Here is a 56636-nt window from a genome sequence, read left to right as displayed (position 1 = left end):
TTCAGCGCGAGGCTCAGGCCGTTCAGCTTGAACGTGCCGGCCGAGGTGGCCCGCGCGGTCTGCTGGACGCCGCTCAGGTCGGCGACCTTGGCGGACTGGGCGAAGCCGGTCGCACCGGTCGGCAGACCGGCGCCGCCGCCCGCCTTGGTGACGCCCGCGTGCGGGGCCCAGCCCTGGGTGGCCGTGCCGGAGAGGGTGGAGGCGTCCTGACCGATGTTGATGTCGGTGAAGGTCGCGTCCGCCTTCAGCTGCTCCAGGTCGATCAGCAGGTTCGAGGCCTCGACCGGCTTGGCGGCGTCGGTGCCGGCGTGCAGCTGGAGGGTGATCTTGCCCAGGCCGAACGCGGACAGGTCGGTCACCACCGACTGGCACAGGTTGTTGATGGTGGCCTTGTCGAAGGCCGAGACCGCCACCGGGTGCGGCTTGCCGTTCGCCTCGATGTCCACCGAGCCGAACTGGGCGAAGTTGGTGCCGTGCAGCTGGTCGGTGCTGACCTTGAACTGCTGGCCGGAAATGCTGAACGAGGCGGCGAGCGCGCTGTTGGCGATCGAGACGCCGACCATCGCGGTGGCCGCGACGCTCGGCACCATCACCAGGGCGAAGCGCTTCCAGCGGGTCTTGCCGTAGGTCTTGGACATGCGAGTCCTCCTTCTAGGACGTACATCTCCGGCTCCCCGGCGGCGCGTCCCGCGCCGGTGGGGGCCTGGGATGGGAGAGAGCTACGTCCTCGGTAGCGGAGAGCGCCTTGGGCGTCGTCGGACGCGGGAGCGGCCTGCGTGCTGCGGCACTCCCGTCCCGGAACCGGCCGTCCTTGCGGGACGACGGGTCGGACCGACGACATCGGCGATCACCCCCGAGCGACAACCAGCGACCGCGCAGGGCCGCGCGGCCGGTCGAGGACAGGAACCGCCGTGGGACCGCGGATACCCCCCTGCCCTCCCTACCGCCGACCGGGGCCGGCGGATCACCCGGTGGGGATCCCGCGCTCCGCGTGGCCGACCGGCTGTCGGAGGGTGTGGAGTCTGGGACCGGGCGTGGCCGATCGTGCTTGAATCCCGGGCGAAGCACAAGGGGTGCCTTACTGACGGGTAATGCAACACCAGGTGGCGTTGATCATGGAATTGACGCGATTTGCACCCTGCGTGACGCCTTGGAGGATTCGTGGCGACGAAATCTGCCGGAAACCGCGGCGAAACACCCGTGGGTGATCACGTAACGTGACCACCCACGGGTGAAATCAAGATTTGGTAAACCTCTGTCCGGTTGACCGGATTGTCGCCAAATCACCAGGCGACACCGCAGGTCATCGGACGTGCCAGGCACTCGGTGCCAGGACCGGCCCGAACCCTGCGGAACGCGGGCTCAGAACAGCACGCGGGCCAGCGCCGCACGGGCCGCGACGACCCGCGGGTCCTCCGGGCCGATCACCTCGAACAGCTCCAGCAGGCGCAGCCGGGCGGTGTCCCGGTCCTCGCCGAAGGTCCGGCCCACGGTGTCCACCAGGCGCCCGAAGGCGTCCTCGACGTGACCGCCCACCAGATCCAGGTCGGCCGCCTGCAACTGGGTCCCGACGTCCTTCGGATCGGCCGCGGCCGCGGCCCGCACGGCCTGGAGGTCCAGGCCCTCGACCCGCTGGAGCAGCTCGGCCTGGGCCAGGCCCAGCTTGGCCTCGGTGTTGCCCGGCTGGTCGGCCAGCACGTTCTGGTAGGCCCGGATGGCACCGCCCAGGTCGCCGGCGTCCAGCGCGTCGTGCGCGGCGGCCAGCGCCGGGTCCTCCGGCCGCTGCGGGCCGGCGGCGTCCGCGGGCTCGCCCGGGGCCACCGCACCGCCGGAGATGCCGAAGCGCTGCTCGGCGACCAGGATCAGCTGGTCCAGCACCTTGCGGACGTTCGCGGCGCTCTCCGCGCCCTGGAACAGCGGCACCAGCTGGCCGGCCACCACGGCCATCACGGCCGGGATGCCCTGGATGCCGAACTGCTGGGCGATCAGCTGGTTGGCGTCCACGTCGATCTTGGCGAGCACGAAGCGGCCGGCGTACTCCTCGGCCAGGCCCTCCAGGATCGGGCTGAGCTGCTTGCAGGGCCCGCACCACTCGGCCCAGAAGTCGATGACGACCGGCACCTCGGTGGAGCGCTGGACGACCTCGGTCTCGAAGGTGTCCTCGGTGACGTCGATGACGAGCTGGTAGGCGGGCTGGGGGGCGACTCCGTCCGCTTCGGCGGCGGCCGCCTGGCGGGCCCGCTCGGCCCGGGCCTGCTCGGCCTTCTGGGCGGCCTCACCGGCCGCCTTCACTGCGGCGAGGTCGACCGCACCGCGCAGGGCGGCGCTGTTGAGACGCGAATTCCGTGGCTGCATGGCACCATCCTCCCCCGTCCGCGCTGCTGACGGGCACCAACCTCCGGAAAGTCGCCCCGCGCGGGCCGCGCGGCGCGGGTTTCCGGGCGGCGCGCCCCTCCCCCGGTAGCCTGAACCGTTCGGCGCGGATCCCCACCCGCGCCCGCGCCGTCCCCGTCCCACGGGTCCGGCGCCTGGTTGTCACTGCTTTCGCTACAGGTCGTAGCGTAACTGGAGCCGGTGGTCCGGCCGCAAGCCCCACCGGCGGTTCGGGGACGTGAGCTGCCCCACTTTCCCGGGCCGCCCGGCTGCCCGAATCGGCCAACAGTCGCTACCGTTACCAGCCCCACCCAAGTTACTTACCAGTAAATCGCAAGGAGACCCGGTGCCGGCCGCCCAGCCCTCCGCGAGCCCGGACAGCGCCGTCCCGGGCAGCACAGTCCGCGGCGGCACCGTCCGGGCCGGCACGGCCCAGGAGGGGACCACCCCGTCCCGGGCCAAGGGCCGCCCGCGCAGCGCCGCCGCGGACCTCGCGATCCTCGACGCCACCCGCGAGGCCCTGGCCGAACTCGGCTGGGGCGGGCTGACCATGGGCCACGTCGCCAGCCGGGCCGGGGTCGCCAAAACCACGCTCTACCGCCGCTGGCCGTCCAAGAACGAGCTCGTGGTGGACGCCGTCGCCAGCCTCTTCGACGAACTGGTGATGCCCGACCTCGGCAGCCTGCGCGCCGACATCGAGGCCGTGGTGGGCCAGTTCGCAGGCCTGCTGGCCCGCCCGGAGACCCAGGCCGCACTGCTCGCCCTGTTCGCCGAGGGCACCCGCGACCCGCAGCTGCGCCGCCGGATCCGGGAGGCGATCGTGGACCCGCAGAAGCGGTTGGTCCGGCAGGGCCGGGCCGCCGCCCAGGCGCGCGGCGAGCTCGAAGCCGACACCGACGCCGGATCGGCCCGCGAGGAGGTCGACATCATCTTCGACACCATCGCGGGCACGGTCGAGCACCGCGTCCTGGTCAGCGGCGAGCCGATCACCCCCGAGTGGATCCACCGCTTCACCGACCTGCTGCTCGGACCGCTCACCACGGGCTGAGGGCTTCCGGGCACGGCGGAGCCGCCCCGCACGAACTTCCGTACGGGGCGGCCCGGTTCGCGGGATCAGCCGGTCAGAACGCCGCGTTCTCCCGGTACGTCCCCCACTCCTGCCGCAGCGCGTTGCAGATCTCGCCCAGGGTCGCCTCGGCCCGCACCGCGTCCAGCATCGGCGGGATCATCGACTCGCCCGAGCGCGCCGCCGCCAGCATGGCGTCCAGCCCGGCCCGAACGGCCGCGTCGTTCCGGGCGGCCTTGCGCTCGCCCAGCGCCCGTACCTGCTCGCGCTCGACCTCGTGGCTGACCCGGAGGATCTCCAGGTCCGGGGTGACGCTGCGGGGGTGGCAGTTGACGCCCACCACGCGCTTCTCGCCCTTCTCCACCGCCTGCTGGTACTGGAAGGCCGCCTCGGCGATCTCGCCGGTGAACCAGCCCTCCTCGATCCCGCGCAGGATGCCGGAGGTGATCGGGCCGATCTCGTGGTCCTCGCGGCCCTTGTCCAGGATCCGCTGGAAGATCGCCTCGGCCTGCTGCTCGATCCGGTCGGTCAGCGCCTCGACGTACCAGGAGCCGCCCAGCGGGTCGGCCACGTTGGTGACGCCGGTCTCCTCCATCAGCACCTGCTGGGTGCGCAGCGCGATCTCGGCGGCCTGCTCGGAGGGCAGCGCCAGGGTCTCGTCCAGCGCGTTGGTGTGCAGCGAGTTGGTGCCGCCGAGCACCGCGGAGAGCGCCTCGACGGCCGTGCGCACCACGTTGTTGTACGGCTGCTGGGCGGTGAGCGAGACGCCGGCGGTCTGGGTGTGGAAGCGCAGCCACTGCGCCTTGTCCGTCCTGGCGCCGAAGCGGTCGCGCATCCAGCGGGCCCAGATCCGGCGGGCGGCGCGGAACTTGGCGATCTCCTCGAAGAAGTCCAGGTGGGCGTCGAAGAAGAAGGACAGACCGGGCGCGAAGACGTCCACGTCCAGGCCGCGGGACAGACCCAGCTCGACGTAGGCGAAGCCGTCCGCGAGGGTGTAGGCCAGCTCCTGCGCGGCCGTCGCCCCGGCCTCCCGGATGTGGTAGCCGGAGACGGACAGCGGCTTGTACGCCGGGATGCCCCGGGCGCAGTGCTCCATCAGGTCGCCGATCAGGCGCAGGTGCGGCTCGGGGGCGAAGAGCCACTCCTTCTGGGCGATGTACTCCTTGAAGATGTCCGTCTGGAGGGTGCCGTTCAGCACCGCCGGGTCCACGCCCTGACGCTCGGCGGCCACGATGTACATGCAGAAGATCGGGACGGCCGGCCCGCTGATCGTCATCGAGGTGGTGACGTCCCCGAGCGGGATGCCGTCGAACAGCACCTCCATGTCGGCGGCCGAGTCGATGGCGACGCCGCAGTGGCCGACCTCACCGAGCGACTTGGGGTCGTCCGAGTCGTAGCCCATCAGGGTGGGCATGTCGAAGGCGACCGAGAGGCCGCCGCCGCCCGCGTCCAGGATCATCCGGTAGCGCTCGTTGGTCTGCTGGGCGTTGCCGAAGCCGGCGAACTGGCGGATGGTCCAGGTGCGGCCCCGGTAACCGGTGGGGTGCAGGCCGCGGGTGAACGGGTACTCGCCCGGCCAGCCGATCCGCTCGAAGCCCTCGACGGGCTGCCCGGGGGCGGGGCCGTAGACCGGCGCGACCTCGTCGCCGGAGAGGGTGGTGAAGTCCGCGTCCCGCTTGCGGGCCTTGTCGTACCGCTGCTGCCAGCGCTGCCGTCCGCGCTCGATCTCCTCGGCGTCCATGGGCCGAACTCCGCTCCGTACGGCCGCCAGCACGGGGCGGCACAGCTATTAGGACGTCCTACTAATTTACTCGGACGTCCTAGTAGTTGTCGACGGCGGCCCGCCGCGCAACGGCGACGATCGGGGAACGCGAAGAGCGCCCCGCCCCCACCGGGGACGGAGCGCTCTCGCGGAGCTCCTCGGCTCAGACGCCGGCCGGCTGGCGGGCGCCGCCCGCCGGGAGCTGCTCGGCGGCCTCGCGGGCCACCTTGCGCTCGAAGACGAAGGACAGGAACGGGATGCAGCCCGCCGCCAGGGTCAGCACCAGTCGGCCGAGCGGCCACTTCAGCTTCTGCCCGAGCAGGAAGGTCACCACGAAGTACCCGATGTACAGGTAGCCGTGCAGCATCGCGACGTAGGTGGTCAGGTCCTCGGCCGCGCCGAAGCCGTACTTCGCCACCATGAAGCCGCAGAACACCAGCAGCGCGCAGCCGGTCGCAATGGCCAGGCCGCGGTACCAGCCCAGCAGGGGGGTCGCCTTCATACTCTTCCTCGCCTCGCTCGGCAGTTTCGACCGGTACGCCCGGATCCGCGCACCGCTCCCACGAGGGTAGCCGCCCTCACGGCCGCTCCCGAGCAGCCCCCTCGGCCGCTCCCCCGACGGGCCCCCCGGCAGTTCCCTCGTCCGGCTCCGCGAAGTCCCCGGCGGCGACGCGCAGCGGCCGGAGCAGGTCGAACACCTGGCGGCACTGGTCGGGGCCGTACTCCTCCAGACCGAACTCCATCGCCATCAGCTCCCGGGTGGCCTCCTCGACCACCTCGCGACCGCGCCCGGTGATCGCCGCGAGCACCCCGCGGCCGTCCAGCGGGTTGGGACGGCGGGCGACCAGGCCGGCCCGCTCCAGGCGGTCGACGGTGTTGGTGACGCTGGTCGGGTGGACCATCAGCCGCTCGCCGATCTTGGACAGCGAGAGCTCGCCGGTGCGGCTGAAGGTCAGCAGCACCAGCGCCTCGTACCGGGCGAAGGTCAGACCGTACGGCTTGAGCACCGCGTCGACCCGGGAGAGCAGGATCTGGTGCGCGCGCATGATCGAGGTGATCGCCGCCATCGAGGGCACGGTGCCCCAGCGGCGGGCCCAGAGCTCGTCGGCGCGGGCGATCGGGTCGAAGTCGAGTGCGAGGGGCTTGGCCACCTCCTTACCGTACCGGCGGACCGGACGTGTGCTACCAGCTGTCCTGATGGTGGACAAGCACGACACGGTGGCGGGATCCCGCCAATCGGACGGCCAGGTCCATACCTGGACATTGCGTCGGTGTGAACGGACCGCAACGGGCGCCCGGCGTACCGGGGTTGACCGACCGATGACCGAACGCCCCGCTACCAGGCCTCGGTTCGGACCGGAACCCGCTGAAAGTCGGGGTAAAAGATCCCCTTTGTCCTTCCGTTCACAATGCTTCGTCTTGGCGGGACTTGGCCAATTCATGAGCAAGACCTGTCATTTGATTTGCTTGATTGTCATGCTTTCCGCCAACCCCGTTCGACAGCCACCACCCCCACCCGACCGGTGGCAGCCGCACGACCGCTCGGGGTCCTCGCACGTCAGCGCCCGTCCCGCCCCTCAGGTGCCGATCCCGGCCCCCGGGACGCGGCGCGACCGCGCCCACACGCGGTTTCCCGGAAGGACTCGTCCGTGAAGCGAAAGCTCGCCGCAGTCGCCGTACTCTCCGCCACCGCCCTGCTGACCGGTGTGGTCCAGGGCGCCGCCGCCCAGGCCGACCCCGCTCCGCACGCCCGGGGCGCCCAGCAGCACGCCGACCTGATCGCCCAGGCGAACGGCCAGGCCGCCAAGGTGGCGCACGCCCTGTCCCTGGGCGGCCAGGAGCAACTGGTGGCCAAGGACGTCGTGGTGGACGCCGACGGCACCCGCCACCTCCGCTACGAGCGGACCTTCGCCGGACTCCCGGTGCTGGGCGGCGACCTGGTGGTGCACCAGAAGGCGGACGGCTCGACCACCGCCGTGGACAAGGCCGTCGGCACCGCGCTCGCACTGCCCAGCCTCACCCCGAAGATCCCGGCCGACCAGGCCGCCGTCCAGGCGACCGGCGCCGTGCGGTCCACCGTCGGCGTCGCCGCCGACGAGGACGAGGCGCCACTGACCGAGGTCCGGCAGGCCGGCACCGCCGCCCTGGTGGTCTGGGCCGCCGACGGCAACCCGCGACTGGCGTACCGGACCACCGTGGAGGGCCTGCGCGCCGACGGCACCCCGAGCAGCCAGGTGCTGGTCACCGACGCGGCCACCGGCCAGGTGCTCTCCACCCACGAGCAGGTGCAGACCGCCTCCGGCACCGGCAAGGGCGTCTTCGTCGGCACCGTCCCGCTGACCACCACCCAGAGCGGCACCTCGTACCAGCTCAAGGACGCCACCCGCGGCGGCCAGGCCACCTACAACCTGAAGAACAAGACCTCCGGCAGCGGCACCCTGTTCGCCAACTCCACCAACAGCTTCGGCAACGGCCTGGTCTCCAACCCGGAGTCCGCCGCCGTGGACGCCCAGTACGGCGCCGCCGCCACCTGGGACTTCTACAAGAACACCTTCGGCCGCAACGGCATCAAGAACGACGGCGTCGGCGCGGTCAGCCGGGTCCACTACGGCACCAACTACGTCAACGCGTTCTGGAGCGACAGCTGCTTCTGCATGACGTACGGCGACGGCGCCAGCAACACCCACCCGCTCACCGCGCTCGACGTGGCCGGCCACGAGATGAGCCACGGCGTCACCTCCGCCACGGCGGGTCTCAACTACTCGGGCGAGTCCGGCGGTCTCAACGAGGCCACCTCGGACATCTTCGGCACCATGGTCGAGTGGTACGCCAACCTGGCCGCCGACAAGCCGGACTACCTCATCGGCGAGCAGATCAACATCAACGGTGACGGCAAGCCGCTGCGCTACATGGACCAGCCGTCCAAGGACGGCCGCTCGGCCGACTACTGGTCCTCCTCGGTCGGCGGCCTGGACGTCCACTACTCCTCCGGCGTGGCCAACCACTTCTTCTACCTGCTCGCCGAGGGCAGCGGCGCGAAGACGATCAACGGTGTCAGCTACAACAGCCCCACGTACAACGGCTCCACCCTCGCCGGGATAGGCCGGGACAAGGCGGCGGCGATCTGGTACCGGGCGCTGACCACCTACTTCACCTCCACCACCAACTACTCGGCGGCCCGCACCGGCACCCTGAAGGCCGCGGCGGACCTGTACGGCGCCACCAGCGCCGAGTACGCCGCCGTCGCCGCGACCTGGAGCGCCGTCAACGTCAAGTGACGTACGGCACGCGGTGAGCAGGACGCCCGGGGCCTCGTTGGAGGGCAGGCCCCGGGCGTCCACCCGTGCCCGGGCCGACGGCCCGCCCGCCCCGGCCGACGACTCCCGGCCAATCCCCGCCGGCGCCCTGTTCTTCCCGGCCAACCGTTGTCATGCTTCTGACGAAAACCTCCGACCACTCCCGGCAAGAAACGGCGACAGGCTGCCGCGGCCCTTTGGGAGAGGAGGCCGCGGCAGCCTGTCGGCCGTCCACGCGGGCGGGTCAGGCGGTGGCGGGCCGCAGCTCCCCGCGCTCCTCGCGGCCGAGCATCCGCTCGGCGACGAAACCGCCGAACGGCAGCACCGAGAGCACGAGCAGCAGGACGCCGCGCTTGGCGTCCCACTTCTGCGCCTGCCAGGCCTGGATCCAGAAGATCACGTACAGGATGAACAGGATCCCGTGGACCATGCCCATCACCGGCACGGCGTCGAAGGACGTCGTCCGCTTCAGCACCGAGCAGATCAGCAGCAGGACGAAGGAGATCCCCTCGGGGGCGGAGACCAGGCGCAGGCGGTGGACGGCGCTGCTGTTCACGTTGGATACCTCAATACGGGGGTCGGAGGCGCGGCACGCTTGTGAAGCTACTCACAAGCCTTCCGGCCATTATCACCGAGCACACGTCCGGGCCCCGGGCCGGGGGTGGCCACCGTGCCGGATGTCACAGCCGCGCCGCAGAACCGCGCCGGACGCAGCAGGGCGTCGCCCGCACCCCCTATCCTGCTGCCCGCGCGCCCACCGAACCGGGCGCCACCGGCACCGCACACGGGGGTAGTCACCACATGTTCAAGCGCGACTGGGACCGCAGGACCTGCGCCAAGCGCGGCCACATCACCTACGCGCCGACCGAGCCCGAGCTGGCCTCCCGGCTGCACGCCGCCACCGCCGTCGGCGACGCCTGGCGCTGTCTTCGCTGCGGCGACTTCGCGCTCGGCGCCCCGCACGGGTCCGGCCCGGCGGCGAACGCCCCGCTGGTGCCGCGCGGCAAGGCGCTCCGGGACCTCTTCATCCTGCGCTTCCTGGCCGTCGAGCGGGTGCTGCGCGGCGTGATCATCATCCTGATGGCCTGGGGTGTCTGGAAGTTCTCCAACAGCCAGGAGGCCGTGCAGCGCGTCTTCGACGAGGACCTCACGGTCTTCAAGCCGGTCGCCGACCACTTCCACTGGGACCTCGACCACGCCCCGATCGTCGAGACGATCCGCAAGACCTTCGGCTACCAGAAGAAGACCCTGCTGGTCGTCGCGGGCGCGATGATCGCCTACGCGCTGATCGAGATCGTCGAGGCGGTCGGCCTCTGGCTGGGCCGGCGCTGGGCCGAGTACCTGACCGTGGTCGCCACGGCCGCCTTCCTCCCGCTGGAGGGCTACGAGCTGCACGAGCACGTCAGCGCGGTGAAGATCTGCACCCTGCTGCTGAACATCGCGGCGGTGCTCTGGATCATGCTCTCCAAGCGGCTGTTCGGCCTGCGCGGCGGCGTGGTGGCCTTCGAGGCGGAGCGCCACTCGGCCTCGCTGCTGGAGGTCGAGGAGGCGGCCGGCACCGTCCCCCGGCCCGGCCACGGCCACGGGGCGCACGCGCGCTCCTGACCCGGACGATTGTCCCGGGTCCGTACCGGTTGAGCCGCGCCCTCTCGCCCGGCCGCCCCGGCGGAAGCTAGATTGCGGCCGTGGCACAGTTCAGACTCCAGGGATCGCGGGTGCTCGCCGTCGAGTTGGGCGGCGACGCCGTCAAGGCCCGGCACGGCTCGATGGTCGCCTACACGGGCCAGATGACCTTCAAGAAGCTGACCGGCGGCGGGGACGGCCTGCGGGGCATGGTCGCCCGCAGACTCACCGGCGAACGGATGACCGTCATGGAGGTGAAGGGGCAGGGCACCTGCTACTTCGCCGACAAGGCCACCGAGATCAACCTGGTCCGCCTCGACGGGGAGACGCTCTACGTCGAGGCGGACAACCTGCTCTGCACCGAGTCGGGCCTGCACACCGGCACCAGCTTCACCGGGCTGAACGGCGTCTCCTCCGGCAACGGGCTCTTCACCACCAAGGTGGAGGGCCACGGCTGGGCCGCCGTCACCTCCAACGGCCCGGCGGTCATCCTGCGGGTCGGCAAGGACATGCCGCTGCGGGTCGACCCGGGCGCGTACGTCGCGCACACCGGCAGCCTGCACCGCAGCCTGAAGTCGGGCGCGGGCTGGACCACGGTGATCGGCGAGGGCGGCGGCGAGGCCGTCCAGATCGAGTTCACCGGCGAGGGCCTGGTGTACGTCCAGCCCTCCGAGAAGGTCACCGTCGGGGGTGACGTCTGATGGGCTTCACCCGGATCAACGGGAAGATGGTCGAGGCCCAGGTGGTGCCCGGCCAGCGGCTGTTCAGCCAGCGCGGGGCGATGCTCGGGTACACCGGTGACGTCCGGTTCACCCCGAACATCACCGGCGGTCAGGGCGGGGTGATGTCGATGATCGGCCGCCGGGTCGCCAACGAGGACACCCCGCTGATGACCGTCGAGGGCCAGGGCCGGGTGATGTTCGGCCACGGCGGCCACCACGTCCACGTGATCGACCTGACCGGCGACACCCTGTTCGTCGAGGCGGACCGGCTGCTCGCCTTCGAGGGCACGCTGCGGCAGTCCACCGTGTTCCTCGGTTCGCAGGGCGGGGTGATGGGCATGGTCCGCGGCCAGGTCAGCGGGCAGGGCCTGTTCACCACCCGGCTGGAGGGCCACGGCTCGGTCGCGGTGATGGCCCACGGCGGGGTCTTCGAGCTGCCGATCACCCCCGGCCAGTCGGTGCACGTCGACCCGCAGGCGTACGTGGCGCACCGTGGTGAGGTGCGCAACAAGCTGTCCACCGCGATCGGTTGGCGCGAGATGATCGGCCGCGGCTCGGGCGAGGCGTTCCAGCTGGAGCTGTCCGGGCAGGGCACGGTGTACGTCCAGGCGAGCGAGGAGAAGCTCTGATGTCCTACCCGCCGCAGCCGCCGCAGGTGCCGTACGGGCAGTCGCCGCACGACCAGCCGACCCAGCCGGGCTTCACGGTGCCGCCGGTGCCGCCGGTCCACGGCCGCTCCTCCGACTACCCGCCACCCCCTCCCCCGCCGCCCGGCTACCAGCCGCAACCCCAACCGGCCTACGCCCAGGAGCAGTTCGGCGGCCCGCCGGCACCGCTGCCGACCACCCACGGCGGCGCGGGGCCGGTGGTGCACGACGCCTACACCCTGCCGGCCAACGACAACGTCAACCCGTACGCCTTCGCCGTCGACCTGAACGGCTCCTACTTCCTGCAGAAGGGCAAGATGGTCGCCTACTACGGCGACATCACCTTCCGCGGCGTCGGCGCCGGAATGGTCGACCGGGTGCTCGGCCAGCACTTCAACTCGCCGCTGCACGCGGCGGACTGGGTGGTCGCCCAGGGCAGCGGCAAGCTGCTGCTGGCGGACCGCGCGTACGACCTCAACTCCTACGACCTGGACGACGGCAACCTGACCGTCCGCTCCGGCAACCTGCTCGCCTTCGACCCGACGCTGCGGCTCAAGCAGTCGATCATCCCGGGCTTCCTGACCCTGATCGGCACCGGCCGCTTCGTCGCCGCCTCCAACGGGCCGGTGCACTTCGTGGAGCCGCCGGTCCGGGTGGACCCGCAGGCGCTGGTCGGCTGGGCGGACTGCCCGGCGCCGTGCCACCACTACGACCACGACTACCTGCACGGGGTGGTCGGCGGCCTGCGGCGGCTGACCGGCATCGGCGGCGCCTCCGGCGAGGAGCACCAGTTCGAGTTCATCGGCGCCGGGCAGGTGCTGGTGCAGTCGAGCGAGCAGCTGATGGCCGAGCGGTCGGTGGGCCGGGTGGACGCCGAGGCGGGTGTGCCGGGCGGCGGGGTCCCGCCCCAGCCCGGCCACGGCGGCGGCCACCCCAACCCGCCGGGCCTCGGTAACCTGGGCGAACTCGGCCGGCGTTTCGGCCTGTAAATTTGTACAACATTGAACTAAATCCGCTATGCTGGGTCCCATGGATACGCACACGATCGACACTGCGGACACCCCTGAGCCGCAGCCCGAGGAGGAGACTCCCTGGCTGACCGCCAGGGAGCAGCGGATGTGGCGCGCCCATCTGGAGGTCGCCAAGCTGCTGGACTACCAGCTCAGCCGCGAACTCCAGCCCCACAACCTGGCGATCAACGACTACGAGATCCTGGTCGTGCTCTCCGAGGCGCCCGACCACCGGATGCGGATGACCGACCTCGCGACCGCCACCCTGCAGTCCAAGAGCCGGCTCTCCCACCAGATCACCCGCATGGAGAACGCCGGCCTGGTGCTGCGTCAGGAGTGCCCCGGCGACCGCCGCGGCCTCTACGCCCACCTAACCGAACAGGGCTGGGAGACCATGCAGCGGGTCGCCCCCGACCACGTCCGCAGCGTCCGGGCCCACTTCATCGACCGCTTCACCCCGGACCAGCTCGACGCCATCTACGAGGCCCTGGCCCCCGTCGCCGAGCACCTCCGCGGCCTCCGCGGCCGCTCGTAGCGCCCTCACCTGCGCGCGGGAAGTCGGCCGGGCCGACTTCCCGCGCGCAGGTGAGCCCGGTGAGCCGCCGTGATCAGCCGGCGGTCAGGCCGGCGACGAGTTCGTCGGCCGCGCCGTAGGGGTCGAGCGCTCCGGTGGCCACGCGTTCGGCGAGGCCGGCCAGGAGGCGGTCGCCGGAGAGGTCGCCGATCCGGGCCCGCAGTTCGGCCAGGGCGATGGCCTCGATCTCCTGGGCGGCCCGGCGGCGGCGGCGCGCGGCCAGTTCGCCGTGCTCCTCCAGCCAGGCGCGGTGCTTCTCCAGCGCCTCCACCACCTCGTCCACTCCCTCGCCGCGCGCCGCGACGGTCTTGACGATCGGCGGGCGCCAGTCCCCCGGCTCGCGGACCTCGCCGAGGCCCAGCATGTGGTTCAGCTCCCGGGCGGTGGCGTCGGCGCCGTCCCGGTCGGCCTTGTTGACCACGAAGACGTCGCCGATCTCCAGGATGCCCGCCTTGGCGGCCTGGATGCCGTCTCCCATCCCGGGGGCCAGCAGCACCACGGCGGTGTCCGCCTGGGCGGCGATCTCGACCTCGGACTGGCCCACGCCCACGGTCTCGACCAGGATCACCTCGCACCCGGCCGCGTCCAGCACCCGCAGCGCCTGCGGCGCCGCCCAGGACAGCCCGCCGAGGTGCCCGCGGGTGGCCATCGAGCGGATGAACACCTCCGGGTCGGTCGCGTGGTCCTGCATCCGGACCCGGTCGCCCAGCAGCGCCCCGCCGGAGAACGGCGAGGACGGGTCGACGGCGAGCACCCCGACCCGCTTGCCGAGCCGCCGGTAGGCGGAGACCAGCGCCGAGGTGGAGGTGGACTTGCCGACCCCGGGCGAGCCGGTCAGGCCCACGGTGTAGGCCTGACCGGTGTACGGCGCCAGTGCGGCCATCGCCTCCCGCAGCTGCGGGGCGGCGTTCTCGACCAGCGTGATCAGCCGGGCGACCGCCCGCGGCCGGCCCTCCCGGGCCTGCTCGACCAGCGTGGCGACATCGATCATCAGGGTCTCCTTGCGCAGATGCCGAGGGGCCTGGAAGCCCCAAGGGGCCGCGGACCACTTGTGGCGGTCCGCAGCCCCGAGGTCAGAGCGTCGATCAGGCCCTCGGCACGCGCACGATCAGCGCGTCGCCCTGGCCGCCGCCGCCGCACAGCGCGGCCGCGCCGACCCCGCCGCCGCGGCGCTGCAGCTCCAGCGCGAGGGTGAGCACCACGCGGGCGCCGGACATGCCGATCGGGTGGCCGAGCGCGATCGCGCCGCCGTTGACGTTGACGATGTCGGAGGAGACGCCCAGGTCCTTCATCGACTGGTGGGCGACGGCCGCGAAGGCCTCGTTGATCTCGATCAGATCGAGGTCGGAGACCTCCAGGCCCTCCTTGCCCAGCGCGTGCCTGATCGCATTGGACGGCTGCGACTGGAGCGAGTTGTCCGGGCCGGCCACGTTGCCGTGCGCGCCGATCTCGGCGATCCAGGTGAGGCCCAGCTCCTCGGCCTTGGCCTTGCTCATCACGACCACGGCGGCGGCGCCGTCGGAGATCTGCGAGGAGGTGCCGGCGGTGATGGTGCCGTCCTTGGTGAAGGCCGGGCGCAGCCTGGCCAGGCCCTCGACGGTGGTGTCGGCGCGGATGCCCTCGTCCTGGCTGAACAGCACCGGCTCGCCCTTGCGCTGCGGGATGGCGACCGGGACGATCTCGGCGTCGAAGACGCCGTCGGCCTGCGCCTTGGCGGCCCGCTGGTGGGAGGCGGCGGCGATCTCGTCCTGCACCTCGCGCGGGATGCCCAGGCGGGTGTTGTGCTTCTCGGTGGACTCGCCCATCGGGATGTTCTCGTAGGCGTCGGTCAGGCCGTCGTACGCCATGGCGTCGAGCACCTCGACGGCGCCGTACTTGTAGCCCTCGCGGGACTTCGGCAGCAGGTGCGGGGCGTTGGTCATGGACTCCTGGCCGCCGGCCACCACGATGTCGAACTCGCCGGCCCGGATCAGCTGGTCGGCCAGGGCGATCGCGTCGAGGCCGGAGAGGCAGACCTTGTTGATGGTCAGCGCCGGGACGTTCATCGGGATGCCGGCCTTGACGGCGGCCTGGCGGGCCGGGATCTGGCCGGCGCCGGCCTGCAGCACCTGGCCCATGATCACGTACTGGACCTGCTCCCCCGTGATCCCGGCCCGCTCCAGCGCGCCCTTGATCGCGAAGCCGCCGAGGTCGGCACCGGAGAAACCCTTGAGGGAGCCGAGCAGGCGACCCATCGGGGTCCGCGCACCGGCAACGATCACAGAGGTGGTGTTGGTCATGGGACGGGCCCCTTCGCACGTCGTGGCCAGGTGAGGATGCGCTCAGGGTACTGACCCGTTTTCCGCCCGTCACCGGAGCGACGGTGTGATCGAGCGCACTGGCACCGTCCAGTCAACACCGTGTCAACGCGGTCCGGGTGAACGTTCGGGTGGAAGTCCGCGTGTGAGCAGGCTCGCACGTCCGGCACTGGCGCGGGCTCGGGCCCGTACGCTGCACTGGGTCCACTTTCCGTCCACGCCCTGGAGGTCGCCGTGCTGACCCGTATCGACCACATCGGCATCGCCTGCCGAGACCTCGACAAGACGGTCGAGTTCTACCGCGCCACCTACGGCTTCGAGGTGTTCCACAGCGAGGTCAACGAGGAGCAGGGCGTCCGCGAGGCGATGCTCCGGATCAACGGGACGGACGACGGCGGCGCCTCGTACCTCCAGCTGCTGGAGCCGACCCGGCCGGACTCCACCGTCGCCAAGTGGCTGGAGAAGAACGGCGAGGGCGTGCACCACATCGCCTTCGGCACCGCCGACGTGGACGGCGACGCCGAGGCCATCCGCGGCAAGGGCGTCCGGGTCCTCTACGACGAGCCGCGGACCGGCTCGATGGGTTCGCGGATCACCTTCCTGCACCCGAAGGACTGCGGCGGGGTGCTGACCGAGCTGGTCACGTCCGCCCGGTCCACCGAGGACGGAGGGCACTGAGAACCGCCCGACACCGGCCGTTCCGGCCCGAAGAGGTCCTAGCGACCCGTCAGTAACCTGGTCGGGCAGCCGGAAAACCACCACGCGGCCATTCCCCCGCGGTGCGCGCCCACTACAATGCCCAGGTGCGCGACGAATCCGGGGGACGGAGGCGACGGGCACGGCCGATGACAGGCCTGTCCGCCCTCCGGTGGTCGGCCCGTCGCAGGGGAGTCCAGTACGCGGGCACGGCTGAGCAGTCGCAAGACGGATCTGTCACCATTCTCCACAGGCAAGAGTTCGCCCAGGAGTCCACCCGGACGGGGGAACGCGGCACCCCCGCGCTCCCGCGGCCAGGACTCCGACGACCGCGGCGGACGCCCCCGGCTTGGCACGGGGTCGTCCGGTGGCCGCGGATGCAAGGACCAGTCGGACCGGCACCCCGGACAGGGGCGCCCCGGACCGGCCGGGTCGAGGACGCGACCAGGAGATGGATGGGACCGCGGAGTGCGGGGCAACGACCGCTACGAGGTTGACGATCACCTCTCCCAGTTCGAGGCCGAGATGGGTCGGACTCGGAAGGAGCGGGACAAGGCAGTCGAGCATGCCGAGGACCTCGCCTACCAGGTGGAGGTGCTCCGGGCCAAGCTGCACGAGTCCCGGCGCATGCTCGCCCAGCCGCGCGCCTTCGACGCCGTCTCCGGCCAGGCCGAGCAGATGCTCCGCACCGCCGAGATGCAGGCCCAGCAGATGCGCGCGGACGCCGAGCGCCAGCTGCGCGACTCCCAGGCCGCCACCCAGCGGATCATGGCCGAGGCCGCCGAGCGCACCGCCCGACTGGAGGCCGAGCTCACCGCCCGCCGCCGCCAGCTGGAGGAGGAGCTCACCGAGCTGCGCCGCTCCGCCGAGCAGCACGTCAACGGCTGGGCCGAGCAGACCCGGACCGGCTCCGAGCAGGAGGCCCAGCGCCTGCTGCAGGAGGCGCGCGCCGAGGCCGAGCGGATGGTCGCCGCGGCCCGCGCCGAGGCCGCCGCCCTCTCCGACCACGCCCGCGCCCAGACCGCCGCCGACGTGGACGCCGCCCGCGGCGAGGCCCAGGCCGCCGCCGAGGCCGCGCTGCAGAAGGCCCAGAGCGACGCCGAGCGCCTGCTGCGCGCCGCGTCCGAGCACGCCCAGCAGGCCGGCGCCCAGGCCGCCGCCGACGTGGACGCCGCCCGCGGCCAGGCCCAGCAGGAGCTGGCCGCCGCCCATGCCGCCGCCGAGCAGCAGCTGGCCGCCGCACAGGCCGAGATCGGCCGGCTCAAGGAGCAGGCCGCCGCCGAGCAGGCCCGCGCCGAGCAGCAGCTCGGCGCCGCGAAGACCGAGATAGAGCGGCTGCGCGCCGAGGCGATCGCCGAGGCCGAGCGCACCCGCCGGGAGGCCGCCGAGCTGCGCGCCCAGGCGGAGCAGGCCGCCGAGCAGCTCCAGGCCGACGCCGAGGCCGCCGCCGAGCGCAAGGTCGCCGACGGCGAGGCCGCCACCGAGCAGCGCTCGCAGACCGCCCGGGCCGAGATCGCCCGTCTGGTCGCCCAGGCCACCAAGGAGTCCGAGGCGATCCGCGCCGAGGCCGAGGCCGTCCGGGCCGAGGCGGCCACCAGGCAGGCCGAGGCGGACGCCGCCAAGGCCGCCGCCGCCGAGGAGGGCGAGCGGCTGCGGGCCACCGCCGAGTCGGTCGCCGCCCAGCTGAAGGCCGAGGCCGAGGCCGCGATCGCCGAGCTGCGCGCCCAGGCCGAGCGGGACGTGGCCGAGCTGCGGGCGCAGGCCGAGGCCGACGCCCAGCGGCTGCGCGGGGAGGCCGAGGAGGCGGGCCGGGCGGCCGGTGCCAAGGACGCCACCGTCCACCTCGCCAAGGCCGCCAAGACCGCCGAGGAGGTGCTCGGCCGGGCCAACCAGGACGCCGAGGCCGCGCGCGGCGAGGCCGCCACCGAGGCCGAGCGGATCCGCGCCGAGGCCCGGGCCGAGGCCCAGCGGCTGCGCGAGCAGGCCCAGGCCGCCGTCGAGCAGGCCCAGAACGCCGCCCTGGACGACGCCGCCGCGATCCGCGAGCGCATCGAGCAGATGCAGGACGAGGCGGCCCGGCTGCGGGCCGAAGCCGAGGAGCTGCGCGCCCAGGCCGCCGCCGAGGCCGACCGCTCCCGCAGCGAGGCCCGCCGCCAGGCCGTCCTGCAGATCGAGGAGTCGGCGAAGAACGCCGAGGAGCTGCTCACCAAGGCCAAGGCCGACGCGGACGAGCTGCGCGCGGGCGCGGCCGGGGAGATCGAGCGGCTGCGCGAGCAGGCCCAGGAGCAGGCCGCCGAGACCCAGGGGCGGGCCGAGCAGACCCTCGCCCGGGCCCGGGCCGAGGCCGAGAAGATCACCACCGCGGCCGAGCAGCAGGGCCAGGACGCCCTGGCCGCCGCCAAGGCCGCCGCCGCCGAGAACCGGACCGCCGCCGAGCGCGAGACCGCCGAACTCCGGCGCGAGGCCGCCGAGTTCGACCAGCGGGTGCGGTCCGAGGCGAGCGCCGCCGCTCAGGCCCTGACCGCCGACGCCCAGGCCGAGGCGAACGCCGTCCGGGACGCCGCGGTCGCCGACGCCGAGCGGGTGCGCACCGAGGCCGACACCGAGGCCGCCCGCACCCGGGCCGAGGCCGAGGCCGCCGCGAACGCGCTGCGCGAGGAGAGCCGGCGCGAGCACGAGGAGGCCGCCGCCGGGCTGCGGCGCGAGCGCGAGGAGACCGCCGAGCAGCTGGCCGGCGCCCGGGCCGCCCGCGAGCAGGCCGAGCAGGCCGCCGCCGAGCTGACCGAGCGCACCGCCGCCGAGACCGCCGAGGTCCGCGCGGCCGCCGACCGGTACGCCGCCGAGCAGCGCGAGAGCGCCGACCGGGAGACGACCGAGCTGCGCGAGAGCGCCGACCGGTACGCCGCCGAGCAGCGCGCCCAGGCCGAACAGGCCGCCGCCGAACTGCGCGCCCTCGCCCAGCAGGAGACCACCCAGCAGCGCGAGAACGCCGAGGCCTACGCCGACCGCGTCCGCACCGAAGCCGAACAGCACGCCACCGAACTCGCCGAGCGCACCGCCGCCGAGACGACCGAGCTGCGCGAGGACGCCGACCGGTACGCCGCCGAGCAGCGCGCCCAGGCCGAACAGGCCGCCGCCGAACTGCGCGCCCTCGCCCAGCAGGAGACCACCCAGCAGCGCGAGAACGCCGAGGCCTACGCCGACCGCGTCCGCACCGAAGCCGAACAGCACGCCACCGAGCTGCGGGCCGAGGTCGAACGGCACGCCACCGAGGTGCGCGCCGAGGTCGAGCAGTACGCCGTCGACCGCCGCACCGAGGCCGACGAGCTGCTGGAGCAGGCCACGGCCGCCGCCGAGCAGCGCCGGGCGGAGGCCGCCCAGGACGCCAAGGCGACCCGCGAGAAGGCCGCCGCCGAGCTGGCGCTGGCCAACGAGCAGGCCGAGACCGTACGGGCCGAGGCCGGCCGGGAGCTGTCCGAGGCACGCGCCACCGCCGACGGCATCCGCGCCGAGGCCACCGCCGTCCTGGAGCAGGCCCGGGCCGACGGCGAGGACGTGGTCGCCGCTGCCAGGGCGGAGGGCGCCGAGCTGGTCGCCACCGCCGAGGAGGAGGCCGCCGAGGTCCGCCAGTCGGTCGCCGGCCTGCACGAGGCCGCCGCCGAGCAGATCGCCGCGCTGCGGGCCACCGCCGAGCAGGAGGCCGCGGACACCCGCGACCGGGCCGAGCAGGACGCCGCCGAGGTCCGCGCCCTCGCCGAGCGGGAGACCGCCGAGCAGCGCGAGGCGGCCGAGAGGTACAGCGCCGAGCAGCACGAGGCCGCCGACGCGTACAGCGCCGATCTGCGCGCCCGGACCGAGGCCGAGACCACGGCCCTGCGCGAGCAGACCGAGCTGGAGCTCGCGGCCGTACGCGAGGCCGCCGAGGCCGAACTCGGCCGTCAGCGCGCCGAGGCCCAGGCCTACGACGAGCAGCTGCGCGCCGACGCCGAGGCCGAACTGCGCGCCGCCCAGGAGGCCGCCGAGCAGCTGCGCGCGGACGCCGACGCCCAGGCCGCCCGTACGGTGGCCGAGGCGGAGGCCCAGGCCGCCCGGACCGTCGCCGAGGCCGAGGAGCTGGCCGCCGGGCTGCGCGCCGAGGCCGAGGAGTACGCCCTCGCCACCCGCACCCTGGCCGACGAGTACGACGCCGCCACCCGCACCCGCGCCGACGCCTACGACGCGGAGACCCGGGAGGCCGCCGAGCAGTTCGACAAGGCCACCCGGGACCGGGCCAAGTCCGTCCTGGAGAAGGCCTTCGCGGACGCGGAGGCGCTCGGCGAGGACGCCCAGACCACCGCGCTGGCCACCACCGCCGCCGCCGAGGAGCAGGCGGACGCGATGGTCGCCGCCGCGCGCAAGGAGGCCGACCGGCTGGTCGCGGCCGGCGAGGCCGCCGGTCAGGCCGAGGTCGAGAAGGGCCGTTCCGACGCGGACGCCCTGCTCGCCGAGGCCCGCCGGGACGCCACCGCGATCCGCGAGCGCGCCGAGGAACTGCGCGAGCGCACCGACGCCGAGGTGGAGGCGCTGCACGAGCGGGCCCGCAAGGAGAACGCCGCGGCCATGAAGTCGGCCGGCGAGCGGGTGGACGCGCTGGTGACGGCCGCTCAGGAGCAGCTGACGGAGGCCGAGGAGCAGGCGGTGGCCACCGTCGCCGAGGCCGAGGACCGGGCCGCCGCCCTGGTCGCAGCCGCCGAGGACCGGGCCGCCGAGCTCACCTCGGAGGCCTCCGCGGAGGCCAGCAAGGTCCGGCTGTCCGCCGTCCGCAAGGCGGAGGGCCTGCTCAAGGAGGCGGAGACCAAGCTCGCCAACTCCACCGACCGCGCCGAGGCGCTGATCGAGAAGGCCGAGGCCAAGCTGGCGTCGGCCGAGACGGAGGCCGAGGAGCGGCTCGACAGCGCGGCGACCGAGGCGGAGAAGCGGCTGCACGACGCCGACCGCACCGCGGACGAGCAGATCGAGCTGGCGAAGGCGGAGGCCGAGCGGCTGATCGCCGAGGCGAAGGCCGAGGCCAAGCGGGTCACCGACGAGGGCCGGCGGGAGCTGGACGAGCTGGTGCGCCGCCGCAAGGACATCAACACCGAGATCTCCAGGGTCCAGGACGTGCTGTCGGCGCTGGAGGCGTTCGAGGCACCGTCACCGGTCGCCCAGACCAACGGGGGAAGCAACACCAAGAAGGACGGGGGCGCCAAGGCCGGTGCCGGAGTTGGCTCCCCTCGGTCGGGTGGCAATCGCTCCAAGAACGCACCACCCGATTGAGCGGACATTGGCGGTCATTGTCCGTGAGAGAACGGCATTTCGCCGCCGACACTCCGGTACCGTGTCAGGATTCCCTCAACCACCTCAGCGGTTCGACGACAGGAAGCCCAGAGTCCCATGAGCGACAGTCACTCCCCTCACGGCTTCGACCTGGTGCGCCGTGGGTACGAGCGCGCCCAGGTCGACGAGCGGATCACCAAGCTGGTGGCCGACCGTGACAGTGCCTTGACCCGGATCAGCGCGCTGGAGAAGCGCATCGAGGAGCTCCACCTGGAGACCCAGACCGCCCAGGCGGCGGTCGCCGAACAGGAGCCCTCCTACGCCGGTCTCGGCGCCCGGGTCGAGAAGATCCTGCGGCTGGCCGAGGAGGAGGCCAAGGACCTGCGCGACGAGGCGCACCGCGCCGCCGAGCAGCACCGCGAGCTGGCCGAGGCCGCCGCGCAGCAGGTCCGCACCGAGGCCGAGAACTACGCCAAGGACCGCAAGGCCAAGGCGGAGGACGAGGGTCTGCGGATCGTCGACAAGGCGAAGAGTGACTCCGCCCAGCTGCGCGCCGAGGCCAACAAGGACGCCCAGAACAAGCGCGAGGAGGCGGACGCCCTCTTCGAGGAGACCCGCACCAAGGCCGCCCAGGCGGCGCTGGAGTTCGAGACCAACCTGGCCAAGCGCCGGGAACAGTCCGAGCGCGACCTGGCCGCCCGTCAGGCCAAGGCCGAGAAGCGCCTCGCCGAGATCGAGCACCGGGCCGAGCAGCTGCGCCTGGAGGCCGAGAAGCTGCGCACCGACGCCGAGCGCCGGGCCCGCCAGACCGTCGAGACGGCCCAGCGCCAGTCCGAGGACATCGTGGCGGACGCCAACGCCAAGGCGGACCGCATCCGCAGCGAGTCCGAGCGCGAGCTGGCGGCGCTGACCAACCGTCGCGACAGCATCAACGCCCAGCTGACCAACGTCCGCGAGATGCTGGCGACGCTGACCGGCGCGGCCGTGGCCGCCGCCTCGCTGCCGAACGACGACACCATGGGCGTGCCCGCCCAGCAGGCGCGCTGACGCAGCCGCTGACGCGGTCCCGCGACAGGCCCTCACCCTTCCGGGTGAGGGCCTGTCCGCTGTCTCCCCGTCATCACCTCGGGCGTCTTTCCCTCCAGGACGCGCTCAGCGGGGGTAGGCCCCGTCGGGCCGCTGGTGCCCGCTGCTGAGCTGGTTGCCCTCGTCGTCCGAGACCGTGCCGAACCAGGAGGTGCACCAGACCGACACCGAGTCGGGCCAGTACTGCACCTCGAACGGGTGCCCGGACCCGTAGTCGCCGTACGAGGTGACGATGAAGGTCTCCCCCGGGCGCATCCAGTAGTCCTCGCCGAGCGGTTCCAGGGTCAGCTCCAGCAGCCCCTCGCCACGGTTCGTCACCGGCATCCGGCCGGTCACCTCCAGGGCCGAGAAGTCCCAGCCCGCCGCGTCCGGGCTCATCCGGCGGCCACCCGGGCGAGCAACCGGCGGACGGCGGCGTCGAACGCCCCCGGGGACTCCAGGGCGCTGAGGTGGCCCACCCCGGGGACGACGGTCAGCTCGGCGTCCGGGCGGGTCCGGACCATCCGTTCGGCCTCCTCCAGCGGCACCAGGGCGTCCAGGGCGCCCGCGACGACCGCGAGCGGCACCCGGAGCCCGGCCAGGACGTCCAGGGAGTCCGGACGGGCCGCCATGGCCCGCTGGGCCCAGGCGACGGCGGCCGGCGGGGCGGCGGCCACCATCGCCTGCACCCGCTCGACCAGGTGCTGGGAGCCGGGCCCGAGTTGCCCTGCCGCCACCCGCTCGTCCAGCAGCAGCTGGACGCTGTCCCGGGCGGTGACGGCGGCGGCGATCCGCTCCCGGTTGGCCCGGGCGGCGTCGGGGTCTGCGGTGGCCCGGGTGTTGGACAGCAGCAGGCCGGACAGCCGGTCCGGGTGGCGACGGGCGAAGGCGAGCGCGACGTAGCCGCCCATGGAGAGGCCGCCGACCACCGCGCGGTCGATCCCGGCCGCGTCCAGCAGCAGCGCCAGGTCGTCGGCGACCAGGTCCAGCGAGGGCTCGTCCGTGCCCAGCTCGGTGCCTCCGAAGCCCCGTTGGTCGGGGGCGAGCACCCGGACCTCGTCCCCGGTCAGTCCGGGCAGCGCGTCCAGCTGGGCGGACCACATCGAGGCGTTCAACGGAAAGGCGTGCAGGAGCACGAGGGGGCTTCCGGTACCGCTCTCACGGACCGAAACTGTGGAAGGGGGCTGACTCATGCGCCCGCCTCGCTACGCTCGGCAGGGGCATGACCCGACGCGCATCCCTCAATGATCCGCTCGGCACGGGCATGACCCAACGCGCACCTCTCAACGATTCGCTCGCTCATGCGCCCACCGTATTCGGGTGGGACCGGCAGGCCCACTCAGCGGGCCGCCCTATCCGCTTTGTCCTAACCTGCCAGAGAGCAAGGGAGCGCCAATGATCGAGTTGCACGACCTGACGAAACGGTATGGCAAGACGCTCGCCGTGGACCGGCTCAGCTTCACGGTCCCCCAGGGGGTGGTCACCGGCTTCCTCGGCCCCAACGGCGCGGGCAAGTCCACCACCATGCGCATGATCCTCGACCTGGACCGCCCGACCGGCGGAAGGGTCACCATCGACGGCAAGCGCTACGGGCAGCTCAGCGAACCGCTCAAGAAGATCGGCGCCCTGCTGGAGGCCAAGGCCGTCCACCCCGGCCGCACCGCCCGCGACCACCTGCTCTGGCTCGCCCAGAGCAACCGGATCCCCGAGCGCCGGGTGGACGAGGTGCTCGCCCTGGTCGGCCTCACCCCGGTCGCCCGCAAGCGGGCCCGCGGCTTCTCGCTCGGCATGGGCCAGCGACTGGGCATCGCCTCGGCGCTGCTCGGCGACCCCGAGATCGTCATGTTCGACGAGCCGGTCAACGGCCTGGACCCGGAGGGCATCCTCTGGATCCGCAACCTGATGAAGCGCCTCGCCGGCGAGGGCCGGACGGTCTTCGTCTCCTCCCACCTGATGAGCGAGATGGCCGTCACCGCCGACCACCTGGTGGTCATCGGCAAGGGCCGGCTGCTCGCCGACCTGCCGATGCCGGAGTTCATCCGGCGCAACTCCCGCTCCGCCGTACGGCTGCGCACCCCGCAGCCCGAGCGCCTGCTCGACGCCCTGGCCGCAGCCGGCCTGCGGCACGAACCGGGACCGGACGGCTCCTACGAGGTGGTCGACGGCGACCTCGCGGACCTCGGCGAGCTGGCCGCCTCGCACGGCGTGGTGCTGCACGAACTCAGCCCGCAGCAGGCCTCGTTGGAGGAGGCGTTCATGCAGATGACGGCGGACTCGGTGGAGTACCACGCGGGCCGCGGCCCGGGCCCCGAGGAGGCCGGGGCGCCCGGCGCCTGGGGCGCGGGCTGGAAGGCGGACGGCAACCGGCCGACCGCGGCGGTGCGGCAGGAGGAGAACTGAGATGACGTCCTTCCCGGCGATCCTGCGCTCCGAGTGGACGAAGATCCGCAGCGTCCGCTCCACCCTCTGGACCCTCGCGCTGGCCTTCGTGGTCACCGTGGGCATCGGCGCGCTGCTGTCCCTGCTCACCAACAACAACTTCACCGAGTTCCGGCGCCACGACCAGAGCCCCTTCGACGCCACCGGCACGGCCTTCTCCGGCATCATGCTCGGCGAACTGGCCATCATCGTCTTCGGCGTGCTGGCGATCGGCAACGAGTACAGCAGCGGCATGATCCGGGTCACCCTGGCCGCCGTCCCCCAGCGCGGCACCCTGCTCGTCGGCAAGGCACTGGTGCTCGGCGCGCTCGCCCTGGCGGTCTCGCTGGTGACCGCCTTCGTCACCTTCTTCGTCGGCCAGGCGCTGCTGGGTTCGCACTCCACCAGCCTGAGCGAGCCGAACGTCCTGCGCGCGGTGCTCGGCGCCGCGCTGTACCTGACGATGATCTGCCTGTTCTCGGCCGGCGTCACCGCCATGCTGCACAACCAGACCCTCGCGCTGGGCGTGCTGGTGCCGTTCTTCTTCCTGCTCTCGCCGATCCTCTCGGCGGTGCCGAAGGTCAAGACCCTGGCCCACTACTTCCCCGACTACGCCGGCTCGCGGGTGCTGCTGGTGTACCAGCAGAACGGCCAGCCGTACGGGCCGTGGGCGGGCTTCACCATCTGCCTCGCGTGGACCCTGGCGGCCCTGGTCGGCGGCGCGCTGGTGTTCAAGGGCCGCGACGCCTGAGGAAGTTCGAGCAGTCGGATCGAGCGGTCGGACTCAGTACCGCGGAGCGCCGCGCCCCCGCAGGATGTTGGAGGCCCGGCGCTCCCGCGCTCCCCAGCACGCCCGGTGCCAGTGCCGCCGGTCGTCCACCCCGCCGCCGTGCATCGGCCAGGCCACCACGTGTCCCACCCCGGGCGGGATCTCCTGGTCGCAGCCCGGACAACGGTAGAACCGCCCCGATGTGCCCGCGACCGTCTGCACCACCCAGTCGTCGCCCTGGTAGTTCTCGGTACGGCGCAGCGATCCGCCGAACGGGGCGGCGGCCGGCTCGGCGCTCTCGCGGGGGGCGGCGCTCTTGATCCGGTTGCGGCGGGGCACGGCGGACTGCCTCTCTTCCGGGGCTCGAAGTCGTTCCAGCCTACGGGTGTCCTTCCCCCCGCCGTGCCCCTATCACGGCTTCGGCCGACCGTCCGGCGTTTTTGCCGAGATCCACCCGATCATCGGGGAAATTCGGGGTTCAGCGTGCCATTGGCACATGACATCGGATACCCACGAGGGGACAGGCGGGGCCCGCAGACCCTGCGTGCACCCGAGGAGGCCCCCAGGATGACCAAGACCAGCCCCCGCGCCGAGACCCGCCGGCCCGTCGGCGTACGGCCGCCCGCCCCAGGCCCGACGCTGACCTCCGTCCCGCCGCTGACCGCCGTCGCGGGCGAGCCGCTGACCGCGGCGCAGCGAGCCGGCGCGTTGCCGCCGGACACCGCCCCGGTCCGGGTCGGCGCGTTCCTGCTGTCCGCCCAGTTCCCCGGACAGAGCCACGGCGAGGTGCTGGAGCGCACCGTCCGGGCCTCCGTCGAGGCCGAACGCGCGGGCCTGGACAGCGTCTGGCTGGCCGAGCACCACTTCGTCCCGTACGGGGTCTGCCCGAACGCCGCGACCCTCGCCGCACTGCTGCTCGGCCGCACCCGCCGGATCGGCATCGGCACGGCCGTCAGCGTGCTGTCCACCAGCCACCCGGTGGCGCTCGGAGAACAGGCCGCGCTGCTGCACCTCACCTCCGGCGGGCGCTTCACGCTCGGTGTGGGCCGCGGCGGGCCGTGGATCGACCTGGACGTGTTCGGCAGCGGCGTGGACGCCTTCGAGAACGGCTTCCCGGAGCGGCTGGACCTGCTGCTGCGCTGGCTGCGCGGCTCCCGGGTGGGAGCGGACGGCCCGCAGTTCACCTTCCCCGAGGTGGCGGTGGTGCCGCAGGCCGCCGAACCGCCGCGCCGCCCCGGGCTGGGCAGCTGGCTCGGCCTCGACGACCCGTCCGGCCCGGTGCGCTTCCCCCGGCAGCGCCAGGACACCGAGGGCCTGGGCGAGGAGCTCACCACCGCCGGACGACCGGCGGCCGGCCCACCGGTGGTGGTCGCCTGCACCTCCCCGGGCGGGGTGAAGCTGGCCGCCGAGCGCGGCCTGCCCATGCTGCTCGGCATGCACTCCGGCGACGACGACAAGCTGCGGATGCTGGAGCTCTACCGCACCGCCTGGCTGGCCGCCGGGCGCGGCGAGGAGCAGCTGCGCCGGGTGACCCGCCAACACGTCGCGGCCGGGGTGGCGCAGGTGGACGACCGCACCGCGGCCGCCCGGGCCACCCTGCTGAACGCGATGCCCGGCTGGTTCGAGCACGGGCTGGGCGCCCACCGCACCGTGGACGGCCGCGAGCGCAAGATGCGCGACCCGCACCAGTACACCCAACTCCTCTGCGACCTGCACGCGGTGGGCACGCCGAAGCAGTGCGCCGACCGGCTGCTGGCCACCGCCGAGCGCACCGGCATCCGGCGGTTCGCCCTGCTCGCGGAGGGCAGCGGCGACCGTGAGGCGACCCTGCACAACATCACCCGGCTGGGCTCCGAGGTGCTGCCGCAGCTGAGTTGACGCAAGCGGCCCCGGTCCCGGGCCGCCGCCCCTCCCCCACCGGGGGCGGGGCGGCCGGCACCGGCCGGGTCAGCAGTCCCGCAGCTCCTCGGACTGGTTGAGCAGCTGCTCCCGGACGGAGGTGAAGCGGCCGTACCGCGCCTCGTTGGCCTCCGACGGCAGGAACACCGCCACCCGGTGACAGTTCTGGAACGCCAGCCGGACCCCGAAGTGGCGCTGCAGGGCGCCCCGGATGGCATCGCTGGCCAGGGCGCGCAGCAGCTGGCCGCGGGCCTGCTCGCTGGGCGGCGGCACCTGGTTGTCGGCGAAGTCGGTGCCGTCGACCTTCGCCTGCGCGACCAGCGAGCTGATCAGGTCCCAGGCGTACGGCAACGAGACGCGGACGCAGTCGACGAATTCCCGCTCGTCGACCTCGCCCCGCTCGGCCTTCTCCAGCAGGGCCGGTGAGACGTCGAGCGACATGGATTCTCCTCTCGCGGTCCACCCGCGCGGCGCCCGGGTGGTCATGCGTAGTCCAAGCTCACAGTGAGGGTGGGCGAAATCGCAGGTGATGTCCGGACCACCGTGGGACGGGGGTTTCCGGCACCTTTGCGAAGGCGGCGGCGCCACGGGACGTGACGTCCTGAACACCGACCGCGTCAGAACAGCGTGGCAGTCAACGGCGGAGCGGGCTGGTCATTCCTACGGATTGCTTCGGAAATACGCCGTGGTGCACCAGATTGGCCTGATCCCGTCGGATCGTTCATCTGAAGTCTCCATCCCCGTTGACAGCGACCCCGCATCCGCACCGTCACACACCGTAGCGGTCCGAGGGGGGCGTACGCCAGAGCGCGGGGAGCGGCGGCGGGCCCGCCGAACCTCCATGTTCGCGGGGTTCGCGCTTTCTTCACCCGGTCGTCTCGGAATCGCATCAACTGGCCCCGGTGGGCTAGCGTGGTCGACCGTGCGTCTCGTAATTGCCCGCTGCTCAGTCGACTATGCCGGTCGGCTCTCCGCCCATCTGCCCTCCGCCACCAGGCTGATCCTGGTCAAGGCCGACGGCAGCGTCAGCATCCACGCCGACGACCGCGCCTACAAGCCGCTCAACTGGATGTCCCCGCCGTGCGTCCTCAAGGAGGCCGACGGGGTCTGGACGGTGGAGAACAAGCCCGGCGAGAAGCTCATCATCACGCTGGAGGAGGTGCTGCACGACTCCTCCCACGAACTCGGGGTGGACCCGGGTCTGATCAAGGACGGCGTCGAGGCCCACCTCCAGGAGCTGCTCGCGGACCGGATGGAGGTGCTCGGTGCCGGCTGGTCGCTGATCCGCCGCGAGTACCCGACCGCGATCGGCCCGGTCGACATCCTCTGCCGCGACTCCGACGGCGCCACGGTCGCCGTCGAGATCAAGCGCCGCGGCGAGATCGACGGCGTCGAGCAGCTCACCCGCTACCTCGAACTCCTCAACCGGGACCCGCTGTTGGCCCCGGTCAAGGGCGTCTTCGCCGCGCAGGAGATCAAGCCCCAGGCCCGCGTGCTGGCAACCGACCGGGGCATCGGCTGCGTGGTGCTGGACTACGACGAGCTGCGCGGCATCGACGACGACAAGCTCAAGCTGTTCTGACCGGTCAGGTCGAGGTCGGCGACGGGCTTGTCGGGACGGTCGGAGTGGCCGGCCCGGTCGGCGTCGAACTGGGCTTGGGGGACGTCGCGGACGGACTCGGCGACGGCGGGGTGCCGCCCCCGCCGCCACCCGGCTGAGTGCCTCCCCCGCCGTTGCCGCCCCCGCCCGAGCCGCCGGGCTTCTGCCCCGGCGGCTGCTCCGGCGGCTGCGACTGGCCCGGAACCGGCGGCTGGGACTGCTGCGGGGCCGCCGACCCGGTGGCCCCCGGAGAGGCGCTCGGCCGCTTGGACGGCGAGGCGCCGGGCGAGTGCGACGCGCTGCCGCTCGCCGAGGGCTCCGGGCTGGTCCCCGTACCCGCCGGGCTGCCCGGCTCGGTGCCGCCGGTCCCGGCCGTACCCGCGCTGTGGTCGGCGGACGGCTGCGGCATCGGCGCGTTGCCGGTGTCGCCGACCTCGTCCAGCCGCCCGTGCGGGTCGTTCGCCTTGTGCTCGTCGGGCCCGGTGAGGCTCATCGCCACCGCCGTCCCGAGCACCCCGAAGGTGAGCACGGCCGCCGAGGCCACCACCACCCGGCGCCGCTTCCCGGCCCGGGCCTTCAGTTTGGCCGGCACCCGCGCCGCGATCTTGCGGATCACCGGCCCTCGCCCCTGCGCCGCCGCGGCGGGCGCGGCGGCCGGCAGCTGTCGGCCGTCGGCGCGCAACAGATCGAGCATCCGGCGCGCGGCGGCGACCCCGCGCTGCTCCCCGGCGGTGGCCCGCAGGGTGAGCGCGGTCTCCAGTTCGGCGAGCGCCCGGGACGGCTGCTGGAGGCAGATCGCGTGCACGCCCGCCTCGTGGTGGAACCAGGCCTGGTCGACCGCGGAGCCGCTTCGCCGGGCCGCCTCCAGGCCCAGCTGCAGCACCCGCTCCCAGGCACCCCAGCGCAGCGACAGCGCCAGTGCGGGCGCCGCCGCCCGGGCCAGCCGGACCACCGCCTCGTGCCGTCCGGCGGTGCGGTCGGCGAGCAGCACGCCGATCAGCACCTCGGCCTCGGCGGCGATCTGCGCCAGCGACACCGAGCTGTGCCCGACCCACCACGCGAAGTGCTGGGCGGCGCCGTCGACGCAGCCGCGGGCCGGCCAGTGCGGGGCGAGCAGTTCCAGCGCCCCCGCGGTCAGCCGGTGGTGGCCGCCGATGGACACCGCGAGCCCCGCGTCGGCGAGTTCGGCCAGTGCGCTCTCGCCCTGGCCGACGTCGATCAGCGCGGGCAGGTGCGGCGCGGTGGGGCACTCGCCGCCGAGCGCGACGGCCAGCCGCAGCACGGCCTGCGCGGGCTCGCTGAGCCCCTCGGCGAGCCGGACCGCGGGCGAGGCCGTCTCGGCGACGGAGGGCAGCGGTACGGTGCGCCGCAGCGCGTCCTCCCGGATCGCCGGGTCGGGGTCGTGGACCGGCTCGTCGACCGCGCCGAAGACGTCCCGCCGGTCCTCCTCGGCGGCTACCAGCGCGTCCACCGAGACGTCCCGCTGGCGCAGCAGCGCGGCGGCCTGGACGAAGCGCAGCGGCAGGCCCTCGGACTCGAACCAGAGGTCGACCGCCCAGGCCTTCTCGGCGACGTCCAGGGGCCGCCCGGCCAGCCGGCCGGTGAGCGCGAGGCAGGCGGTCCGGGACAGCCCGGGGACGAGGTGGTCCCGCAGCCGGGAGTCGGCGGGCAGCGGCGGGCTGTCGGGGGCGCCCGAGATCAGGAAGGCGCAGCCGGGGACAGCGGCGAGCAGCTCCTCCAGCTCCGGGCCGGTCGGCTCGGCCTCGTCGATCACGACGACCGCGCCGACCCCGGCGAGGTGGGCGGCCAGCTGGCCCGGGTCGGGCCGGAAGCCGGGGGCGTGGTGGGTGGCCGCGAAGAGGTCCTGGAGCAGGTCGGCGGCGGTTCGGCGGTGTCCGCAGAGCTGCACGACGCCGCCGGAAGCGAGGTCGGCGGCGGCCTCGGCCACGGCCGACAGCAGGGTGCTGCGGCCCGAGCCGGCCTGGCCGACCAGGCGTATCGAGCGGCCCTCGGCGAGCAGGCCGAGCAGTTCGGCGATGTCGGCCTCGCGGTCGAGCAGCGGCAGGTCGGTGGGCCCGGCGCCGAGGGCGAGCGGGCCGACGGCGCGGCCGACGCCGCCGACCGGGCCCCGGGCGGGCTCGCTGCGTTCGAGCCTGCGGGGGCGGGGCCGCCACTCCTCCGGGCAGGGCCTGGCCTCGGAGCCGTCCGGGGCGCCGACGCCGACCAGCAGGCCGCCGGAGACCAGTTCGCCGCCGCGGGTGCGGGCGGCCTCCTGCCGGAACTCCCCGGATGGCTGTGCCACGTTCTGCTCCGCATCGTGGTCGGCCGCCGGCGCCCCGCGCCGGCCGGCACACGTCTCGGTCGCGGCCGCGGGCGGGCTGTGGGCAGCCGGCCCCGGGCGGCCGTCATCTGACGGGCAGACTCTTGCACATCCGGGGCCGCCCGTGCAGCGCGGTCCGGGTGCGGGGAAGGTGAAGGCGGGAACGGCCCGGTCAGGGGCCTGACGGACGCTCGGGCGCCGGACGGCCGCTAGAGGACGTGCGCCTCGGCGATGCCGCCGTCGACGGCCAGGATGCGGTGCAGCTTGGTGGCCACCAGCAGCCGCTGGAGCTGGGCGGGGACGGAGCGCAGCACGAGCCGGCGGCCGATCCGGCCGGCCCGCCGGTGGGTGCCCATGATCACGCCGAGTCCGGTGGCGTCCCAGAACTCCAGCCGGGCGAGGTCGAGCACGAGGTCGCCGAAACCGCCGTCCACGGCCTGGTGCAGCTGGGCCCGCGCGTCGGCGGCGGTGCGCACGTCGAGGCGGCCTTCGATGGCCAGCGCCTTGTGGTCGCCGGTGATGCGCATGCTCTCCTCCTTCGCCTGGGTGGGCCTGGTCGGGGTGGGTCCGGTCCCGGTCCCGGTCGTGACGGGCCGGGAGGCGGGGTGCCCCCTGGATCGGATGGATCGGGTGGGACGGCCCGGGCGGAACGCCTGTGACGGCTCGGCTCGCGCCCGGCCCCGGTCGCACTGCCGGATTCCCTCATCTGACGGTGGAGCAGCGCCGCAGGTTGCTGGTTCCGCCCCGTTCTGAAGCAACTTCACTCGTCCGAGGGAATATACGCAGGAACTCTCCACACCTACGCTCGATTACCGCCCAAATCACCCGTCTGCGGCACCCGGCGTGAGGAAACTCACCCGCGCGGCGCGGTGGGCCGCACGATGCCCCGATCGCACGGCCCACCAGGGCGTTCAGCCCCGTCGGGTCACTTGCCCTCGTACGGGTAGAAGCCGCGGCCGCTCTTGCGGCCCAGATCGCCGGCGGTGACCATGCGGGCCATGATCTCCGGGGCGGCGAACTTCTCGTCCTGGGTCTCGGTGTAGATGTTGCGGGCGGCGTGCAGCAGGATGTCCACGCCGGTGAGGTCGGCGGTCTGCAGCGGGCCCATCGCGTGGCCGAAGCCGAGGCGGCAGGCGGTGTCGATGTCCTCGGCGGTGGCCACGCCCGACTCGTACAGGCTGGCGGCCTCGACGACCAGCGCGGTGATCAGGCGGGTGGTGATGAAGCCGGCCACGTCGCGGTTGACCACCACGACCTCCTTGCCGACGCCCTCGGCGTAGGCGCGGGCGTCGGCAAGGGTCTCGTCGCTGGTCTTGTAGCCGCGAACCAGCTCGACCAGCTTCATCATCGGGACCGGCGAGAAGAAGTGGACGCCGACGACCGACTCGGGGCGCCGGGTGACGGCGGCGATCCGGGTGATCGGGATGGCGGAGGTGTTGGAGGCCAGCACGGCGCCGTCCTTGGCGAGCTTGTCCAGCTCGCGGAAGACGCCCTCCTTGACCTCCAGGTTCTCGAACACGGCCTCGACCACGATGTCGGCCTCGGCCACGGCGCCCAGGTCGGTGGTGGTGGTGATCCGGCCCAGCGCGGCCTCGGCGTCCTCGGCGCTCAGCCTGCCCTTGGAGACGAACTTCTCGTACGAGGCGCGGATGCCCGCGAGGCCGCGCTGCAGCGCCTCCTCGGTCACGTCCCGCAGCACCACGGGGTGGCCGGCCTGCGCGGACACCTGGGCGATGCCGGCGCCCATCAGGCCGGCACCGATCACGGCGATCTGCTTGCTGGACGCATTGCTCATGGCTGGGTCTCCCGATGCCGTCGCCGCCCTGCGGGCGGGCCCTGAAGGCGGCTCAGGGCAGGGATCGCCGCCTGGAGCCGCATCGCTCAATTCCGGGACTCTAACGCCCGGATCCCCCGCGCCACAGCAATCGGGAGTGTGATCTGCAACCGACGTGGTCAGCTGATCAGGATGCTCGTCAGCGGTCAGCCGGTCGGTCAGACGGTCAGGCCGAGGTCCTGGGCCAGGATCGCCGCCTGCACCCGGCTGCGCAGCCCCAGCTTCGCCAGGATCCGGCTGACGTGGGTCTTGGTGGTCGCCTCCGCCATCACCAGCCGGGCCGCGATCTCCCCGTTGGACATCCCGGCCCCGACGCAGGCCAGCACCTCCCGCTCGCGCCCGGTCAGCCCCGCGACCGCCGCCCGGGCCTCAGGGCCGACCGGCCGCTCCGGGCGGGCGAAGGTGCCGATCAGCCGCCTGGTCACCGAGGGCGCCAGCATGCCGTCCCCGCGCGCCACCGTCCGGATGCCCTCGACCAGGGTGTCCGCCTCCAGGTCCTTGAGCAGGAACCCGGCCGCGCCGGCCCGCAGCGCGCCGTAGACGTACTCGTCCAGGTCGAAGGTGGTCAGGACGAGCACCTGGGCGGCCCCGGCCGCGACCACCTGACGGGTCGCCGAAACCCCGTCCAGCCGGGGCATCTGCACGTCCATCAGCACCACGTCGGGCCGCAGCTCCAGCGCCAGCCGGACGGCCTCCTCCCCGTCCGCGGCCTGCCCGACCACCTCGAACTCCGGCTCGGCGCGCAGGATCATCACCAGTGCCGCCCGCACCGCCGCCTGGTCCTCCGCCACCAGCACCCGGATCGTCATGCCCGTCCCTCGCTCTCCCGGACGCGCGGCAGCACCGCGCGCACGCTCCAGTACCCGTCCCGCGCCCCGGCCTCGAAGCTCCCCCCGAGCAGCCCGGCCCGCTCCGACATGCCCACCAGCCCGGCGCGGGCGCCGGGCAGTTCGCGGCCCGGCTCGCCTCGGTACGGGCTGTCGACGCCGATCCGCAGTTCCTCGGGGCCGAACTCCAGCCGCACCGCGACCAGCCCGGGCCCGGAGTGCTTGAGCGCGTTGGTCAGCGATTCCTGCACGATCCGGTACGCGGCCAGCCCGACCGGCACCGGGACGGCGCCGCGCTCGCCCAGCTCGGTCAGCTCGAACTCCAGCCCGACGTCCTGCCCGGCCGCCCTGGCCTTGGCCAACAGAGCGTCCACCGCGGCCAGGTCGGGCGCCGCGTAGGACTCGTCGGCCTCGCCGCCGCCGCTGTCCCGGAGCAGTCCGATCATGCGACGCATTTCGGCCAATCCCTGGACGCTGTTCTCCCGGATCACGGCCAGCACCTCGACCAGCGGATCGTCCGCGGGCAGCTGCCGCCGCCGGGCGACCGACTGCGCCCCGGTGGCGTGGATCGCGATCGCCGACAGGTGGTTGGCCACCACGTCGTGCAACTCCCTTGCCATTCGGGCCCGTTCGGCACCGACCGCCTCGCGCCGGTCCATCTCCGACAGTAGGGCGGTCTGTTCGGCCCGCAGCCGCTCGGTCTCCGCCTCCTGCCGGTGCTTTCGCACCAGGTCGCCGGTCCACACCGGGGCCAGGAACACCAGCGAGCTGAGCACCACGATCAACAGCCCCGACGAGGTCCCGGCCGTGTACCAGGCCAGGCTGGAGAGCACCAGCACGGTCGCCCCACCGGTCAGGTGCAGCACCCGCGACATCCGGCGGGTGCCGTAGAGCACCGCCGCGTACAGCAGATCGGTGTACATGATCGTCGTCGCCAGCAGACTGCCGGCGAACACGCACCCGACGAAGGCCAGCCCGCCCAGCGACACCGCGAGCACCGGCCGGGTGCGCCGGACCAGCTCCAGCCCCGCCATCACCACCAGCGGCAGCGCCACCGCCCACCGGGGCACCGGACCGGCCCGGTCGTACACCTTGAAGACGATCAGCACCGCCCCGCCGAGCAGCCCGCACAGGGCGATCAGCCGGTCCAGTCGGCGCGGGGGGAGGGACGGTACGAGCACGGCCCCATCTCACCATCCCCGGCGGCCCGCCCGGCTCCGGAGCACGGAGGAGCCCGCTACATCGAAAGGTGCAGGCCCGGACCGCACCGCACGACGACGACACCGGCGCGCCCGCGCACGAGGCTGGAAGCACCGCCGAACGACCGGGAGCAGAACGTGATCGTCACCCTCATCGCCGCGGCCGAGATCTCCTGGTGGATCGTGCTCGGCCTCGCGCTCTCCGCCCGCTACCTGCTCCGGTGGCGCCGCACCAGCACCGCGCTGCTGGTCGGCCTGCCGGTGGTGGACCTCGCCCTGTACACCCTCACCGTGCTGAACCTGCGGAGCGGGGCCGAGGCGAGCTGGATGCACGCCCTGGCGGCGAGCTACGCGGGCTTCTCGATCGGCTACGGCCCCTCGCTGGTCGCCTGGGCCGACCGGCACTTCCTGCACCGCTTCGCCGGCGGGCCCGCGCCGCTGCCCTCGCCCAGGTACGGGCCGGAGCGGACCGCGCACGAGTGGCGGGTCGCCGGCCGGACCGTCGTCTCGGCGGCGGTCACCCTGACCCTGATCACCCTGCTGGTGCCGCTCTCCGCGGGCTCCGCCCACTTCGGCACCTTCGCCCAGTGGTACTGGAAGCTGGGCATCGCGGCCGTGGTCAACGTGATCGTGGCCGGCTGCTACTCGATCTGGCCCAAGGAGCCCCCGGCCGGCGTGCGGGTCGAGCACGGCCGGGTGGTCGAGCCGAAGGAGCCTGCCGAGAAGGCCTAGCGGCTCTAGCGGTTCTCCCCCGGCACCCAGAGCACGTCGCCGCGCTCCTTGTTGGCCACCCGGGCCAGGATGAACAGCAGGTCGGACAGCCGGTTGAGGTACTTCGCGGTCAGCGGGTTGACGGAGTCCCCGTGCTCGGCGATCGCCGCCCAGGTGGAGCGCTCGGCCCGCCGCACCACCGTGCAGGCCAGGTGCAGGTGGGCCGCGCCGGGCGTGCCGCCGGGCAGGATGAAGCTGCGCAGCTTCTCCACCTGCTCCAGGTAGTGGTCGCAGTCCCCCTCCAGCCGGTCGACGTAGGACTGCAGCACCCGCAGCGGCGGGTACTTCGGGTCCTCGACCACGGGCGTGGACAGGTCGGCGCCGACGTCGAACAGGTCGTTCTGGACCCGGGTGAGCACGGCCGCCACGTCCTCGGGCAGCGCCCCGGCCGCGAGGGCCACCCCGATCGCCGCGTTCGCCTCGTTGGCGTCGGCGTACGCGATCAGCCGCGGATCGGTCTTGGTGGTCCGGCTCATGTCGCCGAGCGCGGTGGTGCCGTCGTCCCCGGTACGGGTGTAGATGCGCGTCAGATTGACCATGCGGCCACCCTAGCCCGACGGGCCGGCCCCCCGGTGACCCCCCGGACCTACGCGAGGTTGCCCCTCCCCCGTCTCGTCGCTACGCGACGTTGACCCTCTGCCCGGGCGGGGCCGCCTCCAACCAGGCCAGGAAGCCGGTGAGCGCGTCCTCGCTCATCGCCAGCTCCAACGGCGCCCCGCTGTGCAGGCAGCGCAGCACCACCGAGCCGGAGAGCAGCGCCAGCTCCTCCTGGCCCTCCGGGTAGCGCCGACCGAGCACCTCGATCTCCCGGCGTGGCAGCACCTTGCGCGGGCGGGGGGCGTACGAGAAGACCCGGAACCACTCGATCGAGTCGCCGCTGTAGCGGCCGATACCAAAAACCCACCCCTTGCCGTCGGTCGGGGGGACCGGGGCTGAGGTGGGTTTGCCGTTCTCGTCGAGGTCGGGCTGCGTCGAGGCGTCCGCGGGCATTTTGAGCCGGTAACTGCAGTCGAACGTGCCGCCGACCCTCTGGATCAGGCGGCGGCGTACGGCGAAGGCCATCAGGCCGATCACTCCCAGCGCCACGACCGCCGCACACACCACAAGCGCGAGGACCATGCTCACCTACCTCCTCGCTACCCGCGTTCCCCGTTGCGGCCGTACCGACGACCGCGCTGACCTACCAACTACGACGACAGTCCCGGGGTCACGCTCGCGCGTCCCCGGGACCGTCGGTCGACCCCGCGAAGCCGGGGTCCGGCACACTCAGGCGTGGGCCTTGAGGCCGCGCGCCGCGAACAGTCGGACCTCGGCGCGACGCTCGGCGTGCGCGTCCAGGTCGGACTTGGCCTGCTCCAGTGCGCGCTCGGCACGCGCGACGTCGATCTCGTCCGCCAGCTCGGCGATCTCCGCGAGCAGAGACAGCTTGTTGTCGGCGAAGGAGATGAAGCCGCCGTGCACCGCGGCGATGACGGTGCCGCCGTCCACCGTGCGGATGGTGACCGGACCGGTCTCCAGCACGCTCAGCACCGGGGTGTGGCCCGGCATGATGCCGGTGTCACCGGAGGCCGTACGGGCGACGACGATGGTGGCCGCACCGGACCACACCTTGCGGTCGGCTGCGACCAGCTCGACGTGCAGCTCAGCCAACGTGGGCTCCTAGGCTCATGCAACGCCCGATTACTCGGGAGTTTCGGTAAGAATAACGGCCCCGCGCCTCCGGCATGAAACCGGCGGCACGGATTTGACCGGAATCACAGCCGATGCGACGTGAGGGGTGGTCCCCAGGCTCGGGGGCCACCCCTCACGGTCACTCAGCTGCTACCGGCCGCGATTACTTCTTCGCCAGCTCGGCGGCGTTCTTCTCGAGGTCCTCGATGCCACCGCACATGAAGAAGGCCTGCTCCGGAACGGAGTCGTACTTGCCGTCGGCGATCGAGTTGAAGGCCTCGATGGTCTCCGACAGCGGCACGGTCGAGCCCTCGACACCGGTGAACTGCTTCGCCACGTAGGTGTTCTGCGAGAGGAAGCGCTCGATGCGACGGGCGCGGTGCACCGTGATCTTGTCCTCTTCGGACAGCTCGTCCATACCGAGGATGGCGATGATGTCCTGGAGGTCCTTGTACTTCTGCAGGATCCCCTTGATACGGACGGCCGTGTCGTAGTGGTTCTGCGCGATGTACCGCGGGTCGAGGATGCGGGACGTGGAGTCCAGCGGGTCGACGGCCGGGTAGATGCCCTTCTCCGAGATCGGGCGCGACAGAACGGTGGTCGCGTCCAGGTGGGCGAAGGTGGTGGCCGGGGCCGGGTCGGTCAGGTCGTCCGCGGGGACGTAGATCGCCTGCATCGAGGTGATCGAGTGACCGCGGGTCGAGGTGATGCGCTCCTGGAGGAGGCCCATCTCGTCGGCCAGGTTCGGCTGGTAGCCCACCGCGGAGGGCATGCGGCCGAGCAGGGTCGACACCTCGGAACCGGCCTGGGTGAACCGGAAGATGTTGTCGATGAAGAGGAGCACGTCCTGCTTCTCGACGTCACGGAAGTACTCCGCCATGGTCAGCGCGGACAGCGCGACGCGCAGACGGGTGCCCGGCGGCTCGTCCATCTGGCCGAAGACCAGCGCGGTCTTGTCCAGAACGCCCGAGTCGACCATCTCGTCGATGAGGTCGTTGCCCTCACGGGTGCGCTCGCCGACGCCGGCGAACACCGACACACCACCGAAGTTCTCGGCGACGCGGTAGATCATCTCCTGGATCAGAACGGTCTTGCCGACACCGGCGCCACCGAACAGACCGATCTTGCCACCCTGGACGTACGGGGTGAGCAGGTCGATGACCTTGATGCCGGTCTCGAACATCTCGGTCTTGGACTCGAGGTCCTTGAAGTCGGGGGCCTTGCGGTGGATCGGCCACCGGACCTCGACCTGGGAGTCGAACTCCGCCTGGTCGACGTTCAGCACGTCACCGAGGGCGTTGAAGACCTTGCCCTTGGTGATCTGGCCGACCGGCACGGAGATCGCGGCACCGGTGTCGGTGACCTGCGAACCGCGGACCAGGCCGTCGGTCGGCTGCATCGAGATGCCGCGGACCAGGCCGTCGCCGAGGTGCTGGGCGACCTCGAGGGTCAGGGTCTTCTTGCCCGAGCCGTCGGGGTTGTCCACCTCGACGTGCAGGGCGTTGTACATCTCCGGGATCGCGTCGACGGGGAACTCCACGTCGACGACCGGGCCGATGACCCGCGCGACGCGGCCCGTCGCCGTGGTCGGCTCAACAGTGGTGGTCATACTCATTCGCTCCCGCGGCTGGCGTCAGCGAGCGCGTTGGCGCCACCGACGATCTCGCTGATTTCCTGGGTGATCTCGGCCTGACGGGCCGAGTTGGCAAGCCGCGTGAGCGACTTGATGAGCTCGCCGGCATTGTCCGTCGCGCTCTTCATCGCGCGGCGGCGGGCGGCGTGCTCGGAAGCGGCCGACTGCAGCAGCGCGTTGTAGATCCTGCTCTCGACGTACCGCGGCAGCAGCGCGTCCAGGACGCCCTCGGCCGACGGTTCGAAGTCGTACAGCGGGAAGATCTCCGACTTGGCCGGCGTCTGGTCGCTGAGCTGGACCTCGTCCAGCTTCAGCGGCAGCAGCCGCGCCTCCACCGCGTCCTGCGTCAGCATGGACACGAACTCGGTGGAGACCACGTGGAGTTCGTCCACGCCGCCGTCCTCGGCCGTGAAGGCCTCGATCAGCTCGGCCGCCACCGTCTTCGCGTCGCCGTAGGTCGGCTTGTCCGAGAAGCCCGTCCACGAGTTCCCCACCGCCAGGTTGCGGAAGGTGTAGTACGACAGACCCTTCCGACCGACGATGTAGGTCACGACGTCCTTGCCCTCGCCGCGCAGGCGCTCGGTGAGCGTCAGCGAGGCCTTGATGGCGTTGGACGAGTAACCGCCGGCCAGGCCGCGGTCCGCCGTGATCAGCAGGACGGCCGCGCGCGAGGCGTTCGGGTTCTCGGTGGTGAGCGGGTGCTTGGCGTTGGACCGGGTGGCCACCGCCGTCACCGCCCGGGTGAGCTCATCGGCGTACGGAGCGGAGGCCGCCACCGCGCGCTGCGCCTTGCCGATGCGCGCCGCGGAGATCATCTCCATCGCCTTGGTGATCTTCTTCGTCGCGGTGACAGAGCGGATCCGGCGCTTGTAGACCCGAAGCTGTGCTCCCATGGGTCGTTACGTCCTTTCCCTCGCTACCGGACTCAGGCCTGCTCGGAGAGCAGCTTGCCGTCGGCGGTCTGGTAACCCTGCTTGAAGGCCTCGATCGCCTCGGTCAGGGCGTCGACGGTGCCGTCGGCCAGCAGACCGGTCTCGACGATGCCGGCCAGCAGGTCCTTGTGCTGCAGGCGCACGTGGTCCAGGAACTCGCGCTCGAAGCGGCGGATCTCGGCGACCGGGACGTCGTCCAGCTTGCCGGTGGTGCCGGCCCAGATGGAGACGACCTGCTCCTCGACCGGGAACGGCTGGTACTGGCCCTGCTTCAGCAGCTCGACCATGCGCGCACCGCGCTCCAGCTGGGCCTTGGAGGCCGCGTCCAGGTCGGAGCCGAAGCCGGCGAAGGCCTCCAGCTCGCGGTACTGGGCGAGGTCCAGGCGCAGACGGCCGGCGACCGAGCGCATGGCCTTGATCTGGGCGGAGCCACCGACGCGGGAGACCGAGATGCCGACGTTCACGGCCGGGCGGATGCCGGCGTTGAACAGGTCGGACTCCAGGAAGCACTGGCCGTCGGTGATGGAGATGACGTTGGTCGGGATGTACGCCGAGACGTCGTTGGCCTTGGTCTCGATGATCGGCAGACCGGTCATCGAGCCGCCGCCGAGGGCGTCGTTGAGCTTGGCGCAGCGCTCCAGCAGGCGGGAGTGCAGGTAGAAGACGTCACCCGGGTAGGCCTCGCGGCCCGGCGGGCGGCGCAGCAGCAGGGAGACGGAGCGGTAGGCCTCGGCCTGCTTCGACAGGTCGTCGAAGATGATCAGGACGTGCTTGCCGTCGTACATCCACTCCTGGCCGATGGCCGAACCGGTGTACGGGGCGAGGTACTTGAAGCCGGCCGGGTCGGAGGCGGGAGCGGCCACGATGGTGGTGTACTCCAGCGCGCCGGCCTCCTCCAGGGCACCGCGGACGGACGCGATGGTGGAGCCCTTCTGGCCCACGGCGACGTAGATGCAGCGGACCTGCTTCTCCGGGTCGCCCGAGCGCCAGTTGTCACGCTGGTTGATGATCGTGTCGACGGCCACCGCGGTCTTGCCGGTCTGGCGGTCGCCGATGATCAGCTGGCGCTGGCCGCGGCCGATCGGGGTCATCGCGTCGATGGCCTTGATGCCGGTCTGCAGCGGCTGCTTGACCGACTTGCGGGCCATGACGCCGGGGGCCTGCAGCTCAAGGGCGCGGCGGCCGCTGGCGGCGATGTCGCCGAGACCGTCGATCGGGTTGCCCAGCGGGTCCACGACGCGGCCGAGGTAGCCGTCGCCGACCGGAACCGAGAGGACCTCGCCCGTGCGGCGCACGGTCTGGCCCTCTTCGATGCCGCCGAACTCACCGAGGACGACGACACCGATCTCGCGGGTGTCGAGGTTCAGCGCGAGGCCGAGCGTGCCGTCCTCGAACTTCAGCAGCTCGTTCGCCATGACCGAGGGCAGGCCCTCGACATGCGCGATGCCGTCCGCCGCGTCAGTGACCGTGCCGACCTCTTCCACAGAAGCGGCGTCCGGCTGGTACGACTGGACAAAGTCGGCCAGCGCGTCCCGGATCTCCTCCGGACGGATCGTAAGCTCCGCCATCAGGCTTCCCTGCTCTCCTAGTTTGCGATCCTCGGCCCGCCATTGAGGGCCGCAAGTACTCGACTCTCGGCCGGGTCGTATGAACCGGCCGTACGTTTTGCCGACTCCTTGGGGAGCCGGTTTCCCGACCGAGGGTCGGATGTGCTGCTGGTTGCTCAGCCTTCGAGCGACTGGCGAGCGCCTTCGAGGCGGCTCGACACGGTGCCGTCGATGATCTCGTCGCCGATCTGCACCCGGACACCACCGACGACCTCGGGGTCGACGTCGATGTTCAGGTGGACCTGGCGGCCGTACATCCGGCCCAGAGCACCGGACAGGCGCTCCTTCTGGGCGTCCGACAGCGGCACCGCGCTGGTGACCAGGGCCACCATGCGGCCGCGGCGCGCGGAGGCGAGCTTCGAGTAGGACTCGAGGCCCTGCTCCAGGCTACGGCCACGCGGCACGTTCACGAGGGCGGTGACCAGCCGGACGGTGCCGGCGTTGGTGCGGCCGCCGAGCAGCTTCTTGATCAGCTCGGTCTTCGCGGCGGCGCCGGCCTTGGGCTCGGTCAGCGCGGCGCGCAGCTCGTGCGAGCCGCTCACCACCCGGCCGAAGCGGAACAGCTCGTCCTCGACGTCGTCCAGGACGCCGGCCTTGTCCGCGGCGATGACCTCGGCGTACGCGGCGAGCTCCTCGGTCGCGTCCACCAGGTCGCGCGAACCCGACCAGCGGGAGCGGACCAGGCCGGAGACCAGGTCCACGGTCTCGCCGGAGACCTGACCGGTCAGCAGCGAGGTGATCAGCTGGGCCTTGTCCTGGCCCGACCGGGACGGGTCGGTCAGGACGCGGCGCAGCGACACCTCGCGGTCCAGCACGGCCGTGACGGCGGTGAGCTCCTCGGCGAGCTTGGCCGCGTCCACCGAGGTGGAGTCGGTCAGGCTGTCCAGGTTCTGCCGACCGGCGGCAAGAGCCTCGCGGCTGGCGCCGATCACTTGGCCGCACCCTGAGCAACGGCGGCCTTGGCCTCCAGCTCGTCCAGGAAGCGGTCGATCACGCCGCTCTGCCGGGCGGAGTCCTCCAGGGACTCACCCACGATGCGGGAAGCCAGCTGGGTGGCCAGCGAACCCACGTCCTGGCGCAGGGCGGCAGTCGCCTGCTTCTTGTCGGCCTCGATCTGCGCGTGACCGGCGGCGACGATGGCCTCGCGCTGACGCTGGCCCTCCTCGCGCATCTCGGCGAGCTGGGCGGCGCCCTGCTCGCGAGCCTGCTCGACGATCCGGGCAGCCTCGTGGCGCGCCTCGGCGAGCTCGGCGCGGTACTGCTCAAGCAGGGCCTGGGCCTCGGCCTGAGCGGCCTCGGCGCGCTCCATGCCGCCTTCGATGGCGTCCCGGCGCTCCGACAGCACCTTCTCGATGCTGGGAAGGAGCTTCTTGCCGAGCAGACCGAAGACGATGAAGAAGCAGAGCAGGCCGATAACGATCTCGGGCCAGTTGGGGAGAAGAGGGTTCATCTTCTCCTCAGCCGCGAGCTGAGCCACGATGCTCATTTCTGGACCTTCCTCGAAAGGGTCTGCGGCAGGATTACTTGTTGCCGAAGACGAACGGCATGACGATGCCGATGAGGGCCAGCGCCTCGGTCAGCGCGAAGCCGATGAACATGTTGGAACGGATGAGACCGGCAGCCTCGGGCTGGCGGGCCATGGCCTGGACACCGTTACCGAAGATCAGACCGACGCCGATGCCGGGGCCGATGGCGGCGAGGCCGTAGCCGATGGAGGCGACGGAACCGTAGACAGTGCCCTCAGCGAGGATGCTCATTGACGTTGTCCTTTGCAGGGTGGTGAACCGGTGGTGATTGGCCACCGGGCGATCCGGGATGTGGTTCTTGGGCGGGGCCGGAGCCCCCTGGCTCAGTGCGCCTCTTCCAGGGCACCGGCGATGTAGCTGCTGGCCAGCATCACGAAGATGTAGGCCTGCAGGAACTGGACCAGCAGCTCGAAGGCGGTCAGGGCGACGGCGACGACGAACGAGGCCGAGCCGTACAGCGCGCCGAGGGTCGGGCTGAGCAGGTACCAGGAGGCGATGGAGAACATCACGATCAGCAGGTGGCCGGCGAACATGTTCGCGAAGGCTCGGACCGCGAGCGTGAAGGGGCGCACGAAGATGTTCGAGAAGAACTCGATCGGCACCAGGATGAACATGACCCAGCCGGGGATGCCCGAGGGCCAGCAGAGGTTCTTGAAGCCGCCGACGAAGCCGTGCTTCTTGAAGGTCAGCGTCATGTAGGTGATCCACACGACGGCCGCGAGGCCGGCCGGGAACGCGATCGTCGCCGTCACGGGGTACTGCGCGAACGGGATGATCGACATGATGTTCATCAACCAGATGAAGAAGAACATCGAGACCAGCATCGGGACGTACTTCTCGCCCTTCTTGCCGATCGTCTCCAGCACGATGGAGCGCTTGACGAAGTCGTAGCCGATCTCACCGACGAGCTGCAGCTTGCCCGGGACCAGACGCGGCTTCGCGAACGAGGCCCAGAAGAACACGACGACCAGGAGCGCGACGATGATCGACAGCAGCATCGGCTTGTTGAAGTCGATGCCGCCGACCGAGAAGATCGGCTTGAACTGGAACTCGTTCAGACCCGGGGCCGGGAAGCCGCAGCCAGCGTCCCCGAAGTGGCAACTGCCTGAGGCGAGGGACGTGAGTTCAGCACTCACCACGGACTCCTTCGTCGTGACGCATGGTTACGGCAACCTCGGTGTGTCGGCGTGGCCTGCGACCACGGAGCGGCACTGGAACTTGATGGGTTTCTCGCCGACCCCGCGCGACGGCTTGCTGCGCGACCGCGGGATCATCGAAGACTGCGCGGATCCGGGGGGCGATCCGTCCACTGTCCGGACAGACCTGGCCTCTTCCCGTACTCCGTTGTTGCGACGGACGATAGCAGCCCGTCAGTGCGGCATAAACACCGCCCCCCTCGTTGGGGGGACAGTCAGGCCTCGTCACTGTTGACGACCCTTGTCGGAGGGCTTGTCGCCCTTGTTTTCCGAGGCGCCGGGGTCGACGTAGAAGGTCTTGGCCTTGAGCGCGCCGCGCACCTGGAAGCCCGTCCAGATCAGGGCGCACCCGAGCAGGGTGAAGGCGAAGGCCTGCCGGTTGAACAGGTCGGTGTTCTTGAAGACCGCCAGGACGATGCCCACCAGCAGGATCTGCGTGGTGTACACCAGCAGCGCCGCGGCCATCATGATGTGCGGGTTCGACCTGGTCAGCCGGTCGAGCGCGACCTGGCCGGAGGCGAAGAAGGCCATCACGAGCACCACACCGATGAGGGCGCCGAGCAGGCCCTTCCCGCCGGCGACGGCGAAGGAGATCGCCATGGCGATGATCCCGGCGACCGCAGTGGGAATCGCGGCGCCTCGGAGGATCCGGGCGTCGGTGGACGGCATGTCGGCAGCTCCGGCGGCATGTCGATGTGGCGGGGGGACGGGCACAGATGGTGGCGGGGTGTCACCGACCGAGTGGCCGCCGCCGGGCCGCCCGCGAGCGCGGCGGGCCCGTCGAGGGAGACCGACGAGGGACGGAAGTCCTCCACCTGTCAGGTCTTTCGGCGTGTTCTCGGTACTCGTGAACGGTATCACAAACTATTTGATGAGAGCTTTACCATGAATGTGTGGCTCCTGTCACACCGACGGCCCAGCGGTTCCGCCGTACGGGTGAGCCCATTTGACGTACCTTCAACTGTTCTGTCAGCGGCGGCCGGTGGCCCCGTGGTGGTCTGAGCGCGCGGCCGGGCCCCGGCTGGCTTCACCGAGAAGTTGCTTGTCCTTTGCCGACAGTTCAGCCATCGGGGCCGCGGCGGACCGCCGCCGGTACCGCGGCGGGACGAAGGACTGCACCGCCCGCGGGGCCCGCGGGCGAAACCGCGGGGTCAGCAGCACCACCAGGCCGACCAGGCAGAGCCCGGCGAGGGTCAGCACCACCGTGCGGCCGGTGTTGGTCACCGAGAAGGCGACGGTGCCGAAGGCGATCAGCGCGGCCCAGAAGTACATGATCAGTACGGCGCGGCTGTGCGAGTGCCCGACCTGGAGCAGCCGGTGGTGCAGGTGGCGCTTGTCGGCGGCGAACGGGGACTGCCCGGCCCAGGTGCGGCGCACCACCGCGAGCAGCAGGTCGGCCAGCGGCAGCGCGATGACCGTCAGCGGCAGCAGCAGCGGGATGTAGATCGGCACCAGGGTGTGCACGGTGGCGGTCTGCGAACCGGTCTCGCTGTTGATCAGGTCCGGGTCGACCCGGCCGGTGATCGAGATCGCGGCGACGGCCAGCATCAGGCCCAGCATCATCGAGCCCGAGTCGCCCATGAAGATCCGCGCGGGGTGCATGTTGTGCGCCAGGAAGCCCAGGCACATGCCGATCAGCAGCACGCTGAACAGCACCGCGGGGGCCGCGTCCGTGATCGCGTAGCCGTACCAGAGCCGGTAGCTGTACAGGAAGAACGCCATCGCGGCGATGCAGACCATGCCGCCCGCCAGGCCGTCCAGACCGTCGATGAAGTTGACCGCGTTGACCATGACGACGACCAGGGTCACCGAGATGACCATGCCCTGGGTCGGGCTCACCGCCACCGGGCCGACGCCGGGCACCGGGAGGGTGATCACCGTGACGCCCTGCCACACCATCACACCGGCGGCGATCATCTGGCCGCCGAGCTTCACCAGGGCGTCCACGCCCCACTTGTCGTCGAGCACACCCAGCAGGAACATGATCCCGGCGCCGGACAGCAGCGCGCGGATGTCACTGCCCCCGTTGAAGACCTTGCTCAGGTTGTCCAGCTGCGAGGCGACCAGGATGCCCGCGCACAGCCCGCCGAACATCGCGATGCCGCCGAGCCGCGGAGTGGGCTCGCGGTGCACGTCGCGGGCGCGGACCGGGGGCATCGCGCCGGCCGCGATGGCGAACTTGCGGACCGGACCGGTCAGCAGGTAGGTGACGGCGGCGGTGCAGAACAGCACCAGCAGATACTCACGCACCACTGGCCTCCTGCATCACTGTCGAACGGGGAAGTACCGAAGGTACTCCCCTGCCTTCCCGGGGTTCGAGGTGCGTCGCCACGGCACACACCTTATTGAGTCGGACGCCCGGGACGTGCATCGCGGTTCGCTCTCCCGGGTAGGAGATCCCGATACCCGTGCGCGGCACCCCGCGACCGGTCCGCTCCCCGGCGCGCGCCCACGCCCCTCAGTCCCGCTGGGCGAAGGCCGCCGCCAGCTCCCGGACCCGCTCCGCGACCGGCGCGGGCGCCTGCCCGGACAGCAGCCGGGCGATCAGCCCGGCGATCTCGGCCAGCTCCGCCGCGCCCATCCCCTGGCTGGTCACGGTGCCCGTGCCCAGTCGGATCCCGGAGGCCTCGGCGGGCGGCACCGGGTCGTACGGAAGTGCGCACTTGCCGAGCAGCAACCCGGCCGCGGCGCAGCGCCGTTCGGCCTCCGCACCGGTCACGCCGAGCGGGCTCACGTCGGCGGTCACCAGGTGGGTGTCGGTGCCGCCCGTCAGAGGGCGCATTCCGGCCTCTGCGAGCCCCCTGGCGAGCTCCTGCGCCCCGGACACCACCCGCTCCGCGTACGCGCGGTAGGCGGGCGTCCCGGCCTCCGCCAGGGCCACCGCCTTGCCGGCCACCTCGTTCATCGCCGCGCCGCCCTGGCTGAACGGGAACACCGCCCGGTCGATCCGCTCGGCCAGCTCCGCGGTGGACAGCAGCAGGCCCCCGCGCGGGCCGCGCAGCAGCTTGTGGGTGGCCGCCACCGTGACGTCCGCGTAGGGCACCGGGGAGGGCGCCACCCCGGCCGCGACCAGGCCCGTGGTCTGCGCGACCGAGGCGATCAGATAGGCGTCCACCTCGTCGGCGATCTCCCGGAAGGCCTCCCAGTCCGGGTGCCGGGGGTGGGAGATCGAACCCGCCACGATCGCCTTGGGACGGTGCAGCCGGGCCAGCTCCCGCACCTGGTCGAGGTCGATCAGGCCGTCGCCCTCGCGCACTCCGTAGCCGGTGAAGTCGAACCAGCGGCCGGAGAAGTTGGCCCGCGAGCCGCAGCTGAGGTGGCCGCCGTGCTCCAGCGACATCGCCAGCACCCCGTCACCGGGCCGCAGCAGCGCCGCGTAGGCCGCCAGCATCGCCGAAGTCACTGACCTGGGCTGGACGTTGGCGTGCGGGGCGGAGAACAGCTGGCGGGCCCGGTCGATCGCCAGCAGCTCCGCGGCGTCGGCCAGCGCGCAGCCGGTGTGGTGCCGGCGGCCGGGGTAGCCCTCGGCGTACTTGTCGATCAGCGGCCCGGTCAGCGCCGCCAGGACGGCCGGGCTGGTCAGGTTCTCCCCCGCCAGCAGCTGGATCGTCTCGGCGCGCCGCTCGGCCTCGGCGGCCAGCAGGTCGGCGATCTGCGGATCCGCCCGGTGCAGCGCCTCGGACGCCCACGGGCGCCCCCTCGTCGTCGCGGTCGGGCCGGTCGCGGCATCGGTGACGGTCATGGCAGGGCTCCCGGGCGCTGCAGGGACGGTCCACCCAGCGTAGGACCGTCTCGGCCGCCCGGCTCGGCGGCACAGGGCCGTTCGGGCCCCAAGGGGACCCGGACAGCCCCTTAGGACGGCGCCTGGACGCCGGTGAGCGCGGTGACCACCGGGTCGACCGCGTGGAATATCTCCTCGCCGCAGTTGCGGAACATGCCGATCGGAGCCCCGTACGGGTCGTCCACCTCGTCGGACTCCGGGGTCGCGGCCAGCAGCCAGCCGCGCAGCGCGGCGGCCGCCCGGACCAGGGCGCGGGCCCGCTCGGTGACGTCGGCGCCGCGCCGCGGGTCCGGCAGGGTGCCCGGGTCGATCGTCCGTACCAGTCGGGTGAACTCCTTCATCGTGAAGGTGCGCAGCCCCGCCTCGTGGCCCATCGAGATCACCTGGGCGCGGTGGTCCAGCGTCGCGGTGAGCACCAGGTCGGCCTCGACCACGTGCTCGTCCAGCAACTCCCGGCCGGTGAAGCCGCCGCTGTCGGCGCCGTACTCGTCGAGCACGGTCGCGGCGTGGTCCTCCATCGGCGCGCCCACGTGGCCCCAGGTGCCGGCGCTCTCGACCAGGATCCGGCCGGCCACCCGGGGGCTGAGCCGGGTGTCCAGCTCACGCCGGGTGAGCCGCTCGGCTATCGGCGAGCGGCAGATGTTCCCGGTGCAGACGAACAGGATCCGGAAGTGGTCCAGCGGCCTGGGGCCCACGCTCAGGTACGGCGCTATGCCGGGCCTGTCGTGGAGCGAGGCGGTGGGCGTCAACTTCCGGCCTCCAGGTCGGGGACGACCTCCCTCAGCTGCTCGAGGCTGATCGCGCCGGCCCGCAGCAGGACCGGCACCTTGCCGGTCACGTCGACGATGGACGAGGCGGTGGCGTGGTCGGCCTGCCCGCCGTCCAGGTAGACCGAGATCGCGTCGCCGAGCTGGGCCTGCGCCTCGTCGCAGGTCGCCGGGGACGGCCCGCCGGTCCTGTTGGCGCTGGAGACGGCGAGCGGGCCGGTGGTGTTCAGCAGCTCGATGGCGACCGGGTGCAGCGGCATCCGGACGGCGACGGTGCCGCGGGTCTCGCCGAGGTCCCAGCGCAGTGAGGGCTGGTGCCGGGCGACCAGGGTGAGGCCGCCGGGCCAGAAGGCGTCGACCAGCTCCCAGGCCTGCTCGGAGAAGTCGGTGACCAGGCCGTGCAGGGTGGTCGGCGAGCCGACCAGGACGGGCGAGGGCATGGTGCGGCCGCGGCCCTTGGCGGCCAGCAGCTCACCGACGGCCTCCGGGGAGAAGGCGTCCGCACCGACGCCGTAGAGGGTGTCGGTGGGCAGCACGACGAGTTCGCCGCGGCGGATGGCCGAGGCGGCCTCGCGCAGGCCGGTGGCGCGGTCCCCGGCGTCGGCACAGTCGTAGCGGCGGCTCATCGGTGCGGTCCCCTTCCGAAATGACTCATGACGTTCACAGCGGTCTTCACGGCGCGGCCTTGCGCGCGGTCGCGCCGCGTTCGATGGTCACGACCCGACCCTTCGGGCGGTCGTACCGCGCTCGACTGTTCACGACCCGACCCTTCGGGCGGTCGTACCGCGCTCGACTGTTCACGACCCGACCCTTCGGGCGGTCGTGAAGCGCGGCCGGTTGTTCAGGTCGCGGTGATCGGCGGTGTCCGTCCAGCCGCGTTCCTCGTTGAAGATCCACGGCACCTGGCCGCCCTGCTGGTCGGCGTGCTCGATCACCACCGCGCCGCCCGGGCGCAGCAGCCGGGCGGCGACCCGCTCGATGCCGCGGATGGTGTCCAGGCCGTCCTCGCCGGAGAACAGGGACATCTGCGGGTCGTGGTCGCGGGCCTCGGGCGCGACGTACTCCCACTCGGTGAGCGGGATGTACGGCGGGTTGGAGATGACCAGGTCGAAGCGGCCGTCCCAGGAGCGGTCGTCCTCGAAGGCCTTGGTGGCGTCCCCGGCGTGCAGGGTGACCCTGGCCCGGTCCGGGCTGGCCTCGATGTTGCGCCGGGTGTACTCCAGCGCGCCCTCGTCGAGTTCGAAGGCGTGCACGGTGGAGCGCGGGAGTTCCTGGGCCAGGGCGAGCGCGATGGCGCCGGAGCCGGAGCACAGGTCGACCACCAGCGGCTCGGCGACGTCCATGTCGCGCACCGCGTCTATCGCCCACTCGACGACCGATTCGGTCTCCGGCCGGGGCACGAACACCCCGGGGCCGACCTCCAGTTCGAGGTAGCGGAAGAACGCCCGCCCGGTGATGTGCTGCAGCGGCTCGCGCGCCTCGCGGCGCGAGACCGCCTCCCAGTAGCGGGCGTCGAAGTCGGCGTCCTTCACCGTGTGCAGCTGGCTGCGCTTGACGCGGTGGACGTAGGCGGCGAGTTCCTCCGCGTCGAAGCGCGGCGACGGCACGCCGGCCGCGGCCAACCGCTGGGTGGCCTGGGCCACCTCCGCGAGCAGCAGGTTCATCCGTACGACCTCTTGTTTCTGCGCTCCGGCTTCAGGCTTGCGTCGGGCTGGGGCGCGCCGGTCTCAGTTCTCTTGGGCCGCGGCGAGCTTGGCCGCCGCGTCCTTGTCGACGCAGGACTGGATCACCGCGTTCAGGTCGCCGTCCAGGACCTGGTCCAGGTTGTACGCCTTGAACCCCGTGCGGTGGTCCGAGATGCGGTTCTCCGGGTAGTTGTACGTCCGGATCCGCTCGGAGCGGTCCACCGTGCGGACCTGGCTGCGACGCGCGTCCGAGGCCTCGCGCTCGGCCTCCTCCTGCGCGGCGGCCAGCAGCCGCGAACGCAGGATGCGCATCGCCTGCTCCTTGTTCTGCAGCTGGCTCTTCTCGTTCTGGCAGGACGCCACGATACCGGTCGGCAGGTGGGTGATCCGGACCGCGGAGTCGGTGGTGTTGACCGACTGGCCGCCGGGGCCGGAGGAGCGGTAGACGTCGATCCGCAGGTCGTTGGCGAGGATCTCGACCTCGACCTCCTCCGCCTCGGGGGTGACCAGCACGCCCGCCGCGGAGGTGTGGATGCGGCCCTGGGACTCGGTGGCGGGGACGCGCTGCACGCGGTGCACGCCGCCCTCGTACTTCAGCCGGGCCCAGACGCCCTGGCCGGGTTCGGCGTTGCCCTTGGTCTTCACGGCCACCGAGACGTCCTTGTAGCCGCCGAGGTCGGACTCGTTGGAGTCGATGATCTCGGTCTTCCAGCCGATCCGCTCGGCGTAGCGCAGGTACATCCGGAGCAGGTCGCCGGCGAACAGCGCGGACTCCTCGCCGCCCTCGCCCGCCTTGATCTCCAGGATGACGTCCTTGTCGTCGCTCGGGTCGCGCGGGACGAGCAGCAGCCGCAGTTCCTCGGTCAGCTCGTCGCGGCGCGCCTCGGAGTCCTTCACCTCGGAGAGGAACTCCGGCTCCTCGGCGGCGAGTTCGCGCGCGGCCTCGATGTCCTCGCCGGCCTGCCGCCACTGCCGGTAGACCCGGGTGATCGGGGTCAGCTCGGCGTACCGCTTGGCCAGCTTGCGGGCGTTGTTCTGGTCCGCGTGGACGGACGGGTCGGCCAGCCTCGTTTCGAGGTCGGCGTGCTCGACGAGGAGCTCTTCGACTGCCTCGAACATGGGGGGCCTTCTTCCCGGGGACTCGGAACGTGTGGGGGGTCGGAACGGTGGAGCTGTGGACCGCGCGCTGGGACGCGAACGGCGCCGGCCCCCAGCGCCCCCGACAACGAGTACGGGGGCACCGGGAACCGGCGCCGAGGGAGCGCTAGGCCTTCGCGCTGTGCTGCTTGCCGAAGCGGGCCTCGAAGCGGGCCACGCGGCCACCGGTGTCGAGGATCTTCTGCTTGCCGGTGTAGAACGGGTGGCACTGCGAGCAGACCTCGGCGCGGATCTCGCCGCTGGTCTCGGTCGAGCGGGTGGTGAACTCGGCGCCGCAGGTGCAGGTCACGCGGGTGACCACGTACTCCGGGTGAACGTTGGACTTCAAGGGGTTCTCCTAGTTTTCGGGAGGGCACCGGGTCGGCGACTGGAGTGCCGCACGTGAACCGGGACCGACGTACCAGTCTGCCAGGACCGGCCGCATCTTCCCAAACCGGGTGCCGTTCCGGGATATTCCGGGCGCCGGCCGGCGCCGGCCGGCGGCCTCCCGTCGGCGTCCCAGCGGGCGGCGGCTCTAGGGGAGGCGTTCGTGGACGCCCGTGGGGCCCGTCGGGGCCTGCGCCGGGCCCGTGGGCACCGCCTGGACGGGGTTCTGGGGCTGGGCGGAGAGTACGGCCCGCGGGACCGACTGGTCGGCCCTGAGCGCCGCCCAGACGCTCCCGGCCTGCGGCTGCTGCTCGACCACCCGGTTGGAGTCGGTGGGGGCGGTCATCACCGGCAGGGTGACCATGGTCAGCCGGTCCGGCCCGATCCCCTTGAGCTCCTGCACCAGCCCCACCAGGGAGTTCACCGAGCCGAGCGCGGAGTCGGCGGTGATGCTCTTCGTCATGGTGTCGCCGATCGACCACAGCTTGACCGGGTCGGAGAACAGTCCGATCCCGCCGGCCTGCTGGAGCAGCGACTTGACCATCTGCTTCTGCAGCTCGATCCGGCCGAGGTCGCTGCCGTCGCCGACGCCGTGCCGGGTTCGCACGAAGGCGAGCGCCTGCTGTCCGTCGAGGTGGTGCTGCCCGGCGGGCAGGTCGAGCCCGCTGTCCTTGTCCTGGATGGCCACCGCGGTGCTCACGGTGGCCCCGCCTATCGAGTCCACGACCCGGGCGAAGCCGGCGAAGTCCACCTGGAGGTAGTGGTCCATCCGCAGCCCGGTGAGCTGCTCGGTGGTCTTGACCGCACAGGCCGCGCCGCCGGTCTCGAAGGCGCTGTTGTACATGGCGCGCTCGGCGGCCGGGACGGCCTTGCCGGCGCCGTCCGTGCACTGGGGGCGGTCGACCAGGGTGTCGCGCGGGATCGAGACGATCGAGGCCCGGGAGTGGTCCTGGCTGATGTGCACCACCATCGCGGTGTCGGAGCGGGCGGAGTCGCCGGTGCTCCCGCCGGCCAGGTCACCGTTCTCGCCGACCCGCGAGTCGGAGCCCAGCACCAGGATGTTGAAGGAGCCGTCGGTGGCGGCCGGGGGCCGGGCGTCGCCGAGGCGGGAGTCGATGTCGACGCTCCTGAGGTTGCCGTCGAGCTTCAGGTACGCCCACCCGGCCGCCCCGCCGCCGACGACGACGAGCGCGACGAACGCGCAGGCGGCCACCCGCAGGACCTTGCGGCGGCGACCCGGGACCCTCTTGTGCACGGCCATACGATCCAGAGTAAATCGGACAAGAAGATCAAATAGTGCCAAGGTGTCCCAACTCTGGAACAGGGCGGCCCCGGACGCACGGAACCCCGGACCGCTCGCGCGATCCGGGGTTCCGTGCTCCGTCAGCCGTCCGGCTGCGGTCAGTCGCCGGAGCCGGGGGTGGTCTTGGCGATCTGCATCAGGAACTCGGCGTTGCTCTTGGTCTGCTTCATCTTGTCCAGGAGCAGCTCGATCGCCTGCTGCGAGTCGAGCGCGTGCAGCACCCGGCGCAGCTTCCAGACGATGGCCAACTCCTCGCTGCCGAGCAGGATCTCCTCCTTGCGGGTGCTGGAGGCGTCCACGTCGACGGCCGGGAAGATGCGCTTGTCCGAGAGCTTCCGGTCGAGCTTGAGCTCCATGTTGCCGGTGCCCTTGAACTCCTCGAAGATCACCTCGTCCATGCGCGAGCCGGTCTCGACCAGCGCGGTGGCCAGGATGGTCAGCGAGCCGCCGTTCTCGATGTTGCGCGCGGCACCGAAGAACTTCTTCGGCGGGTACAGCGCGGTCGAGTCGACACCGCCGGACAGGATGCGGCCGGAGGCCGGCGCCGCCAGGTTGTAGGCGCGGCCCAGGCGGGTGATCGAGTCCAGCAGGATGACCACGTCGTGGCCCAGCTCCACCAGGCGCTTGGCGCGCTCGATGGCCAGCTCGGCGACGGTGGTGTGGTCCTCGGCCGGGCGGTCGAAGGTCGAGGAGATGACCTCGCCCTTCACCGACCGCTGCATGTCGGTGACCTCTTCCGGACGCTCGTCGACCAGGACGACCATCAGGTGGCACTCGGGGTTGTTGTGGGTGATCGCGTTGGCGACCGCCTGGAGCACCATGGTCTTGCCGGTCTTCGGCGGCGCCACGATCAGGCCTCGCTGGCCCTTGCCGATCGGCGACACCAGGTCGATGATCCGGGTGGTCAGCACGCCCGGGTCGGTCTCCAGGCGCAGCCGCTCCTGCGGGTAGAGCGGGGTGAGCTTGTTGAACTCGGGGCGGCCGCGGCCGGTCTCCGGGTCCATGCCGTTGACGGAGTCCAGCCGCACCATGGCGTTGAACTTCTCGCGGCGCTCGCCCTCACGCGGCTGGCGCACCGCACCGGTGATGGCGTCACCCTTGCGCAGGCCGTTCTTGCGGACCTGGGCGAGCGAGACGTAGACGTCGTTCTGGCCCGGCAGGTAGCCGGAGGTGCGGACGAACGCGTAGTTGTCGAGGATGTCGAGGATGCCCGCGACCGGGATCAGGACGTCGTCCTCGCCGATCTGCGGCTCGACGGCGCCGGTCTCGAAGCCCTCGCGGCCGCGACGGCCCCGACGGTCGCGGTAACGGCCGCGACGGCCCCGACGGCCCTCGCCGAACTCGTCGTCGTCGTAGCCGCCCTGCTGGGCCTGCGGCTGCTGGGCCTGCTGGCCGCCCTCGCGGCGCTGCTGGCCGTCGCCCTGGCCCTGCTGCTGGCCCTGCTGGCCGCCCTGGCGGTCGGCGCGCTCGCGGCGGTTGCGGCGGTCGCGACGCGACTCGCGACCCTCGCTGTCCTGGCCGGCCTGGGCCTCGGCGCCGTCCTGGCGCTCGGCGCGCTCGGTGCGCTCGCCCGTCTCGCGGCGGTCACGGCGCTCGCGGCGGTCACGACGGGTCTCGCGACCCTCCTCGCGGCCCTCGAAGCCGCGGGTCTCGGCCGGACGCTCGGCCTGCTTGGGCTCGGCCACCGCGACGGTGGCGGCCTCGGCGACGGCCTCGGCGGCCGGGGCGGTGGGGGCGCCGGCGGCCGAGGTGGCGCGGCGGCGGGTGCGCTCGGCCCGGGCCGGTGCGGCGGTCTCGGCGGCGGCCTGGACCGGGATCTCGATCTGGGCCTGCGCCTCGGCGGCCGGGGCCGCGGCAGCGGCGGCTGCGGCCTTGCTGCGGCGGGCCGGCTTCTCGGCCGGGGCCTCGGCGTCCGCCTTGGCGGCGGTGCGCTTGGCGGCCGGGGCGCCACCGGCGGCGAGCAGCGGGTCCCCGCCGCTCTTCTCCTTGATGGTCTCGATCAGCTGGCTCTTGCGCATGCGTCCGGTGCCGGTGATGCCCAGGTCCGCGGCGAGCTTCTGCAGCTCGGCCAGGACCATGCCGTCCAGGCCCGCGGCGGCACTGCGACGGCGGCGCGGGGCGGCGGGGGCGGCGGACGCGTCCGACGCATCGGCGTCCGGGCGCGCGCCCATCAGATCGGTGGAGTCGCTCACTAAGGGTCCTTCCCTGGAGCGGACGTCGGCCTGTCTGGCTCGGCGACCGGTTGTGCTGTCCTGACCAACGCTCGACTGCGTCGGTCCGAGGCGGTGGTCCCTCGAATGGCGGGAGCCCGTCGAGGGAGAGCTGCGAGGTGCGGTGCGTGAAGCACGGTGGTGCTGGGTGGCGCGTGGGCCGGTCGAGTGTCGACCTCCCCAGAGGGCGTTGCCCCCGCGCTGCCTGCGAATCCCGGGCCCCCGTCGCGTGACGGTGACCCGCGCTCCGCCCGTCCTGGCCTCCAGGTGGGAGGCCGCGGGTGGGAGTCAGGTGCCGTCACGGCTTCGGGATGCGGCCGCATGTCGCGCAGGCAGGCTGCGTACGCGCTGCGGTGGGCTCCCGGAGAATCGTCGCCCCGGACATCGCGGCGGCTCCACGGCAGTGGAGCGCTGGGATCGGGACGCGGCGCACCGAGCCCCGGAGGGCACATGGTGCAGCAATGAGATTAACACTACCGACCCCCTCAGACATTCCCCGACCTCGGGCCTGCCAATCGTGTCCGGACGGCCCGGCTCGCCGCAGGGCCAAACCAGCTGCTCAGACGTCCAGCGGGAGCACGGTGGCCCCGGTGCGGTCGACGCCCAGCCGGTGCGCGGCGAACGCCGGGTCGCCGCCGTGGCCGTGGTGCCCGGCGAAGGAGAGCACCTTGTCGACGCCCGCCTCGTCGGTGAGCGCCAGTACGGTCGGGCCGGCCCCGGAGATGACCGCGGGGACCC

53 protein-coding genes (2 of these 53 cut by a window edge) are annotated in these 56636 nt (G+C 72.3%); 15 read left to right on the top strand and 38 right to left on the bottom strand.

Features of this window, described 5'->3' with window-relative positions; all coding sequences use genetic code 11:
- A protein-coding gene (locus tag ACH4J0_RS22915; RefSeq protein ID WP_396242360.1) for a DUF6230 family protein crosses the window boundary here: on the bottom strand, positions 1–638 show its 5' portion. Its footprint begins 34 nt before the window's first position; only the first 638 of its 672 coding nucleotides appear in the window; its start codon is at positions 636–638; its stop codon lies off the left edge, out of view.
- A 724-nt stretch (positions 639–1362) separates the two neighbouring features.
- Entirely contained in the window at positions 1363–2355 is a 993-nt protein-coding gene (locus tag ACH4J0_RS22910; RefSeq protein ID WP_396242359.1) for a tetratricopeptide repeat protein, read from the bottom strand.
- Positions 2356–2869: 514 nt separating this feature from the next.
- On the opposite strand from ACH4J0_RS22910, the gene ACH4J0_RS22905 reads away from it, so the two are divergent.
- Entirely contained in the window at positions 2870–3421 is a 552-nt protein-coding gene (locus ACH4J0_RS22905) for a TetR/AcrR family transcriptional regulator (RefSeq protein ID WP_396242383.1), read from the top strand.
- Positions 3422–3494: 73 nt separating this feature from the next.
- On the opposite strand, the gene ACH4J0_RS22900 is transcribed toward ACH4J0_RS22905, so the two are convergent.
- The 3 genes from ACH4J0_RS22900 to ACH4J0_RS22890 all read right to left on the bottom strand — a co-directional run bounded on the left by ACH4J0_RS22900 (position 3495) and on the right by ACH4J0_RS22890 (position 6352).
- Complete coding sequence (locus ACH4J0_RS22900; RefSeq protein ID WP_396242358.1) at positions 3495–5180, bottom strand: methylmalonyl-CoA mutase; 1686 nt, start codon at positions 5178–5180, stop codon at positions 3495–3497.
- A 184-nt stretch (positions 5181–5364) separates the two neighbouring features.
- Complete coding sequence (locus ACH4J0_RS22895; RefSeq protein ID WP_030281979.1) at positions 5365–5703, bottom strand: DUF3817 domain-containing protein; 339 nt, start codon at positions 5701–5703, stop codon at positions 5365–5367.
- A gap of 76 nt (positions 5704–5779) precedes the next feature.
- Positions 5780–6352, bottom strand: a complete 573-nt coding sequence (locus ACH4J0_RS22890) for a MarR family winged helix-turn-helix transcriptional regulator (RefSeq protein WP_396242357.1) — start codon at positions 6350–6352, stop codon at positions 5780–5782.
- Positions 6353–6850: 498 nt separating this feature from the next.
- Between ACH4J0_RS22890 and ACH4J0_RS22885 the strand changes: the two genes are divergently transcribed.
- Positions 6851–8479 carry a M4 family metallopeptidase gene (locus ACH4J0_RS22885; RefSeq protein ID WP_396242356.1) on the top strand — a complete coding sequence of 543 codons (1629 nt, stop codon included), beginning with the start codon at positions 6851–6853 and terminating at the stop codon, positions 8477–8479.
- Between the two features lie 262 nt (positions 8480–8741).
- On the opposite strand, the gene ACH4J0_RS22880 is transcribed toward ACH4J0_RS22885, so the two are convergent.
- Positions 8742–9053 (bottom strand): DUF3817 domain-containing protein, encoded by a 312-nt coding sequence (locus tag ACH4J0_RS22880; RefSeq protein ID WP_396242355.1) that lies wholly within the window; start codon positions 9051–9053, stop codon positions 8742–8744.
- Between the two features lie 245 nt (positions 9054–9298).
- Between ACH4J0_RS22880 and ACH4J0_RS22875 the strand changes: the two genes are divergently transcribed.
- The 5 genes from ACH4J0_RS22875 (at position 9299) to ACH4J0_RS22855 (ending at position 13034) form a co-directional block, all read left to right on the top strand.
- Entirely contained in the window at positions 9299–10102 is an 804-nt protein-coding gene (locus ACH4J0_RS22875) for a DUF2127 domain-containing protein (RefSeq protein ID WP_396242354.1), read from the top strand.
- An 80-nt stretch (positions 10103–10182) separates the two neighbouring features.
- Entirely contained in the window at positions 10183–10821 is a 639-nt protein-coding gene (locus tag ACH4J0_RS22870) for an AIM24 family protein (RefSeq protein WP_396242353.1), read from the top strand.
- The gene (locus ACH4J0_RS22865) at positions 10821–11471 is read left to right on the top strand and encodes an AIM24 family protein (protein WP_396242352.1); all 651 of its coding nucleotides are present in this window, start codon (positions 10821–10823) and stop codon (positions 11469–11471) included. The genes ACH4J0_RS22870 and ACH4J0_RS22865 overlap by 1 nt, the downstream gene beginning before the upstream one ends.
- 206 nt (positions 11472–11677) lie before the next feature.
- Complete coding sequence (locus ACH4J0_RS22860; protein WP_396242382.1) at positions 11678–12478, top strand: AIM24 family protein; 801 nt, start codon at positions 11678–11680, stop codon at positions 12476–12478.
- A 40-nt stretch (positions 12479–12518) separates the two neighbouring features.
- Positions 12519–13034 carry a MarR family winged helix-turn-helix transcriptional regulator gene (locus ACH4J0_RS22855; protein WP_396242351.1) on the top strand — a complete coding sequence of 172 codons (516 nt, stop codon included), beginning with the start codon at positions 12519–12521 and terminating at the stop codon, positions 13032–13034.
- Positions 13035–13107: 73 nt separating this feature from the next.
- On the opposite strand, the gene meaB is transcribed toward ACH4J0_RS22855, so the two are convergent.
- Both meaB and ACH4J0_RS22845 read right to left on the bottom strand, forming a co-directional pair.
- Positions 13108–14064 (bottom strand): methylmalonyl Co-A mutase-associated GTPase MeaB, encoded by a 957-nt coding sequence (gene meaB, locus ACH4J0_RS22850; protein WP_396242350.1) that lies wholly within the window; start codon positions 14062–14064, stop codon positions 13108–13110.
- Between the two features lie 94 nt (positions 14065–14158).
- Positions 14159–15352 carry an acetyl-CoA C-acetyltransferase gene (locus ACH4J0_RS22845; RefSeq protein ID WP_396242349.1) on the bottom strand — a complete coding sequence of 398 codons (1194 nt, stop codon included), beginning with the start codon at positions 15350–15352 and terminating at the stop codon, positions 14159–14161.
- Between the two features lie 252 nt (positions 15353–15604).
- On the opposite strand from ACH4J0_RS22845, the gene mce reads away from it, so the two are divergent.
- The 3 genes from mce to ACH4J0_RS22830 all read left to right on the top strand — a co-directional run bounded on the left by mce (position 15605) and on the right by ACH4J0_RS22830 (position 22408).
- On the top strand, positions 15605–16048 hold the full coding sequence (gene mce, locus ACH4J0_RS22840; protein ID WP_396242348.1) for a methylmalonyl-CoA epimerase: 444 nt from the start codon (positions 15605–15607) through the stop codon (positions 16046–16048).
- Positions 16049–16534: 486 nt separating this feature from the next.
- Positions 16535–21361 carry a hypothetical protein gene (locus ACH4J0_RS22835; protein WP_396242347.1) on the top strand — a complete coding sequence of 1609 codons (4827 nt, stop codon included), beginning with the start codon at positions 16535–16537 and terminating at the stop codon, positions 21359–21361.
- A gap of 117 nt (positions 21362–21478) precedes the next feature.
- On the top strand, positions 21479–22408 hold the full coding sequence (locus ACH4J0_RS22830; protein WP_396242346.1) for a cellulose-binding protein: 930 nt from the start codon (positions 21479–21481) through the stop codon (positions 22406–22408).
- A 105-nt stretch (positions 22409–22513) separates the two neighbouring features.
- Here ACH4J0_RS22830 and ACH4J0_RS22825 read toward each other — a convergent pair whose 3' ends face one another.
- Positions 22514–22825: a hypothetical protein gene (locus ACH4J0_RS22825; protein ID WP_396242345.1), complete on the bottom strand. Its 312-nt coding sequence runs from the start codon at positions 22823–22825 to the stop codon at positions 22514–22516.
- On the bottom strand, positions 22822–23562 hold the full coding sequence (locus tag ACH4J0_RS22820; RefSeq protein ID WP_396242344.1) for an alpha/beta fold hydrolase: 741 nt from the start codon (positions 23560–23562) through the stop codon (positions 22822–22824). Before ACH4J0_RS22820 ends, ACH4J0_RS22825 begins: the two co-directional genes overlap by 4 nt.
- A 259-nt stretch (positions 23563–23821) precedes the next feature.
- On the opposite strand from ACH4J0_RS22820, the gene ACH4J0_RS22815 reads away from it, so the two are divergent.
- On the top strand, positions 23822–24826 hold the full coding sequence (locus ACH4J0_RS22815) for an ABC transporter ATP-binding protein (protein ID WP_396242343.1): 1005 nt from the start codon (positions 23822–23824) through the stop codon (positions 24824–24826).
- A 1-nt stretch (position 24827) separates the two neighbouring features.
- Complete coding sequence (locus ACH4J0_RS22810) at positions 24828–25595, top strand: ABC transporter permease subunit (RefSeq protein WP_396242342.1); 768 nt, start codon at positions 24828–24830, stop codon at positions 25593–25595.
- Between the two features lie 33 nt (positions 25596–25628).
- Here the strand turns inward: ACH4J0_RS22810 and ACH4J0_RS22805 are convergent, their stop codons facing one another.
- A complete protein-coding gene (locus tag ACH4J0_RS22805) occupies positions 25629–25952 on the bottom strand; it encodes an ATP/GTP-binding protein (protein WP_396242341.1) in 324 nt (107 codons plus the stop codon).
- A gap of 228 nt (positions 25953–26180) precedes the next feature.
- Between ACH4J0_RS22805 and ACH4J0_RS22800 the strand changes: the two genes are divergently transcribed.
- Positions 26181–27491: an LLM class flavin-dependent oxidoreductase gene (locus ACH4J0_RS22800; RefSeq protein ID WP_396242340.1), complete on the top strand. Its 1311-nt coding sequence runs from the start codon at positions 26181–26183 to the stop codon at positions 27489–27491.
- A 69-nt stretch (positions 27492–27560) separates the two neighbouring features.
- Here ACH4J0_RS22800 and ACH4J0_RS22795 read toward each other — a convergent pair whose 3' ends face one another.
- Complete coding sequence (locus ACH4J0_RS22795; protein WP_380452930.1) at positions 27561–27953, bottom strand: SCO5389 family protein; 393 nt, start codon at positions 27951–27953, stop codon at positions 27561–27563.
- A 481-nt stretch (positions 27954–28434) separates the two neighbouring features.
- Between ACH4J0_RS22795 and nucS the strand changes: the two genes are divergently transcribed.
- Positions 28435–29094 carry an endonuclease NucS gene (gene nucS / locus ACH4J0_RS22790; RefSeq protein ID WP_396242339.1) on the top strand — a complete coding sequence of 220 codons (660 nt, stop codon included), beginning with the start codon at positions 28435–28437 and terminating at the stop codon, positions 29092–29094.
- A 4-nt stretch (positions 29095–29098) separates the two neighbouring features.
- Here nucS and ACH4J0_RS22785 read toward each other — a convergent pair whose 3' ends face one another.
- From ACH4J0_RS22785 to ACH4J0_RS22765, 5 genes are all read right to left on the bottom strand, one after another.
- On the bottom strand, positions 29099–31414 hold the full coding sequence (locus tag ACH4J0_RS22785; RefSeq protein ID WP_396242338.1) for an ATP-binding protein: 2316 nt from the start codon (positions 31412–31414) through the stop codon (positions 29099–29101).
- Positions 31415–31641: 227 nt separating this feature from the next.
- On the bottom strand, positions 31642–31959 hold the full coding sequence (locus tag ACH4J0_RS22780; RefSeq protein WP_396242337.1) for an STAS domain-containing protein: 318 nt from the start codon (positions 31957–31959) through the stop codon (positions 31642–31644).
- Positions 31960–32357: 398 nt separating this feature from the next.
- A complete protein-coding gene (locus ACH4J0_RS22775; RefSeq protein WP_396242336.1) occupies positions 32358–33227 on the bottom strand; it encodes a 3-hydroxyacyl-CoA dehydrogenase family protein in 870 nt (289 codons plus the stop codon).
- A 197-nt stretch (positions 33228–33424) separates the two neighbouring features.
- Positions 33425–34075 (bottom strand): response regulator, encoded by a 651-nt coding sequence (locus ACH4J0_RS22770; protein ID WP_396242335.1) that lies wholly within the window; start codon positions 34073–34075, stop codon positions 33425–33427.
- On the bottom strand, positions 34072–35274 hold the full coding sequence (locus ACH4J0_RS22765) for a sensor histidine kinase (RefSeq protein ID WP_396242334.1): 1203 nt from the start codon (positions 35272–35274) through the stop codon (positions 34072–34074). The genes ACH4J0_RS22770 and ACH4J0_RS22765 overlap by 4 nt, the downstream gene beginning before the upstream one ends.
- Positions 35275–35430: 156 nt before the next feature.
- Between ACH4J0_RS22765 and ACH4J0_RS22760 the strand changes: the two genes are divergently transcribed.
- Positions 35431–36024, top strand: a complete 594-nt coding sequence (locus tag ACH4J0_RS22760) for a hypothetical protein (protein ID WP_396242333.1) — start codon at positions 35431–35433, stop codon at positions 36022–36024.
- 5 nt (positions 36025–36029) lie between these two features.
- Here ACH4J0_RS22760 and ACH4J0_RS22755 read toward each other — a convergent pair whose 3' ends face one another.
- The 21 genes from ACH4J0_RS22755 to thrB all read right to left on the bottom strand — a co-directional run.
- Positions 36030–36602, bottom strand: coding sequence for a cob(I)yrinic acid a,c-diamide adenosyltransferase (locus tag ACH4J0_RS22755; protein ID WP_396242332.1), 573 nt, complete (start codon positions 36600–36602; stop codon positions 36030–36032).
- Positions 36603–36681: 79 nt separating this feature from the next.
- On the bottom strand, positions 36682–37182 hold the full coding sequence (locus ACH4J0_RS22750) for a DUF2550 domain-containing protein (protein WP_224277554.1): 501 nt from the start codon (positions 37180–37182) through the stop codon (positions 36682–36684).
- Between the two features lie 147 nt (positions 37183–37329).
- Positions 37330–37713 (bottom strand): F0F1 ATP synthase subunit epsilon, encoded by a 384-nt coding sequence (locus ACH4J0_RS22745; protein WP_030282045.1) that lies wholly within the window; start codon positions 37711–37713, stop codon positions 37330–37332.
- A gap of 184 nt (positions 37714–37897) precedes the next feature.
- The gene (atpD, locus tag ACH4J0_RS22740) at positions 37898–39343 is read right to left on the bottom strand and encodes a F0F1 ATP synthase subunit beta (protein ID WP_396242331.1); all 1446 of its coding nucleotides are present in this window, start codon (positions 39341–39343) and stop codon (positions 37898–37900) included.
- Positions 39344–39345: 2 nt separating this feature from the next.
- A complete protein-coding gene (locus ACH4J0_RS22735) occupies positions 39346–40260 on the bottom strand; it encodes a F0F1 ATP synthase subunit gamma (protein ID WP_396242330.1) in 915 nt (304 codons plus the stop codon).
- Between the two features lie 32 nt (positions 40261–40292).
- Entirely contained in the window at positions 40293–41867 is a 1575-nt protein-coding gene (gene atpA, locus ACH4J0_RS22730) for a F0F1 ATP synthase subunit alpha (protein WP_396242329.1), read from the bottom strand.
- Between the two features lie 155 nt (positions 41868–42022).
- Positions 42023–42838, bottom strand: coding sequence for a F0F1 ATP synthase subunit delta (locus ACH4J0_RS22725; RefSeq protein ID WP_396242328.1), 816 nt, complete (start codon positions 42836–42838; stop codon positions 42023–42025).
- Positions 42835–43392 carry a F0F1 ATP synthase subunit B gene (locus ACH4J0_RS22720; RefSeq protein ID WP_270144021.1) on the bottom strand — a complete coding sequence of 186 codons (558 nt, stop codon included), beginning with the start codon at positions 43390–43392 and terminating at the stop codon, positions 42835–42837. Before ACH4J0_RS22720 ends, ACH4J0_RS22725 begins: the two co-directional genes overlap by 4 nt.
- 34 nt (positions 43393–43426) lie before the next feature.
- Positions 43427–43663 carry an ATP synthase F0 subunit C gene (gene atpE, locus ACH4J0_RS22715; RefSeq protein ID WP_030282059.1) on the bottom strand — a complete coding sequence of 79 codons (237 nt, stop codon included), beginning with the start codon at positions 43661–43663 and terminating at the stop codon, positions 43427–43429.
- Positions 43664–43755: 92 nt separating this feature from the next.
- Positions 43756–44568: a F0F1 ATP synthase subunit A gene (gene atpB / locus ACH4J0_RS22710; protein WP_396242327.1), complete on the bottom strand. Its 813-nt coding sequence runs from the start codon at positions 44566–44568 to the stop codon at positions 43756–43758.
- Between the two features lie 285 nt (positions 44569–44853).
- Positions 44854–45297: a hypothetical protein gene (locus ACH4J0_RS22705; RefSeq protein ID WP_396242326.1), complete on the bottom strand. Its 444-nt coding sequence runs from the start codon at positions 45295–45297 to the stop codon at positions 44854–44856.
- A gap of 300 nt (positions 45298–45597) precedes the next feature.
- Entirely contained in the window at positions 45598–46878 is a 1281-nt protein-coding gene (locus ACH4J0_RS22700; RefSeq protein ID WP_396242325.1) for an MraY family glycosyltransferase, read from the bottom strand.
- 208 nt (positions 46879–47086) lie between these two features.
- On the bottom strand, positions 47087–48370 hold the full coding sequence (gene glyA / locus ACH4J0_RS22695; protein WP_396242324.1) for a serine hydroxymethyltransferase: 1284 nt from the start codon (positions 48368–48370) through the stop codon (positions 47087–47089).
- A 110-nt stretch (positions 48371–48480) separates the two neighbouring features.
- Positions 48481–49122, bottom strand: a complete 642-nt coding sequence (locus ACH4J0_RS22690) for a protein-tyrosine-phosphatase (protein WP_396242381.1) — start codon at positions 49120–49122, stop codon at positions 48481–48483.
- Between the two features lie 32 nt (positions 49123–49154).
- A complete protein-coding gene (locus ACH4J0_RS22685; protein ID WP_396242323.1) occupies positions 49155–49802 on the bottom strand; it encodes an L-threonylcarbamoyladenylate synthase in 648 nt (215 codons plus the stop codon).
- Positions 49803–49973: 171 nt separating this feature from the next.
- Positions 49974–50840, bottom strand: coding sequence for a peptide chain release factor N(5)-glutamine methyltransferase (prmC, locus tag ACH4J0_RS22680; RefSeq protein ID WP_396242322.1), 867 nt, complete (start codon positions 50838–50840; stop codon positions 49974–49976).
- 63 nt (positions 50841–50903) lie between these two features.
- Entirely contained in the window at positions 50904–51980 is a 1077-nt protein-coding gene (prfA, locus tag ACH4J0_RS22675) for a peptide chain release factor 1 (RefSeq protein WP_396242321.1), read from the bottom strand.
- A gap of 145 nt (positions 51981–52125) precedes the next feature.
- Positions 52126–52347 (bottom strand): 50S ribosomal protein L31, encoded by a 222-nt coding sequence (rpmE, locus tag ACH4J0_RS22670; protein WP_030235761.1) that lies wholly within the window; start codon positions 52345–52347, stop codon positions 52126–52128.
- A 186-nt stretch (positions 52348–52533) separates the two neighbouring features.
- Positions 52534–53646 (bottom strand): LCP family protein, encoded by a 1113-nt coding sequence (locus ACH4J0_RS22665; protein WP_396242320.1) that lies wholly within the window; start codon positions 53644–53646, stop codon positions 52534–52536.
- A gap of 140 nt (positions 53647–53786) precedes the next feature.
- The gene (gene rho, locus ACH4J0_RS22660; RefSeq protein ID WP_396242319.1) at positions 53787–55880 is read right to left on the bottom strand and encodes a transcription termination factor Rho; all 2094 of its coding nucleotides are present in this window, start codon (positions 55878–55880) and stop codon (positions 53787–53789) included.
- Between the two features lie 577 nt (positions 55881–56457).
- On the bottom strand, positions 56458–56636 hold the 3' end of the coding sequence (thrB, locus tag ACH4J0_RS22655; RefSeq protein ID WP_396242318.1) for a homoserine kinase. It continues 760 nt past the right edge of the window; the window shows 179 of its 939 coding nt (coding positions 761–939); its start codon lies beyond the right edge, outside the window; the stop codon is at positions 56458–56460.

Source organism: Kitasatospora sp. NPDC017646 (assembly GCF_044329365.1).
Lineage (GTDB): Bacteria > Actinomycetota > Actinomycetes > Streptomycetales > Streptomycetaceae > Kitasatospora.
This window is presented reverse-complemented; position numbering and strand designations above follow the sequence as displayed.

Bases quoted from the DNA above. Each gene is read 5' to 3' on its own strand.
- ACH4J0_RS22910 (WP_396242359.1), bottom strand. From the start codon at position 2,355: ATGCAGCCACGGAATTCGCGTCTCAACAGCGCCGCCCTGCGCGGTGCG.
- ACH4J0_RS22900 (WP_396242358.1), bottom strand. From the start codon at position 5,180: ATGGACGCCGAGGAGATCGAGCGCGGACGGCAGCGCTGGCAGCAGCGG.
- ACH4J0_RS22895 (WP_030281979.1), bottom strand. From the start codon at position 5,703: ATGAAGGCGACCCCCCTGCTGGGCTGGTACCGCGGCCTGGCCATTGCG.
- ACH4J0_RS22875 (WP_396242354.1), top strand. From the start codon at position 9,299: ATGTTCAAGCGCGACTGGGACCGCAGGACCTGCGCCAAGCGCGGCCAC.
- ACH4J0_RS22865 (WP_396242352.1), top strand. From the start codon at position 10,821: ATGGGCTTCACCCGGATCAACGGGAAGATGGTCGAGGCCCAGGTGGTG.
- ACH4J0_RS22855 (WP_396242351.1), top strand. From the start codon at position 12,519: ATGGATACGCACACGATCGACACTGCGGACACCCCTGAGCCGCAGCCC.
- meaB (WP_396242350.1), bottom strand. From the start codon at position 14,064: ATGATCGATGTCGCCACGCTGGTCGAGCAGGCCCGGGAGGGCCGGCCG.
- ACH4J0_RS22845 (WP_396242349.1), bottom strand. From the start codon at position 15,352: ATGACCAACACCACCTCTGTGATCGTTGCCGGTGCGCGGACCCCGATG.
- ACH4J0_RS22830 (WP_396242346.1), top strand. From the start codon at position 21,479: ATGAGCGACAGTCACTCCCCTCACGGCTTCGACCTGGTGCGCCGTGGG.
- ACH4J0_RS22825 (WP_396242345.1), bottom strand. From the start codon at position 22,825: ATGAGCCCGGACGCGGCGGGCTGGGACTTCTCGGCCCTGGAGGTGACC.
- ACH4J0_RS22815 (WP_396242343.1), top strand. From the start codon at position 23,822: ATGATCGAGTTGCACGACCTGACGAAACGGTATGGCAAGACGCTCGCC.
- ACH4J0_RS22810 (WP_396242342.1), top strand. From the start codon at position 24,828: ATGACGTCCTTCCCGGCGATCCTGCGCTCCGAGTGGACGAAGATCCGC.
- ACH4J0_RS22800 (WP_396242340.1), top strand. From the start codon at position 26,181: ATGACCAAGACCAGCCCCCGCGCCGAGACCCGCCGGCCCGTCGGCGTA.
- ACH4J0_RS22795 (WP_380452930.1), bottom strand. From the start codon at position 27,953: ATGTCGCTCGACGTCTCACCGGCCCTGCTGGAGAAGGCCGAGCGGGGC.
- ACH4J0_RS22780 (WP_396242337.1), bottom strand. From the start codon at position 31,959: ATGCGCATCACCGGCGACCACAAGGCGCTGGCCATCGAAGGCCGCCTC.
- ACH4J0_RS22775 (WP_396242336.1), bottom strand. From the start codon at position 33,227: ATGAGCAATGCGTCCAGCAAGCAGATCGCCGTGATCGGTGCCGGCCTG.
- ACH4J0_RS22770 (WP_396242335.1), bottom strand. From the start codon at position 34,075: ATGACGATCCGGGTGCTGGTGGCGGAGGACCAGGCGGCGGTGCGGGCG.
- ACH4J0_RS22755 (WP_396242332.1), bottom strand. From the start codon at position 36,602: ATGGTCAATCTGACGCGCATCTACACCCGTACCGGGGACGACGGCACC.
- ACH4J0_RS22750 (WP_224277554.1), bottom strand. From the start codon at position 37,182: ATGGTCCTCGCGCTTGTGGTGTGTGCGGCGGTCGTGGCGCTGGGAGTG.
- atpD (WP_396242331.1), bottom strand. From the start codon at position 39,343: ATGACCACCACTGTTGAGCCGACCACGGCGACGGGCCGCGTCGCGCGG.
- ACH4J0_RS22735 (WP_396242330.1), bottom strand. From the start codon at position 40,260: ATGGGAGCACAGCTTCGGGTCTACAAGCGCCGGATCCGCTCTGTCACC.
- atpA (WP_396242329.1), bottom strand. From the start codon at position 41,867: ATGGCGGAGCTTACGATCCGTCCGGAGGAGATCCGGGACGCGCTGGCC.
- ACH4J0_RS22720 (WP_270144021.1), bottom strand. From the start codon at position 43,392: ATGAGCATCGTGGCTCAGCTCGCGGCTGAGGAGAAGATGAACCCTCTT.
- atpE (WP_030282059.1), bottom strand. From the start codon at position 43,663: ATGAGCATCCTCGCTGAGGGCACTGTCTACGGTTCCGTCGCCTCCATC.
- ACH4J0_RS22705 (WP_396242326.1), bottom strand. From the start codon at position 45,297: ATGCCGTCCACCGACGCCCGGATCCTCCGAGGCGCCGCGATTCCCACT.
- glyA (WP_396242324.1), bottom strand. From the start codon at position 48,370: ATGACCGTCACCGATGCCGCGACCGGCCCGACCGCGACGACGAGGGGG.
- ACH4J0_RS22685 (WP_396242323.1), bottom strand. From the start codon at position 49,802: ATGAGCCGCCGCTACGACTGTGCCGACGCCGGGGACCGCGCCACCGGC.
- prmC (WP_396242322.1), bottom strand. From the start codon at position 50,840: ATGAACCTGCTGCTCGCGGAGGTGGCCCAGGCCACCCAGCGGTTGGCC.
- prfA (WP_396242321.1), bottom strand. From the start codon at position 51,980: ATGTTCGAGGCAGTCGAAGAGCTCCTCGTCGAGCACGCCGACCTCGAA.
- ACH4J0_RS22665 (WP_396242320.1), bottom strand. From the start codon at position 53,646: ATGGCCGTGCACAAGAGGGTCCCGGGTCGCCGCCGCAAGGTCCTGCGG.